This window comes from Dietzia sp. KRD202 (genome assembly GCF_017168155.1).
Lineage (GTDB): Bacteria > Actinomycetota > Actinomycetes > Mycobacteriales > Mycobacteriaceae > Dietzia > Dietzia kunjamensis.
The window spans coordinates 160,288-217,095 of record NZ_JABFAN010000017.1 but is presented as its reverse complement, the minus strand read 5'-3'; the positions used below and the strand labels follow the sequence as shown (position 1 = coordinate 217,095).

Here is a 56,808-nt window from a genome sequence, read left to right as displayed (position 1 = left end):
ACGACCCGGTACACGGTGGCCAGGATCCCGGGCGCCGAGGACGGCCCCGACGCCGAGGCCGAGCGCGCGGCCGCGAACGAGTTCCTCCAGTTGGTGACGTCGGACCGCGGCCGTCGCGCCCTCGAGAACGCCGGGCTGGCGCCGTTGTCGCCGTAGGCGTCTGCGCGGTCGGGGGGCGGACCTAGACTCGGCGGTATGGACACCGCGGCGCCCCGGACCCCGTCCCGGCGGAAGGGGTCGTGGCACCGCCGGGCGACCCGGCCCGTGCAGCTGTGGTTGATCGCCCTCGTGCTGCTGGGTGTGGTCCACCGGTGGGTGCCCGCCGCGACGTGGACGATCATCCACGTCTTCACCCTCGGCCTGCTCACCAACTCGATCCTCGTGTGGGGCCAGCACTTCACCGAGACCCTGCTGCACCGGCGACCCCCGGAGGCGTCACGCGCGCTCCAGGTGCGCAGGATCATGCTGCTCAACGCCGGGATCGTGGTCCTGGTCGTGGGCATGATCGGGTCGTGGCCGATCCCGATCGTCACCGGCGCCACGGTCGTGGGCGGCGCGGTGGCCTGGTACGTCGTGGACCTGGTCGGGCAGCTGCGGGCGGCGGCACCGACCCGGTTCCGGCCGATCGTCCGGTACTACGCCGTGGCGGCCGCGTTCCTGCCCGCCGGGGCGGTGGCCGGTGCCTTCATGGGGGTCGGCGTCCCGGGGGAGTGGGCCGTCCGCCTGCACGCGTTCCACCTCGCGGTCAACGTCCTGGGGTTCGTCGGGATCACCGTCCTGACCACCCTGGTGACCTTCTGGGCGACGGTACTGCGCACCCCTATGGCCGCCGGCCAGGACGCGGCGGCGGTCCGGTCCCTGGGGGTGATGTCGGTCGCGGTGGTGGTGGCCGCGGCGGGCTCGCTCGCGGGCGTGACGCCGGTGACCGCCACGGCACTGGGCGTGTACCTGCTGGCCGTGCTGTGGCACCTGGTCCACCTCGTCCGCACCGCGCGCACGGCGCCGCCGCGGGAGTTCGCCTCGATGAGTATCGCGTGTGGGCTGGTGTGGTTGCCGGTGTCGTTGGGGTGGGCGACGTGGCTCGTCGCGACCGGCCGGATCGGCGAACTGGGACAGGTGACGACCCCGCTGCTCGCCGGTGCGGCCGCCCAGATCCTCTTCGGGGCGATGAGCTTCCTCATGCCCACCGTGATGCGGGGTGGTCCGGCGGCGGTGCGGGCGGGGATGGTGGAGATGAACCGTCTGGTCGCCTTCCGCCTCGTCCTGGTCAACGCCGGCCTGGTCGTCTTCCTCGTGCCCGGTGGGACCAGTTGGACCCGGGTCGTCGGCTCCACGCTGGCGTTCGGAGGGTTCGCGCTGTTCCTGCCGGTGATGATCCGCGCCGTCCGCGCGCAGTTGGCCGTCATCCGGGGCGCGGCCGCGGCCCGCGAGGCCGGCGAGAAGCCCGCCCGCGTCACCCCGGGCACGTCCCGGCCGGAGATCGCCCCCGGCCGTCGGCGGAATCTGGTCGGCGCGCTGTCCGCCGCGCTGGTGGTGGTCCTCGCCACGGGGGCCGCGCTCGCCGCCGACCCGTCCTCGCCACTCCGCCGCACCGATCAGGCCGCGTCGGTCACGCCGACCGGGAACACGACGACCGTGGAGGTCGCGGCGGTGGGGATGAGGTTCGAACCGAACACGGTGACGGTCCCCGCCGGCGACCGGCTGGTGATCGAACTGACGAACGACGACGACACGACGGTGCACGATCTGTACCTGACCAACGGGGCCGGCTCGGGCAGGGTCGACCCGGGCGGAACCGCCACGGTGGACGCCGGCGTGGTCGGGCGTTCCCTCGAGGGATGGTGCACGATCGCCGGGCACAGGGCGATGGGCATGACCTTCCAGGTCCGGGTCGAGGGCGGTGATCCCGCCGCCGGGCACGACGCCCATGGTGGGGCCGGGGGCGCCGTGGGCATCGCCCCCGCCGAGGCGATCGATGTGCTGGCCCCGCCCTCCGACGAGTTCGTGACCCGCGACCCGGCCCTCGCGCCCGCCCCGACGGGCCGCGAACACCGGATCACCCTCACGGTCGAGGAGACCACCGACGAACTCGCGCCCGGGGTGGTGCGGCCCGTGTGGACCTACAACGGCGGGCTGCCGGCCCCGACCCTCCGCGGCACGGTGGGTGACACGTTCATCGTCACCCTCCGCAACGAGGGGACCATCGGACACTCGATCGATTTCCACGCCGGCGACGTCAGTCCCGACGAGGTGATGCGGACGATCCCGCCGGGCGAGGAGCTGGAGTACCGGTTCACCGTGACCCGGGCCGGCGCCTGGCTCTACCACTGTGCGACCGCGCCCATGAGCGGCCACGTCGCCGCGGGGATGTTCGGCGCGCTCATCGTGGACCCGCCGGGCCTGCCCGAGGTGGAGCGCGAGTACGCCCTGGTCCAGTCCGAGTCGTACCTCGGCGCCGGGGACGAGCCGTTCGACTCCGGCAAGATCGCGGCCGGGCAGCCCGACCTGGTGATGTTCAACGGGCACGCGACCCAGTACCGGCGGGACCCGCTGACCGCCCGGGTCGGCGAGACCGTGCGCGTGTGGGTGGTGGCGGCCGGACCGAGTGACGGGACGAGCTTCCACGTGGTGGGGTCACAGTTCGACACCGTGTACAAGGAGGGCGCCTACCTGCTGCGGGACGGGCGGGACGCCTTCGGCAGTGGGAACGGGGGCGCACAGGCGCTCGACCTGGCCCCGTCGCAGGGCGGGTTCGTGGAGATGACCTTCGTCGAGCCCGGGCGCTACACGTTCGTGGACCACTCGTTCGCCGACGCCGAGAAGGGCGCGGCGGGCTTCCTCGACGTCACTGAGTAGGCGCCCCGGAGTAGGCGCCCCGGCCGGCGGTCCCGCGGGGGTGGGTGACGCATCACGGAATAGGCGAGCGGGTGGGCCGGTTGATATAGATGACACATCACGCGACCGCGATGCCGAGAGCAAGGAGGGCACCATGCCCGTCTACGTCCAGAACCCCGATCCCCGCAGCCTGGCCGAGCGCCCGGCCGACGACCTGCTCGCGGCGGACACGCGCATGGGCGCGGTCGAACTCCTGGTCCGGGACCTGGACTCGATGATCGCGTTCTACGCCGACGGCGTGGCCCTGGACGTGCTCGAGCAGACCGGCGAGACCGCCGTGCTCGGCCGGGCGGGTCGACCGATCGTGCGGATGCGCCGCATGCCCGAGCTGCCGCCGCGCAGGCAGGGGCAGGCCGGACTGTTCCACACCGCGGTGCTGTTCGACGACGAGCCGTCGCTGGCCGCGGCCGTCGCCTCGGTCGCCCGGCATGCGCCGAGATCCTTCACCGGCAGCGCCGATCACCTCTACAGTCAGGCGTTCTACTTCGACGACCCCGAGGGCAACGGTGTCGAGCTGTACACCGACCGGCCCCGCGACACCTGGGCCACCGAGCCCCACGGGTTGCTGAAGGTGGCCACCAACCCGCTGGACCCCAACGCCTTCCTGCGCACGCACCTCACCCCGCCGGTCGCCGGTTCGTCGATCGGGACGTCCGCGGCACTGGGGCACGTCCACCTCCAGGTCGGCGACATCGGGACAGCCCGCGACTTCTACGTCGACGCCCTCGGCTTCGAGGTGATGAGCGACGTCGGTTCGGCACTGTTCATCGCCGCCGGCGGGTACCACCATCACATCGCGGTCAACACCTGGGGCACGGCCGGCGCCGGCCCGCGCGCGGCGGCCCTGGGCCTGGGCCGGGTGAACATCGAGCTGCCCACCGCGGACGATGTCGACGCACTCCGGCAGCGACTGGCCGACCACCGGATCGAGACACGTCACGACGGTGCGGTCCTGCGATTCGACGACCCGTGGGGGACCCTCATCGAGGTCGGGGTCGAGCAGGACTGACCCCGGCTCCGCGGCGTGGTCAAACCCAGTCGACGGACAGCGGGGAACGACGTCCCCACCCGACGGTCTGTAACAGTGGTTCGTCCAGCTCGAGGGCAGGGTACCCGAGGCACAGGTAGGCCAGAGGGCGTGCGCCCGGCGGAAGCCGCACGCTGTCGGAGAGATGGCCGGGTTCCACGAGACTCACCCATCCCATACCGAGGCCTTCCGCCGTCACCGCCAGCCACAACAGGGTGATCGCGGCGACCACGCTGTACTCGGTCGCCGCCGGGACGCTGGTGGTCCCGAGGATCGGACCCGGCGGCGGCACATGGCTGACCACCAGGCCCACGGGCGCCTGGAGGATGCCCTCCAGGCGGAGCGAGTCGTACAGTTCGCGGCGTTCGCCGCCGAACCGTTCGGCCTCGGCGGCGCGGACCGCGCGGAAGCCGGAGTGGATGGATTCCCGTACGGCGCGGTCCTCGACCACCGTGACGTGCCACGGCTGGCTCAGTCCGACACTCGGCGCGACCGCGAAGACCTCGAGCAGTCGCTCGATGGTCTCCCGCGCGACCGGTGTCGGGTGGAAGTGACGATGGTCGCGGCGGGTCGACAGGATGCGCCACAGGGCGTCGCCGTCACTTCTCATATCCGTACTCCTCGGACTCCACTCTCGGCCGGTCGCGGTAGGGGCCCACCGACTCTAGACTGGCGCCCCCGGACATGGAGGTACACGATGGCATTCCTACGCAATGCACTGAGGAGCGGGATCGCGCTCAAGGCCGTACAGGTGGTCAAGCGCGAGGCCTCGAAGCCCGAGAACCAGCGCAAGGCCCGCGAGTTCGCGGAGAAGATGCGCAACCGCCGGCGCTGATCGCCGTGGGCCCGGCCGGAGCTGATCCGGGCCCACGCCGGCGGGACTACACCAGCCAGTCGTTCGGGGCGAACAGCTCCGCGTGGAGCCGCTCGGCGGGTACGCCGGCCTCGAGGAACTGCGGGCGCAGTGACTGGAGGAACCCGGTCGACCCGCAGAGGAAGACGTGCGCCCCCTCGGGGAGTTCGACCGTCGCCAGGTCCATGAATCCCCGGTGGACCGCGCCCGGTCCGGCGACGGTGTCCGCGCCGTCCTCGTACCAGGTGTGCACCTCGGCGTCGGCGAGCAGCGAGGACTCGCCCGCGACCTCCTCGGCGAGGACGTGGTCGGCCGGCGAGCGGTCGGCGTGCAGGACGAGCACGCGACGGGTGTCCTCCGTCGCCGACAGGTGGGCGACCATCCCGAGCATCGGGGTGATGCCGATCCCGGCCGAGCAGAGGACCACGGGCGCGGCGTCCTGGTCGCGGCCGATCCCGGCGGCGTCCAGGACGAGGTCGCCGAACGGGAGGGTGACCTGGATCGTGGTGCCGACCTGGGCGTGGGCGTGCAGCCAGCCCGAGACCTCGCCGGCGGGGCAGCCGAGCCCGCCCCGGACCTCGGCGTCGACCCGGCGGACGCCGATGCGCCACGTGCCGTCGCCCGGTGCCGTCGACAGGGAGTACTGACGCAGCTGGCGCGCGCCGTCGGGGAGGACCACGCCGACGGAGGTGTACTGGCCCGGGCGGAAGTCGGGCAGCGGCTCGCCGTCGGGACCACCGAGGGTGAACACGGTGACCGAATCCGTCACGTCCTCCCGGGCGATCACGGTGGCGATGCGGAAGACGTCCCCCGGTTCCACCTGCGCCTCGGCGTAGAGGGCCTTCTCGAAGTCCACCAGGACGGCGGCCATGATCCAGTAGACCTCGTCCCACGCCGCCGCGACCTCTGGGGTGATCGCCTCGCCCAGGACCTCCACGATCGCGCCGAAGAGGTAGTCGTGGACCACCTGGTACTGGTCGGGGGTGATGCCGAGGCTCGCGTGCTTGTGCCCGATCCGGGAGAGCATGTCGACCGGGCTCCGGCCGTCCACCAGCAGGGAGGCGAACGTCGCGATCGACGCCGCGAGCGCGCGCTGCTGGGCGCCCAGCTTCTGGTTGCCGCGGTTGAAGGTGTCGCGGAGGAGTTCGGGGTTATCGGCGAACATTGTCCGGTAGAAGACGGGCGTGATCTCGTCGATGTGGGCGCCGATGACCGGCAGGGTCGCGCGGACGACGGCGGCGTGCTCCTCGGACAGCTCGCGGGGGTGCGCGAGGATCGACTCCAGGGTGGTGAGCGACGTGGTCATGGGGGATCTCCTTCTCGGGGCGTGACGGGGTGGCCCGGGCACCGTGGGGGCCGGGCTGTGGGGGCCTCGCCACCGCCCCACGGCCGGACCCCGGGCCGGGGTCCGGCCGTGGGGCGGTGGCGAGGCTGAGGGACACCTGCCGGGTGGGTGCCCGGACGATGCCCTCGACGGTGAGGGGGTCGAGGGCGGCGAAGAACGCCTCGCGGGCGTCGACGAGAGCTCGTCGCAGACCGCAGTTGCCCGCGAGCGGGCAGGGCGTCGGGCCCTCACACTGGACGACCTCGCCGGGGCCCTCCAGTTCGCGCAGCAATGACCCGACCGACTCGTGTCGGCCCGCCTCGGTGATGACGAGCCCCCCGCCCCGGCCACGCCGGGACTCGGCGAGGCCGAGGTCGACGAGTCGGGAGACGATCTTGGCCACGTGGGAGGTCGAGGCGTTCACCGACTCCGCGATCGCCGCGGCGGTCATGCGGTCGCCGCGCTCATCGGCGACGGCGAGGCGCATGAGAGCGCGGAGCGCGAGATCGGAGGACCGGGACAGCTGCACAACGCCGAGCGTGCCATATTGCGAGCTGGCCGGGCGCATTTGCTGCCGGTGATCTCAAATACCTTCTGAACTGGTCATTTGGGGCCACCCTCCGACCTGCGGGAACGCCCCGCCGCGGGCCGGTCAGATCCAGTCGATGATCTCCACGAGGTCGTCGGCCTCGGCCCCGGCCCCGGCGCCGGGTCCCCCGCTCTCGGGCACCACGGCCAGGGCGGGCGCGCCCGCCAGATCCGCCAGGTGCGCGGTGCGCACGCGGCCGGCCAGGTGCCAGCCGCCGGCGCCGTCCGGTCGGGCGGGCAGGATCCGCGAGCGGCCCGGGGAGGCCAGGCCGGCCAGCCCGGGGACGCGCCCCGACGCGGGCGTGCGCTGGCGTCCGGTGAGGGCGTCGACCAGCGCCCGGCCCGTGGTCGCCGCCGCGGACACCGCCGCCAGCGGATTACCCGGTAGTCCCAGCAGGACTCGATCGTCGGCGAGGACGGCCACGAGCTGCGACCCTCCCGGGCGGACACGGACCCCGTCGAGGACGATCCGCGCGCCCGCGCGCGCCAGGGCCGGGCGCAGCAGATCGGCCACCCCGCGGCCGGTGGCGCCCACCAGCACCACCACATCGCCGGCCGCCGCGTCCGCGGACCCGGGGCCGCCGCCGAGCAGCGCGTCGACCGCGTCCGGGGTGTCCGCGCAGTGCCCGGGCGGGCCGACGCCGGCGAACCCCGCCCGCGCCAGGACCCCGCCGAGCAGCGGGCCCACAGTGTCGCGGATCCGGCCCGGCGGAAGCGGCGCGGGCGTGTCGGCGGGCAGGACCTCGTCACCGGTCGTGACCACCGCCGCGCGTACCGGCCCCCGGACCCGTGCGGCCATCACCCCCGCGGACAGGGCCGCGGAGGCCAGCGCCGCGTCGAGCACCGCCCCCGCCGGGGCCAGTTCGTGACCGACCGGCCAGTCCTCGCCGACGGGGCGGAGGTCGTTCACCCCGTCGCCCCCCGGCAGTGCGGTGACCACCGGGGGGCCGGTGCGGGCCGGGGTCACCGTCACCAGTTCGTGCCGCAGCACGCGATCGCAGCCGGCGGGGGCCAGGGCGCCGGTCGCGATGGGCGCCGCCGTGCCGGGGGTCAGCGTCGCCGACGAGCCGTCCCCGGCGCGGCGGGCGGCGCCGGTCAGTCGCCACGGGCCGGGCCCGGCCAGCGCGTAACCGTCCATCGCCGACACCGGCCCCCGCGGCATCGGGTCCGCGGCGACCAGCGGTGAGGCGAGTACCGCGCCGACGGCTGCCAGGGGCGGGCGCACGTCCGCCGGCAGCGGGGTGAGCCCGGCGCGCAGGACCGCCCCCACCTGTGGGAGCGCGACCGGTCCGTGTCCGGCCAGGTCGGCCCACGTGTCCACGTCGCGCGCGGGGTCGCCGACGGGGACGCGGACGACCTCCTCGTCGTCGTACAGGGCCCGTACCGGTCGCCCGCCCACGCCGCCGTCGGCCTCCAGGGCGGCCAGGCGCGCGGCGAGGGCGCGGCGGTCCCACGCGGCGAGGAGGTACTGGTCGTGCCCGGCGACGTCGACAGCGAGTGCCGCGCCGGGGGCGTGGGTGGTGGCGGCGGGCCGGAGCGCGGCGAGGAGGGCGCGGAGGGTGGCGGCGTCGAGGTCCGGCAGGTCACAGGCGACGACGACGACGAGGTCGACCGACGGCGGGAGCGCCCGCAGTCCCGCGGCGATCCCGGCGACGGGTCCCGAGTGGGGCGGATCCTCGCGGGTGTCGCCCCCGGGGCCCACGGTGCGGACGGGGCCCGCCACCGCCCGGGCGGCGCCGAGCACCGCCTCGACCATCGGCCGACCCGCCACCGCCAGTCGCGCCTTGTCGACCCCGCCGAGGCGACTCGCGCGACCCCCGGTGAGGACGATCGCGCCGACGGCGACCGCGGTAGCACTGTCCGAGGTGCCGCCGTCCGTCATCCGGCGTCCTCGGCCAGGCGGCCGCGGAGGAAGTCGTCGACGAGTCGCTCCACGTCCTGATCGGTGTACGGGCGCAGGCCGATCATCCGGGCCAGGACGACGGGGCCGGCCAGCTGCGCCACGGCCAGATCGCGGTCGCCGGGGATGAGGGCTCCGGATTCCTCCGCATCGGAGAGGACGGCGTGCAGAGGCTCGGTATAGGACTCGACCACGCTGCGGCGGAGCCTGCCCACCTCGTCGTCGTCACCGGCGTCGCGGCCCATCGCCAGCCACCCCAACATCGACTGCTGGAGCGGCGCGTCCTGGATGAGCTGCGTCATCGAGGCGGCCAGGTGCACGAGCTGCTCCCGGACGGGCAGGTCGGCCGGGGGGCGTGTCGGGGTGGGCAGCAGTCGCCGGAACGCCGCGGCGATGAGCGAGTCCGTCGACGGGAAGTTGCGGTACAGGGTGGTGCGGGCGACCCCCGACAGCCGGGTCACCGCGTCGACGGTCACGGCCGCCGCGCCGCCGGACAGCAACAGCGACGCCGCCGCGTCGAGCAACTTGCCCTGCGAGCGGGCGCGCCGCGGATCCGGGGTCGACATGGCCTCCATTGTGGCCTGTCCGGTGCTCTAGGGTGGGCGCACCATGCGATACCGACGGTATCGTTTCCGTGGAGCGGGGGCAGATGTGTTGGAGATGAGCGCGGGTCGGCGGCGGTGGCTGCTGGTCGTCAACCTCGTGGCCGTGTCCCTGGTGGTGGCCACGATGTCCGCCCTGTACACGTCCCTGCCGGACATCGCCGTGGACATCGGGGCCACCCAGGCCGAGCTGACGTGGATCGTCGACTCCTACACGCTGGCGCTGGCGGCGCTCGTCCTCACCGCCGGTGCGCTGGGGGACCGCTTCGGCCGCCGGGCCACGCTCATCGTGGGCCTGGTGCTGTTCACCGTCTCCTCGGCGCTGCCCCTGTGGCTGGACTCGCCGCTGTGGGTGATCATGCTCCGTGCGGTGGCCGGTGTCGGTGCCGCCTTCGTCATGCCCTCCACGTTGTCCCTGCTCACGGCGAGCTTCCCGTCGGATCGCCGGGGTGCGGCCGTGGGCATGTGGGCCGGCTTCGCCGGGGTCGGCGGCATCATCGGCCTGCTCGGCTCCGGGCTCATGCTCAAGGTGTGGACCTGGAAGGCGATCTTCGGCGTGTACGCCGTCATCGGCCTGGTCGTCCTGATCGCCGCCTTCACCATCGGCGAGTCCGTGGCCTCCCGCGTCGGGCGGCCCGACGTGTTCGGGGCGGTCTTCTCCGCCCTCGCCGTGGGCGGGGTGGTGTTCGGGCTCATCGAGGGCGCGCACACCAGCTACTCCGAGCCGCTGGTCATCGGGGCGCTCGTCGTGGCGGCGGTGAGCGTCGTGGCCTTCGTCCTGGTCGAGTTGCGCGTCGCGGACCCCCTGCTCGACGTGCGCTACTTCCGCCGGCGCGGATTCACCACCGGCTCGGTGTCGGTGGCGCTGCAGTTCCTCACCATCTTCGGGTTCTTCCTGCTCATCGTGCAGTTCCTCCAGCTGGTCAAGGACTACGACGCCCTGTCCGCCTCGCTGGCCCTGGCTCCGATGGTCGTGCCGGTGATGATCTTCTCGCTGCTCTCTCCGCGCATCACCGCGGCCGTGGGACTGCGGGCGGTGTCCGTGGTGGGCGTGGGGGCCATCGCCGCCGGGATGGTCTTCCTCTCCCGGCTGTCGGTGGATTCCGGGTACTGGGACATCCTCTGGCCCATGCTCGTCGCGAGTATCGGACTCGGCTTGTCGACCGCGCCTGCCACGTCGGCGATCGTCTCGGACATCCCGTCCGACGAGCAGGGCGTGGCCGCCGCCGTCAACGACGCGATGCGCGAGGTCGGCGCCGCGATCGGGATCGCGCTGTCGGGCAGCATCCTGGCCGGGCGCTACGCCGCGGGGATCGTCGACGTCCTGCCCGGCGTCCCCGAGGCCGGCCGGCAGGCGGTCGAGAGTTCCTTCGCCGGTGCCCGCGAGTTCGGCGCCGCGGCCGGGCCGGCGGGGCAGGCCGTCGTCGACGCGGCCGCCGCGATCTTCGCGGACGGTATCTCGTCGGCGCTCTTCGCCCTGGGGATGGTGGCCGCGGGCGCGGCGGTCCTGCTGCTGTTCGTCGCGCCCGGTCGCGGGTACGTCGCGCTCGGGGACCCGGAGACGGACCCGGAGGAGAGCGTCTTGAGGGTGGCTCAGCGGTAGTTCGGATTGTTGAAGGTAGGGATCTCGATGGTGATCGGCATCCGTAGCTCGGCCATGTAGTAGAGGACGAACTGACGGAGGAGTTCGTCGATCATCCAGTACGTCTCGGGCGGGAGACCCGCCGTGAGCAGACCCTCCCGCATGGCGACGAACGGCCCCCACGCGGTCTCGAGCAGCGGGCTCCAGACCGGCTCGCGCGGGATGTGCAGCCACTCGGCGACCCGGTCACCGAGGATGAAGCGGGTCAGGGCCCCGAGGACCGGCCTGGAGAGCAGGGTCAGGTCGATGTTGTACCCGAGGTCCAGCAGCATGTCGGCGAGCTTGATGCCCTCGGGGGTCGGGGCGAGGATCGGGTCGAGCACCTGCTGTGCCTGCAGGTCGGCCGTGTCCCAACTCTGGGGGATGTACTGGTCCTCCACGCCGAGCAGGTAGGCGGTGACCTGCCACGAGTGCAGGAATCCCTCGGACTCGGCCGGGTCGAGTGGCACCTGCCAGGCGCGGAGATTGCGCATGACGGTGGTGGGCAGGCTGTGCCAGGTGACCATGATGTCCGCCTGGCTGATGGGCTTGGCCTCGTCCGCGGAGCGTTCCCAATGGGGGGACTGCGGGAGGAGGTGGCGGACGGCTGCGTGCGACAGGCGGGTCTTGACCGCGGTGACGGCCATCTCGCCGTCGGGCTGAAAGGCGTTCCGTGAGCCGACGTCGTAACCGAGCTTGGCCGTCTTGCTGATCCGCGACTTCATGTTCGAGCCGCCCTTGGAGTAGTAGACGGCCCTCGCCTCACGGGGGATGACGGTGCTCATCATGCCGCTGGCGAACCCGTAGAGCACGCCGAGATAGAGGCCGCGCTTCTCGTTGAACCGCACGGCGTCCGCGAGCTTGCGGTGGTCTGCCCACTCGGGGAGTCGGACAGCGCGTTGGAGGAAGTCCCGCAGATCGCCGGGCAACCCGTCCGGGATCGGCTGCGCATTCCTGGTCCAGCCCCGCAGGATGTCGTTGACCCGGGGGACCTCGCCCCTGTCGATGAGGCCCGCGACCAGGTCGTCGGCCTCTGGGTCCCACACGTGGTGCGGGTCGGCGCCGCTGCCCTGGCCCGGTAGAGACCAGGCGGGCGCCCAGGTCCACGGCACCGCCACCGCTAGTGCCCCGGCCGCGCCCAGCGTTCCCCCGGCGCGCAACAGGGATCGTCTGCTCAGTTCTTCCATCGGCGGTGTCCCGTCTGTCAGATGGTCGACGGCGAATGATGCAATGAAACATTCACCGTCTCGTAGTACCATTTCTAACAGTGTGTGACGTAGGACACAAGGGGGTGGTCGAGCTGACGGTAGAACTGATGGTGACGACACGGCCGGAGCGGGGAGGGGGGCGCATGGATGCTGCGCGGGTCGGCCCGGCCGACGGGCGCGACACCTCCACCGTGTCCGGCGCCGGATCCGAGGACGCCACCCGCGCGCGGATCCTCGATGCCGCCTACGACCTGTTCTGCACCCGCGGGATCCGGCATTCCTCCATGGAGGAGGTCGCTCGTCGCGCCAAGGCGGCCCGGATCACCGTCTATCGCAAGTTCGAGACCAAGGATGCGTTGGTCGACGAGGTGGTGCTGCGCGAGTTTCAGCGCTACTTCGACAGGTTCGCGGAGGAGGTCCGGCACTGCGAGACCGCCGCGGACCGGGTGGTCGTGGCGTTTGTGAGCGCGCTGCGCGCCTTCGGTGAGAACCCGCTGCTCGGCAGCCTGCTGGAGAGTGAGCCCGATTCGGTGATCGGCTCCCTCATCGGCAAGGACGGCCAGATGATCGCCACGGTCCGTCGTTTCGTGGCCGGGCGACTGGCCGCCGAACAGCGCGCCGGGCAGGTGCACCCCGATCTGGACGTGGACCTGGCGGCCGAGATGTTCGTCCGCGTTTCCGCGTCCTTCCTCACCATCCCCACCGACGTGGTCGACCTCTCCGACGATGCGGACCTCACCCGAATCGCGCGGCAGTTCCTCGTGCCGATGCTGGAGTATCGCCCCGGCTGACGCCGGTCGATCCGATCAGGAGGCGTCCGGCCCGGTGACCACGGGCCGTCCGCTCGCGGCCCAGGCCTTGGTCCCTCCGTCGACGCTGACGGCGGGGATGCCCCGGGCCTCCAGCGTCCGGCAGGCGGACTTGCTGCGATTGCCGGACGCGCAGATCACGAAGACGGTGGTCCCCTCCGGCGCGATGTCCGGGGCGGAGGCGACATCGCCCAGGGGGATCAGGCGCGCGCCCGGGACGTGGCCCGCGACGTACTCGTGGGATTCGCGGACGTCGATGAGCGGGGCGCCCTGCTGGTGGTGGGAGGCGAACGTGTCTATGTCAGTCGTGGAAACCATGCCCGAAATATACCCCAGGGGGTATCAAGTCCGCCAGGGGTGCGATGGAGTCAGTCGCGGATACGCTCGGGGTGGGAGTAGACGGTGGCGCGGTCGACCCGGCTGAAGGCGGCCAGGGTCACGCCGGTCTCGGCGGCGAGGTCCACCGCCAGCGACGACGGCGCGCTCACCGCGGACAGGAGCGGGATCCCCGCCATCGACGCCTTCTGCACGAGTTCGAACGAGGCCCGGCCGGAGACCTGCAGGATGGTCCCGCGCAGCGGCAATCGCCCCTCGCGCAACGCCCAGCCGACCACCTTGTCCACGGCGTTGTGCCGTCCCACGTCCTCACGCAGGCACAGCAGTTCGCCGGTGGGAGTGAACAACCCCGCCGCGTGGACGCCCCCCGTCTTGTCGAAGACCCGCTGGTGCTCGCGGAGCCGGTCGGGCAGGGACAGCAGGACCGCGGGATCGATGAGCGGCTCCGCCGGCTCGGCCGGGAAGTGGGTCGAGCGCCGGACCTCGTCGATCGAGTCCACGCCGCACACGCCGCAGGCGCTGCTCATCGTTGACGCCCGCGCGGAGCGGGGCTCCGGGATGTCCGGTGACAGGGTCACGGTGAGGGTGTTGTAGTCCTGTTCGGTCCGTCCGCTGACGGTGGTGCAGTAGCAGATCTCGGGCAGGTGCTCGCGGTTCCAGACGGCCCCCTCGGAGACCAGGTGCCCCGCCGCGAGGTCCATGTCGTCGCCCGGCGTCCGCATGGTCACGACGAACGGCTGGCCGCCGACCCTGATCTCGAGTGGTTCCTCGACGGCGAGCGTCGCCACCTCTCGTCTGACGTCACCCGCGGCGAGGATCCTGCGCGCCGGGTGTCGAGTCGTCCGCCGTCCCATAGTCGCGCAGCCTAGCGCCGTCCGGGCCGGGGCGTACGAGCAGGAGGGCGGCGAGCCCCACCGCCGCCGACCAGGTCAGCGGGTAGGCGTTGGTGATCACGGTGTAGATGACCGGCGGGATGTCGCCGCCGAGCATGAACAGGCCCATCGCCACCCAGCGGTCGTCCGGGAAGTTCGGGTCGGGGAAGCTCTGCACCCAGTTCGCGGTGGCCGCCCAGAGCAGCGCCGGCAGCAGCCAGAGATACCAGCGCCGGGCGGCGATCGCGTAGTGCACGGTCAGCACGAGTAGCGGGACGAACCACACCCAGTGGTGGCCCCAGGAGAACGGAGAGACCATGGTCATCGTCAGTCCGGCCAACGTCAGGGCGAGGAGCTGGTGCCCGGCGCGATGGGCCAGCGCGGCGACGCCCAGGCCGACGACCGCCACCGCCGCGGCCCCGAGCAGCCACGCCCAGGTGGGCGCCATCTCCGTGCCGGCGAGACGGGCCATGGCACCCCGCAGGGACTGGTTGGCCAACATGGCGTCGTGCCCGATCCGCTGGGACTCGAACAGGGTCCCCGACCAGTAGTCCGCGGCGTCGCGGGGGATCAGCAGGAAGCCGAGGGCGACGGTGCCGCCGAACGCCGCCCCGGAGACGACGGCCATCCGCCAGCGTCCGGTGAGGACCCAGTGCGCCCAGAAGAACGCCGGGGTGAGTTTGATGCCCGCGGCCAGGCCCGAACCGATCCCCGCCCACCGGCGGCCCGACCTCCAGGCGAGGTGATCGGCCAGCACGGCCACCAGCAGCACGATGTTGATCTGGCCCAACCACACGGTGGTCCGCACCGGCTCGGTGGACAGGGCGATGAGCGCGAGACACAGCGAGACCTGGGCGGTGACCCGGTCCGGGCGGTAGTCCAGCGCGCGTAGGCACATCCGGACCGCGAGGTAGAGCAGGACGAGGGTCAGCGCGAGCCACGCCGCTTCCATGAGCCGCGGGGTCACCAGGTCCAGAGGGGTGAACAGCAGTGCGGAGAACGGCGGGTAGGTGAACGGCATCTCCGGGTAGAAGCGTCCGGAGTCGTCACCCGTGAGCAGTCCGTCGTACAACGGGATCGAGTTCAGGACGGCGCTGCCGCCCCAGCGGTAGACGTTGACGTCGAGGAAGTTCCCGGTGATGCCCCACCACGGGGTCCGTTCGTCGGGCGCCCGCAGGACCATGACAACCGAGGCGAGGGCCAGCAGCGCCAGCGGGGCGCGCAGCCAGTAGGTGGTGGGAATCGTCCGCACAGCCGGAGAGCCTAGTCCGTCGACGAGAAGACCGTTCCGCACGCCGTCACTCGGACGATGCGTGCGGAACGGTCTTCTCGAGGGGATCCGGCTCAGATGTAGATGGCCGGGTCGATGTAGAACTGCGCGTCGCGCAGTTCCTCCTTGGTGGACCTGGCCGGCCGTGCCTCGCCCGGGATGCCCACGACGATCGAGTCGGCGGGGGCGCTCTTGACGACGACGGCGTTGGCGCCGACCGAGGAGTCGTCGCCGATCTCGACGGGACCCAGGATCTTCGCGCCGGCGCCCACGGTCACGCGGTCGCCGAGCGTGGGATGACGCTTGGTCTGCTTGAGCGAGACCCCGCCGAGGGTGACGCTGTGGTAGAGCATGCAGTCGTCGCCGATCTCCGCGGTCTCACCGATGACGACGCCCATCCCGTGGTCGATGAAGAACCGTCGGCCGATGGTGGCGCCGGGATGGATCTCGATCCCCGTGAGGAATCGGGCGAACTGGGACAGGACGCGTCCGGCGGTGCGACCGAACCCGCCCGCGTTCCACAGGCGGTGGGACAGACGGTGGATCCAGATCGCGTGCAGGCCGGAGTAGACGACGGCGTTCTCGACGTCACCGCGGGCGGCCGGGTCGTGGGCGCGCGCCGCGGCGAGGTCCTCGCGCAGGGTGCGCCAGAACCCCACCGGGCGGTCGGAGGTTCCCGACATCAGTCGCGGTAGTCCTCGAACAGCATCGTGGAGACGTAGCGCTCGCCGTAGTCGCACACGATGACGACGATGGTCTTGCCCGCGTTCTCGGGACGCTTGGCGATCTCGAGCGCGGCCCACACGTTGGCACCGGACGAGATACCGGCGAGAATGCCCTCCTCCTTGCCGAGACGCTTGGCGATCTCCAGCGAGTCCTCGAGGGTCACGTCGACGACCTCGTCGTAGATCTCGCGGTCCAGGATCTCGGGCACGAAGTTGGCACCCAGGCCCTGGATCTTGTGCGGACCGGCCTTGCCCTCGGTCAGCAGCGGGGAGTCCTTGGGCTCCACGGCCACGATCTTGATGTCGGACTTCTGCTCGCGCAGGTAGCCGCCGGCGCCGGAGATGGTGCCACCGGTGCCGATGCCGGCCACGAAGACGTCGACCTCCCCGGCCGTGTCCTCCCAGACCTCCGGGCCGGTGGTGCGGCGATGGACGTCCGGGTTCGCGGGGTTGGCGAACTGCCGGGCCAGGACCGCGTTCTCGCGGGTCGCCGCGACCTCCTCGGCCTTGGCGACCGCGCCCTTCATCCCCTCGGAGCCGGGGGTGAGGATGAGCTCGGCGCCGTAGGCGCGCATGACGGCACGGCGCTCGACCGACATGGTGTCGGGCATGACGATGACGGCCTTGAATCCGCGGGCCGCGGCGACCATGGACAGCGCGATACCGGTGTTGCCCGAGGTGCCCTCGACGATGGTACCGCCCGGCTTGAGGCCGCCCGACGCCACCGCGTCGTCGATGATGGCCGCGCCGATGCGGTCCTTGACGCTGGCGGCCGGGTTCGCGGACTCGAGCTTGGCCAGGACGGTGGCCTGCAGTCCCTCGGTCAGGGAGTTGAGGCGGACCAGCGGGGTCTTGCCGATGGTCTCGCTGATGTCGGAGTAGATCTGCGCCATGTGGGGGTTCCGTTCTGAAGAATGAACAGGTCTGTCTATCGGTGAGTGTACGTGATGGGACGACATGGCACGAGGATGCGATCAGGGAATGGTCCCCTGATTGCCACGGGCGCCCGACGGGCCGATAATCGACTGCGCTCCATTTTCGTCGTCGCCCGAAAGGCCGCCTCCGGCATGCGCGAGATCACCGTCCCCGCCCAGCGAACCTTCACACGTTCCGACCTGATCCCGGTGGTGGCGCGAGGGCGCGCCACCACCGAACCGCGCGCGGTCCCGTTCGAACACCACGGCGACGGCCGGTGGCGATCCGTCTCCAACGCCGAACTCGTCGAGCGCGTGGACGCGATCGCGTCCGGACTCATCGCGGCCGGCGTCGAGCCCGGGGACCGGGTGGCGCTCATGGCCGGAACCCGCCTCGAATGGGTGCTGGTCGACCTCGCCGTCTGGACCGCCGGAGCCATCACCGTGCCGATCTACCCGTCGTCCTCGGCGGGGCAGCTCGAATGGATCCTCGCCGATTCTGCTGCGAAGGTCCTCGTGGCCGAGAACGACGACCACGTCGTCGTCGTCGGAGATACCACGGTCCCCGACACCTGCACCCGGATCCTCTACCTCGACGACGGCGCCCTCGAGACCCTCGAGGCCGAGGGCCTGGGGGTCGAGGCCGAGACCCTCGACGCCGCGCTGGCCACTCTCGGACCCGACACCCCCGCCTCGATCATCTACACCTCCGGCACCACCGGACGGCCCAAGGGCTGCGTGATCACCCACCGCAATCTCCTGTCGGAGTGTCACGCGCTGCTCGACCACCCCATCGGGTCGATGGCGCAGCAGGGCAAGAAGGTCCTGATGTTCCTGCCTCTGGCCCACGTGCTCGCGCGCGCCGTGACCTACACCGTCTACCTGGGTGACGCGACCGTCGGCTTCTGGGACGACACCTCCACCATCCTCCCGCGCTTCGCCGATTTCCGGCCGCACATGATCCTCGGGGTCCCACGCGTCTTCGAGAAGGTGCGCGACGGGATCGCCACGAAGGCCGCCGCCAAGGGCGCGGTGCAGAGGCGGATCTTCGAGCGCGCCGAAGCGGTCGCCATCGAGGACAGCCGGCTGCGCGGCAACGACGGGCTGGACGACGCCCGCCGACCCTCGCTCCTGCACGCCGCCCGGTACAAGGCTCTCGACCTGCTCGTCTACAGGGCCATCCGCGAGGCGCTCGGCGGCCGCTGTGAGTACGCCATCTCCGGCGGCGGCGCCCTGCCCGACCGCATCTCGCACTTCTTCCGCGGAGCCGGCGTGCCCGTCTACGAGGGCTACGGGCTCACCGAGAGCACCGCCGCCGCCACCGTGAACGGCCCCGGCTGCCAGCGCATCGGCACCGTCGGGCGACCCGTGGCCGGGACGAGCGTCCGGATCGCCGACAGCGGTGAGGTGGAACTGGCCGGCGAGCTGATCTTCGACCGCTACTGGAACAACGAGGAGGCCACCGCCGAGGCCATCCGCGACGGCTGGTTCGCCACCGGTGACCTCGGCTCGCTCGACCCGGACGGCTACCTGACGATCACCGGTCGCGCCAAGGAGATCATCGTCACCGCCGGCGGCAAGAACGTCTCGCCGGGGCAGATCGAGGACGCGATCCGGGCGCATCGACTCGTCGGCCACGCGGTCCTCATCGGAGAGGCCCGCAAGTTCGTCTCCGCGCTGATCACGGTGGACGAGGTCGAGCTCCGGAACTGGGCGGCGGAGGCCGATCACGGCGACCGGCCGGCCGAGGACCTGGTCACCGACCCCGCGCTGCGCGCCGAGATCCAGTCCGCCGTGGACGATGCCAACCGGCAGGTCTCGCACGCCGAGGGCGTCAAGAAGTTCGTCGTACTGCCCCGCGACTTCACCGAGGACTCGGGCGAGTTGACCGCGACCCTCAAGGTCAAGCGGCACGTGGTCGCGGAGCACTACGCCGGGCAGATCGAGGGCATGTACGCGTGATCGGGCGGATGTGAGAGCGCCCGGACCCCGTCCGGGCCCGGGCGCTCGCACGGTCGGTGGATCAGGCGTCGGTGTACAGCGACTCGATCTCGCTGCCGAAGCGGTCGTGCACGATGTTGCGCTTGAGCTTGAGCGTCGGGGTGAGCTCTCCGCTCTCCACCGTGAACTCGGCCGCGAGGATCTTGAACTTGCGGATGGACTCCGCGCGGGAGACCGACTTGTTGGCCCGGTCCACGGCGTCCTGGATCGCGCCCACCAGGTCGCCGTCCCGGAGCAGGTCCTCCACCTCGCCGGTCTTGCCGTGCTTGTCACGCCACGCCGGGAAGGTCTCCTGGTCGATGGTGACCAGCGCCGCGATGTAGTTGCGGTTGTCGCCCACGACCACGGCCTGGCTGATCAGGGGGTCGGCCGAGAGGAGGTCCTCCATCTGGGACGGCGACACGTTCTTGCCGCCCGCGGTGACGATGAGGTCCTTCTTGCGGCCGGTGATCGACAGGTAGCCGTCCGAGTCGAGCTCGCCGATGTCGCCGGTGTGGTACCACTCACCGGTCCAGGACTCCTCGTTGGCCTTCGGGTTCTGCCAGTAGCCCTTGAACAGGGTCTTGGCCTTGGCGAGGATCTCGCCGTCGTCGGCGATCTGGATGGTGACGCCCGGGATCGGTCGACCCACGGTGCCGATCTTCGCCTGGCCGATCGGGTTGACGGTGAGCACTCCCGAGGACTCGGTGAGACCGTAACCCTCGAGGAGGTCGAAGCCGGCGCCGCGGTAGAAGTGGCCGAGACGGGCGCCCAGGGGGCCACCACCGGAGATGATGCGGTTGCACTCGCCGCCCAGGGCGTCGTGCAGCTTCGAGTAGACGAGCTTGGAGAACAGCTTCTGCTTGAGCGCCAGGCCCGCGGACGGCTTCCCGCCATCCTCGATGGCCGTGGAGTAGTCGATCGCGGTCTGCACCGCGGCCTTGAAGATCTTGGCCTTGGCGCCACCGGCGGCCTCGGCCTTGCCCGCTGCGGAGTTGTAGACCTTCTCGAGCACGCGCGGGACCGACACGAGGAAGGTCGGGTGGATCTCCGCCAGTCGCTCGACGACCTTGGTCGTGTCGGGCTCGTGGGCCACGGCGACGCGCTTGTAGAAGCTGCTCACCTCGAGGATGCGGGCCAGCACGTGGGCCAGCGGCAGGAAGATCAGGGTGCGGCTGTTGGGGACGAACGCGTCCTTGAGCTGCTCCTCGACCGCCATCACGACGCCGGCGAACCCACCGTGCAGGATCTCGCAGCCCTTGGGGTTGCCCGTCGTGCCGGAGGTGTAGATGATGGCGCATCGGTCCTCGTGGCCCGTCGCCAGCGAGGCCTGCTCGAGCTCCTCGTCGGTGACGGCCGCGCCGGCCTCGGTGAGCTGGGCGATCAGGTCGTTGTCGATGACCATGATGTCGCCGTTCCATTCGGTGCCGGACGTCAGCACCTCGCGGAGCTCGAGGTTCTCGACCACGGCGAAGGACGCGCCGGAGTCCGTGAGGATCCAGTCGCACTGGCCCGACGAGGAGGTCTCATAGATCGGCACCGTGACGGCGCCGACAGCCCAGGAGGCCCAGGCGATGAGCGACCACTCGTAGCGGGTGTGGCTCATGATGGCCAGGCGGTCACCGGGCTTGACGCCCCGGGCGATGAGACCCTTGGCGACCCCCTTGACCTCCTTCAGGTACTGGGCGCAGGTGACCTCTTTCCAGTCGGTCCCGACGAGCCGCAGTACAGCGACGTCGTTCGGGGCCTCCTCCGCGTTCTTGAACACGACCCGGCCGAGGTTCTCGACAGGGAAGGGCTTCGTTACCGGAGGGGTGGCGAACTCGGTCGTCATTGCGATCCTTAGGTCATGTGTGGCCTGTATCACTGTCAAGTGTAGAGGCAGAGTCGGTGCCCGTGTCGAGCACGGTGTATTTAGATCTGTTTACGAGGGGACCGTCATGTTGTGTGATGATCGTTACACTGGCGGCATGACGGCAGGGACGCCAGCCGCGGTGAGTGCGCTCGTGGCGCAGTCGCGGGAGCGCAGCAGGGTGCGGGGGATCGATCCGGAACGGTTCGACCCACCGGTGGACCTGCAGGGCGCCGACCTGGCCGCGCACCTCGCATCCCACCGGATGGCCGCGGTGCTGCCGGTGGTCGAGAAGATCCTCGTCTCCGGAGTCGTGGGCAGTGGGCACCTGGTCGCCGTGGCCGATGCCGACGGCCGCCTGCTCTGGCTGTTCGGGGACCGCTGTGTGCGCACGCGCGCGGAGCGGATGGCGTTCGTCCCCGGAGCACTGTGGAGCGACGACGCGGTGGGCGCCAACGCCCCCGGCCTGGCGTTGCGGCACGATGTCGCGGTCCGCGTCCGCCGCGAGGAGCACTACCTCGCCCCCGCCCACTCGTGGAGTTGCTCGGCCGCGCCGGTCCACGACCCGATGACGGGCCGGGTGATCGGGGGCATCGACGTGACCGGGAACGACGCCGCGGCATCGGCCGAGATGTTGGCCCTGGTCAGGGCGACCGCGCTGCTCGCGGAGGCGGAACTGCGGTCCGCGCCGACCGGGGGCGCCCGGCGACTCGAGGCCCTCGGGGCCCCACGGCCCGCACTGGCCGGGCACGGCCCGCTCACCGGCAGGCACGCGGAGATCCTCGTCCTGCTCTGCGCCTATCCGCAGGGACTGTCCGGCGGGGCGCTCGCCGGACTTCTCGCCGAAGGCCGGCTCAACGACGTGAGCATCCGCGCGGAGATGTCACGACTGCGCCGGGTCCTCGGCCCGGACACGGTGCACTCCCGGCCGTACCGGCTGGCGCCCGGGGCGGTGGAGACCGACGCCGCACGGGTGGCCGCGCTGCTCGACACCGACGTCGATGCCGCGGTGGCCGCCTACCCCGGACCGTTGCTGCCGACCTCGGACGCCCCCGGCGTGGTCGACCTGCGCGAGGAGCTGCACGCGCGGGTCCGCGCCGCCGCGCTGGCCGCGGGGTCGGCGCGGGCCCTGAGGACCTGGGTCGCAGGCCCCGGCCGTGAGGACCCCGACGCGTGGCGGGCCCTCGGGTCGCTTCCCGGACTCTCCCCGGCGGCGACCTCCTCGGCCCGGTCGGTGTACCGGGTGTTGGACGACCGCCTGGGAGCCTGACCGCCCTCGTCGTCGTCGCGCCTCTCGCCGTCGCCTCTCGCCGTCGCCCCTCGCCGTCACCCCCGCGGCGTGCAACGTGCATGCAACCCCCGCACGGATAGTGTCCTGGATCACAGTCGCCGGCCGAGTGGGCCGGCGTCCCCCGGTACGCGAAAGGTGCTCACCATGCCCGTCTTCTCCCAGCCCGGTTCCGCCGACGCGGTGATGTCCTACGAGAGCCGCTACGACCACTACATCGGCGGCGAGTGGGTCGCGCCCGTCAAGGGCGAGTACTTCGAGAACGTCACCCCGATCACCGGCCAGGTGTTCTGCGAGGTCGGGCGCGGCACCGCCGAGGACATCGAGGCCGCCCTCGACGCCGCGTGGGCCGCCGCCCCGTCGTGGAACGCGACCTCCGCCGCCGAGCGTTCGCTGGTCCTGCTGCGGATCGCCGACCGCATGGAGGAGAACCTCGAGAAGATCGCGCTGGCCGAGTCCTGGGACAACGGCAAGCCGATCCGCGAGTGCCTGGCCGCCGACATCCCGCTGGCGATCGACCACTTCCGCTACTTCGCCGGGTCGATCCGCGCCCAGGAGGGCGGGATCTCCCAGATCGACGAGGACACGGTCGCGTACCACTTCCACGAGCCGCTGGGCGTGGTCGGCCAGATCATCCCGTGGAACTTCCCCGTGCTCATGGCGGTGTGGAAGCTCGCCCCCGCGCTGGCCGCGGGCAACTGCGTGGTGCTCAAGCCCGCCGAGCAGACCCCCGCCTCGATCCTGTTCCTCATGTCCGTCATCGGCGACCTGCTGCCGCCCGGCGTGCTCAACATCGTCAACGGCTTCGGCACCGAGGCCGGCAAGCCCCTGGCCTCCAACCCGCGGATCCGCAAGGTCGCCTTCACCGGCGAGACCACGACCGGGCGGCTGATCATGCAGTACGCCTCCGAGAACCTCATCCCGGTGACCCTCGAGCTGGGCGGCAAGAGCCCCAACATCTTCTTCGAGGACGTCATGGACGCCGACGACGACTTCCGGCAGGCCGCCCTCGAGGGGTTCGCGATGTTCGGCCTCAACCAGGGCGAGGTGTGCACGTGCCCCTCACGCGCGCTGGTGCAGAAGTCGGTCTTCGACGAGTTCACCGAGCTCGCGATCGAGCGCACCAACAAGATCACCCAGGGCAACCCGCTCGACACCGACACCATGCTGGGCGCGCAGGCCTCGGGCGATCAGCTGGAGAAGATCCTGTCCTACATCGACATCGGCAAGCAGGAGGGCGCGGACGTGCTCACCGGCGGCGCCCGGGCGGAGCTCGACGGTGACCTGGCGGGTGGCTACTACGTGCAGCCGACCGTCTTCCGCGGCCACAACAAGATGCGGCTGTTCCAGGAGGAGATCTTCGGGCCGGTGCTGAGCCTGAGTTCGTTCACCGACTTCGACGACGCCATGACCATCGCCAACGACACCCTCTACGGACTCGGTGCCGGCGTGTGGTCGCGCAACGGCACCACCGCCTACCGGGCCGGCCGCACCATCCAGGCCGGCCGCGTGTGGACCAACACCTACCACCAGTACCCGGCGCACGCGGCGTTCGGCGGCTACAAGCAGTCCGGCATCGGCCGGGAGAACCACCGCATGATGCTCGACCACTACCAGCAGACCAAGTGCCTGCTCGTGAGCTACTCGGGCAAGCCGCAGGGCTTCTTCTGATGGACGACGTGTGCGGGCTGCCCTCGGGTGGGAGCGTGCGCATCGCCGCGCGGGCGCTCCCGCCGGAGGGCGCGCCCGCCGACCTGCCGCCGCGTCTCGTGGCGACCGAGCCGGCCGTCGAACTCATCCGCGAGCTCGTCGGCCGGCACGGCCCGGTGATGTTCCACCAGTCCGGCGGGTGCTGCGACGGCTCGGCGCCCATGTGCTACCCCGACGGTGAGTTCCGTGTGGGACAGCGCGACGTGTTGGTGGGGGAGCTGGACCTGGCGCCCGGGGTCCGGGTGTGGATCTCGGGCTCCCAGTTCGAGACGTGGAAACACACGCAGTTGGTGCTGGACGCGATCCCGGGACGGGGCTCGGGGTTCAGCCTCGAGAACCCCACCGGCAAGCGGTTCCTGTCCAGGGCCCGCACGTTCGACACCGCCGAGCTCGCCGCACTCGAGGAGTTCCCACCGAGGCTGGGCTCGGAGCTGGAGGAGTAACCCGATCCGGCGCGGATCAGCGGGGTTTCGGCGGTAGAGTCCGACCATGGACACGGATCGCACGGCCTCCGCTGACCCGCTCGACGCCCCCGTCGGGTTCCTCACCCCCGAGCTGCGGGCTGACCTGCTGAGACGCTGGAACGAACCGCAGCGGCGGTACCACAACGAGACGCACCTGCGGGCCGTGCTCCGGGCCGTGGACGCGCTCGAGGCGGACGGGGAGACCTTCGACGCCACGGCGGTTCGGTTGGCCGCATGGCTGCACGCCGCGGTGTTCGATCCCGCGGGCGCGGAGAACAACGAGAAGTCGGCGGCGCTGGCCGAGGAACTGCTCGACCCGGCCGCGCCCGTCGAGGAGGTCGCGCGCCTCGTCCGCCTCATGGGCGGGCACCGGGTCGAGCCCGGGGACCTCGACGGGGCCGTCCTCTCGGACGCCGACCTGGCCGTGCTGGGCGCCGACCCGGAGACCTACGACACCTACGCCGCGGACGTGCGGCACGAGTTCGCCCACGTCCCGGGCGAGAGGTTCGTCGCCGGGCGGATCGCCGCGCTCGAGGGACTGCTCGAGCGCAGGTCCGTGTTCCTCACCCGCGCGGGGCGCGACATGTGGGAGAAGCAGGCCCACGCCAACCTCAACCGCGAGCTGGGCCTGCTGCGCGCGGGGGCCGCCGGGAGCGACTAGTCCGGTTCGACGCCCGGCGGGGTGATCGCCGCGGTGTGCTCGGCGACGCCGGCGGCGACCATGATCTCGGTGACGGCCCGCGCGTCGTCCGGCCCGGGCAGCCCCCAGCCGTCGCCGTAGCCGTAGATCTCGGCGAGCGTGTGCGAGTCCCGGGTGCCGCGGGCGAGTTCGACGTCGGTGGGCCCGATCAGGCCGGGGTGGGGGACGCCGACGGCGCCCGCGACCTTGACGAGTTCGCGGCGCAGCGACCGGATGTAGTTGGAGCAGCGCTCGGCCATCGCGGTGGGCTCCACCCCGCGCACCAGCCACGGGTTCTGCGTGGCGACACCGGTGGGGCAGCCGCCGGTGTGGCACTTCTGCGCCTGGATGCACCCCACCGAGAGCATGGCCTCGCGCGCGACGTTGATCATGTCCACGCCCAGTGCGAGCGCGACCACGGCGTTCTCCGGGATGCCGAGCTTGCCGGCGCCGATGAACACGACGTCGTCGGTGAGTCCCGCCTCGGCGAAGACCGAGTACACGCGCGGGAAGCCGAGGCGGAAGGGCAGGGACACCGCGTCGGTGAACACGAGCGGACCGGCGCCGGTGCCGCCCTCCCCGCCGTCGATCGTGATGAAGTCGACGCCGCGGTCGCGCGGGACCATCGCCGTGGCGAGTTCCTCCCAGAAGGTCATGTCGCCGATGGCCGACTTGATGCCGACGGGCAGGCCGGTGCGGTCGGCGATGTCCTCGACGAGGTCGAGCATCGAGTCGACGTCGCTGAACGCGGTGTGCCGGGAGGGGCTCGCGCAGTCCTCGCCCATCGGGATCCCGCGGATCGCGGCGATCTCCTCGCTGATCTTGGCCGCGGGGAGGAGTCCGCCCAGGCCGGGTTTGGCGCCCTGGGAGAGCTTGATCTCGATCGCCCGGATCGGGTGCTTCTCGGTGAGCGCGACCAGCTTGTCGATGTCGAACCGGCCCCGGTCGTCGCGGACCCCGAAGTAGGCGGTGCCGATCTGGAAGATGAGGTCCGCGCCGTTCTGGTGGTAGGGGCTCAGGCCGCCCTCACCCGTGTTGTGGAGGGCTCCCGAGAGGGCGGCGCCCCGGCCCAGGGCCTCGACCGCGGGCGCGGAGAGGGAGCCGTAGCTCATCGCCGAGATGTTGACCAGGGAGTCCGGCCGGAACGCGCGGGCCCGGCCGCGGGCGGCGCCCAGCACCTTGGCGGGCGGGAGCGGGAGCTGCTGTCCTGAATGGGGGAGCGCGGACAGGGTGACGTCACTGAAGGTGCGCTGTTTGATGATCGGGTAGCCCTCGAGGAACTCGATATCGTTGTCCGTACCGAACCCGAACGTGGTCCCCCGGGACTCGGCGGACTCGTAGATCCAGTCGCGCTGATCCCGGGTGAACGGCCGTTCCTCGTCGTTGCTGGCGACGATGTACTGCCGCAGCTCGGGGCCGATGGCGGTCAGCGCCATGCGGGCGTGTCCGAGGACGGGGAACGTCCGCAGGATCGGGAACCTGGTCTGCCGCAGGTCCGTGGCCGCGACCGCGGCCAGGGCGGCCAGGGGCGCGCCGAGGAGCCACTTGCGCATGTCGACCTCCAGTCGGGGGCGGGGACGGTTCCATCATGGACCACACCGCCGGGCGGGGCCGCGTGGTTCGATGAGACCACCCCGACCGCGAACGAGGAGTTCTCATGAGCCGCGCCCGTGCCGACCGGGACCGACTGTGGGCGGCGATCCACGTGGAACGCGCGGCCCTGGCCGACGAGCTGGGGGCATTGCGCGACGCGGAGTGGCGCACCGGGTCGCTGTGTACCCGGTGGAGCGTGGAAGAGGTCCTCGCCCATCTGACGGCGGTCGCCCGGACGGGCCGGGTCGGGTGGATCCGCAGCATCGTGGGCGCGGGGTTCGACACCGACAAGCACAACCGGCGGAGGATGCGGGAGCAGCTCCGCGACAGCCCCGGCGGGACGCTGGAGAACTTCGTCGACTCGTCGTCGCTCCGCGTGTCACCCTTCGGGGACCCCGCGGCGTGGCTCGGCGAGACGATCGTGCACGCGGAGGACATCCGCCGGCCCCTCGGCCTGACCCGCGCCTACCCCGTCGATCCCCTGACCGGGGTCGCGCGGTTCTATACGTCGCAGGACTTCGCGGTGAACAGTGCGAGGCTCGTGAAGGGACTGCGCCTACGGGCGACCGACGGGCCGTTCGAGGCCGGCGCAGGTCCGGAGGTGGAGGGGCCGACGCTGGCGCTGGTGATGGCCATGGCGGGCCGGCCGGTGTTCCTCGACGAGCTGTCCGGCGGGGGAGTGGACGAACTGCGCCGGCGTATCGGCTGACCGCACCGCTGGTGACAACGCCGCCTCAGGGCAGGATGCGGGAGACGACCTCGGCGGCGACCTCCTCGAGCAGCGGGCCCGCGTTGGCGATGGAACGGGCCAGGTCGGGTTCCCGTTCGGTGAGTGCGGCCGCCGCCGCGAACCCGGCCTCGGCGACCCGGTCGGCCCCCAGATCCAGGCGGCCACACACCGCGACCACCGGGACGGCGTGGGACCGGCACAGGGCCGCCACTCCCATCGGGGTCTTGCCGTGCATGGTCTGGTCGTCGAGTCGGCCCTCGCCCGTGATCACCAGGTCGGCGGCGGACAGGACGTCCTCGAGACCGGTGAGGGTGCCGAGCACCTCGAACCCCGGGTCGAGGGAGGCGCCGAGCAGCTCACGGGCGATGAAGCCGACCCCGCCGGCGGCGCCGGAGCCGGGCGCATCCGGGTCGACGTCGAGTCCCTGCGCGCGCAGGACCCGCACCAGGCGGGTCAGGCCGGCCTCGAGCTCGTCGAGTTGGTCCGGGGTCGCGCCCTTCTGCGGGCCGTAGACGCGGGCCGCGCCCAGCGGACCGAGCAGCGGGTTGTCCACGTCGCAGGCGACGAGGATGCGGGCGGCGCGGACGGCCGGGTCGAGGCCGTCGAGGTCGATCCGGTCGAGGTTGACCAGCGCGCCGCCGCCGTCGGGCAGCTCCGTGCCGGAGGAGTCCAGGAAACGCGCACCGAGAGCGGCGAGCATCCCGGCGCCGCCGTCGGTGGACGCGCTGCCGCCGATGCCCAGGTGGATGTTGCCGCGGCCGGATCGCAGCGCGGCCAGCATCACCTCGCCGACCCCGCGGCTGGACGCCTCCAGGGGGCGGGCCTCGCCGCCGGGCAGTCGCAGCAGGCCGCAGGCGTCCGCCATCTCCACGAACGCGGTGTCGGGGTCGATGGCGGCGAACGAGGTCTCGACCGGCTCGCCGGTGGGCCCCGATGCCGTGACGGGCACGGTCCGGGCGCCGCCGGCGACCATCACCTCGAGACTGCCGCCCCCACCGTCGGCGACCGGGCGTTCCAGCACATCGGTGTCGGGGTGCGCCCGACGGGCGCCCTCGGCCGCGTGGTGGCACGCCTCGACAGCGGTGAGGGAGCCCTTGAAGGCCCCGCAGGCCACGACGATCGTCACACCTGCATCATCCCCCATGAGTGTCGGCGGACACACGACGGCCCGGGATCGTGAGGGGGAGGGTCACGATCCCGGGCCGGGAAGGCGCGTCGTGGACGCGGGGGTTATCAGCCCAGCGAGCCGAAGTTCAGTCCGGCGTCGGCCTCGACCTCGGCGCCGGCGTCGACGGTGGTGCCGTCGCCGTCCTCGGCGCCCGAGCTCAGGCCGGCGAGCGAGCCGCTCAGCGACCCGGTCTCGGCTGCGGTCTCGTCGGCGGGGGCCTCGTCGGTGGTCTCGTCGCTGCTGCCGAGCGAACCGCTGGTGGCCGGGGCCTCCTCGGTCACCGCGGCGGTCGTGACGCCGTCGGTGTCATCGGTGGTCTCGTCGCTGCTGCCCAGCGAGCCGAAGTCCAGCGAGCCGCTGTCGGCGTCGGCGTCGGTCGCATCCTCGTCGGCGGAGCCGGTGGCCGACCCGGTCGCGGTCTCGGTCTCGTCCTCGGCGGAACCGGAGTTGCCGTCGATCAGCGCGCTGCCGGTGTTCGGCGAGACGCCGAGACTACCCAGCTCGACGGAGCCCGGGTTGGGGGTCTCGGCATCGAGGTTGAGGTTGAACGCCAGGCTGCCCAGGTCGAGGTTGAGGTCGGTGCCCAGGGCGCCCTCGAGGCTGCCACCGTCGCCCGCGAGCTCGGCGAGGCTGCCGCTGTCACCTGCGAGGTCCTCGAGGCTGGCGGTGGGGTCGGTGGGGGCCTCGGTCTGCGCGGCGGCCAGGCCGGGGAACGCGATGGCGGCACCGAGTCCGAACGCGCCGACGGCGGCGATCTTCGCGGTGGTGCGGTTGGTGGTCTTCCGGTGAGTGTTCGTCATAGAGCACGTCTCCGATCTACATCGACCCCGATGTCTCTCATCGCGGGCACCCCGGTCGGAAGCGAGGTGCGTCGGCGACCCTACAAGCGGCCTGCGAGAGCGCAAGGGGTCCGAATCGTGAGGGCGCGTTGATGTAACACTCCGGTCACTCGCGTGTCCCCGGGGGGTCGGGCGGGTCCGTCGGAGGCGCCACGGGCGGCGTCGTGCCTGCCTAGGCTGGGTCCATGACCGTGTCCGGAGCATCCGATCCCGCGACGCCGGGCCCTCCGGGCCTCGTGGAGACCCACAGTGCGCTCATCATCCTCTGGGGTGACCAGGCTCACAAAGTGCGCAAGCCACTGGATCTCGGCTTCCTCGACAACACCACCGTCGAGGCGCGGGCGGAGCAGAGCCGCCGTGAGGTCGAGCTCAACAGTCGACTGGCCCCGGACGTCTACACCGGCGTGCTGGAGGTGAGGGGCCCCGACGGCGAGGTGATCGATCACGTCGTGCGGATGCGTCGCCTCCCCGCGCACCGGAGCCTCGCCGCGCTGGTGCGGTCGCGGCAGGAGGGCTCGACCGGGGACGGCGATCCGGACATCGTGGCCGGCATCCGCGAGGTGGCCCGGCAGATCGACCACCTCCACGCCGCCAGCCCCCGCTCGGAGGAGATCGACGCCGCGGGCTCCCCCGCCGCGGTGGCGCGGTTGTGGGCGGAGTCCCTCGACCACCTGCGCGGACTCGACGTGGGTAGGGACGCCCCGGAGATCGTCGACGACATCGCGGCCCTGGCGTCGGGCTACCTGCGGGGGCGGGCCCCGCTGCTGCGGTCCCGCGTGGCGGCCGGCCGGGTCGTCGACGGCCACGGGGACCTCCTCGCCGCCGACGTCTACCTCACCGACGACGGACCGCGGGTGATCGACTGCCTCGAGTTCGACGACCGGCTCCGGTTCGGCGACGCGATGCTTGACATCGCATTCCTGGCGATGGATCTCGACGCCGCGGGGGCGCGGGACCTCGCCGTCGTCCTCCTCGAGGCCTACCGCGACTTCTCCGGCGATGACGCGCCGCCCTCGCTGGTCCACCACTACATCGCCTACCGTGCCCTGGTCCGCTCCAAGGTGACCGCCATCCGCGCCGAGCAGGCCGACGACGGGGCCGCCGGCGGCGAGGCCCGCCGGGCGCTGGTGTTGGCGGACCGGGCGGTCGACTCACTGCTGCGGTGCCGTGTCCGTCTGGTGCTGGTGGGCGGGGTGTCCGGGTCCGGTAAGTCCACGCTGGCCGCGCCGCTGGCAGACGCGCTGTCGGCGGACCTGCTGCGTTCCGACGTGGTCCGCGGGGAGATCGCGGGCGCCGCCGCCGACCGGTATTCGGACGCGGCGATCGACGCGGTCTACGCGGAGATGCTCGCCCGCGCCGCCGGGCTGCTCGCGCAGGGGCGAACGGTGGTGCTGGACGCCACCTGGCTGGAGCCACGGCGCCGCGCGGAGGCCGAGACCGTGGCCGCGGACGCGCACGCCGAGCTGGTGGAGATCGCGTGCACCGCGCCCCGCGACGAGCTGGTTCGGCGGATCACCGCGCGGGCGGCCGCGGGCGCCGACCCGTCCGAGGCCACGGTGGAGGTCCTGGACTCCCAGCTGGTGGCGACGGCGCCGTGGCCGGACGCGATCGAGGTGGACACCGCCGGGCTCGACGTGCGCGACCGCGCCGCCGTGCACCCGTGGGCCGAACGCGAGCTGGGGCCGCTGCCCTGGGCGTGAGCCGTCAGTGCTCCTGGTGCACCGGGCCCCCGGTTGAGCCGCGATCCTGGCTCAGCCGCGCGGCGGCCGCGGGATCGAGCCGACGAACTGCATGGACCGGTACGGCCACCCGGCGGGCCCGGCGGCCGAGTCGTGGGTGTTCCACTGGCTCACCACGAAGTGCCACTCCTCCGGCGTGGACCCCGGCACCGGGCAGCCGCAGTAGAGCTGGGCGACCCGGGCGGGCCCGGCCCCGGGGTCGGAACCGTCGGACTCGTCGCCCCACGCACTCCCGCGCAGGAGCGTGGTGTGCGTGGTGACCGAGCGGTCGAGCAGGTCGGCCCCGATGTGCGGGAACGTCAGACAGTCGATGCGGTAGTGCTCGGCATCGAAGTAGGTGAGGGTCCAGAAGTCCTCGCACCGACGCAGGTACATCTCGCCGATCCGGCCGGGCAGCACGATGGTCGTGGGGTTGCCCCAGTTCCAGGCGCCCTTCCGGAAGCCCCAGGTCTGCCACCTGCGGAGGTCGGGATCCGCGAGGTGCTCCTCACGCACCCGCATGAGGATGACGCCCTTGTCCCGTTGGAACCCTGTGGACAGGACGTAGACGAACCCGTCCCCGCCGAGCTCCCACGTCCAGAGTTGGCGATGGCCGCCCTCGAGGAGCGGCGAGAACTCCGCCCCCGTGGGCTCCCAGGTCCGGCCGTCGTCGGTCGACCGGTGGATCCGGGTGCGGGTGACGGTGCCCAGGCCGTCGTTGACCATGACGTGCAGGTACATGGTGTCTCCGATGGTGAGCACGTCGCTCGGGAGGACGGTCGAGCAACCGCGGCCGTGCACATAGTCGATCAGCTGGGCGGCGTAGTCCCGCGGGCCCGGGCCGGCGGCGTCCGTCCACTCGAGCCCCTCGGACAGGTCGACGGTGTCGGAGAACAATCCGGCGGGGGAGCGCCAGTCCGGGTTTCCGGGTCCGGGACGCTCGTCCGTGGTGGGGGCACACTGCTCGATACCCGGGTGCGGACGCCCCACATGGGGGGCGCCCATCCCGGCGCCGGCGAAGGTGTCGCCGAACACCGCGAGCAGGCGCCCGGACGGGGTCCGGGTCAGGATGCCCAGATCCGTCCCCTCCATCCCGAAGGCCGTGGTGATCCCGGGTCCGGTGAGGTCGCGGACCTTGCGGGTGGCCGATGTGCGGGACGCAGTGGGCGGCGGCGGATCCGTCATGGGGCCGACGCTACCGCGCAACCGGTCGGGCGGCACCAGACTCGTTGTCAGGTCACAATTCTGGCGAAGCGGGCCCCACGCCCCGAACCGCGGGGCGTATGGTCATCGGCGTGACCCATCCCTTCGCACGGGCCGGGCGGGAGCTCGTCCCCGGCCACTGGCTCGGCCCCGCAGCCGTTCTGGCGCTCGGGTGTGCCACGGCGTGGACGCTCATCGGGTTCGGACACGGCGCGCCGTTGGCGGCCGTGGTGCTCGTCGCGGCACTGGTGCTGGCCCTGTGGAACTCCCCGCTGCGCGCCTCCGGTCACGAGCCACTCCAGACCGTGCGGTCCGTCGCCGACGCGGGTCGCGCCGTGGTGGTGCTGTGGAGGCCGGGGTGCCCTTATTCGTCGGCGCTGCGTCGCCGGGCCGCCCGTGAGGGACTCGACGTCCACTGGGTCAATATCTGGCGGGACGAGGACGCCTATCAACTGTGCTGCAGCATCAACGGCGGCTCGGAGGAGACGCCCACCGCGATGCTGCTCGACGCGGGTCTCGCCGCGCCGGTGGTGATCCCGGCCTCCGTCCCGGGCATCCGTGAGGCCACCGCCGCCCCCGCGCGGGGCGTCATCCACACGCGTGTCGTCTCACGCGCCTCCGGCCGCGTCCGCGGCCTCGGCGTCCGCGGCCACTGACCCGCCCTCCCGCCGGCCGGGCGTGGCCACCACCTCGTCGTCGTCGTCGTCCTCATCGCCCGTACCGAAGTGCCCCCCGCACGTCCCCGCACTCGGTGCCCACCGCCATGTGGGCGATCCGGCCCTGCGCGCGGAGCTCTGCCAGGCGCGGTACCACCCGGTCACGCAAGCCCCACGGGTCGATCGTGTTGACGTAGACGCCGGTCGCGCCCTCGAAACCGGCGGGGGTCGAGATGCGCCACTTCAGCACGATCCGCCACGGCATGGCCGCGACACCCCGTTCAGGCGGGCGGGTGTGCCACTCCTCGTTACACGGCACCAGCCGACCCGTCGCCGCGTGGCAGGCGTGCAGCAGATCCGAGACGCCGCGCAGCTCGGCCGCCGAATGCTCCCACGGCGCGCTCGCCGCCGACCGCGAGTAGACCACCAGCGCGGGGTAGCGGTGCCCCACGCCCACCACCGCGACCGCGTGCTCGTTTTCCGCCAGCACCAACCCCTCGGCCGCGGCGTGGTCCACACCGAGCCGGTTGTAGAGGTCGGGGTCGCCGCCCAGCGCGGCCGCCTCGCGGGCGGTCTTGGCGGGGATCTCGTCGATCGCCACCAGCTGTTTGTGCAGGTGCGCGAACGAGGCGCCCGCGGGCGCGAGCCAGTTCTGGAACACCGACACGTACCGCGCGTGTGCGTTGTCGCGGTACAGGCCTCGCATCGCGCGGACCGTGAAGGCGGTGAACTGCTCGTGCTCGGCGGGGGTCAGGTCGCCCGACGCGGCGTGGCGGTCGCTGGCGGTGGCGCCGTCGGTGAGATGACGGCGTGCCACCACCACGTCGTGACAGCCGCCGAAGAAGCTCTCCGAGTGCGCGGCCAGTTCGGCCGGGCCCATGGCGTCCACGGCCGACGGGTCGCCCTGCGCTGCGGCGATGCGGGCGCGGACCAGCGCGCGGACGTGCTCGGCGCCGGACGGGGTCGCCAGGTACGCGGCCTGGTGGGCGGCCGCGCGGGCCGGGATGCGGTAACCGTGCACGGCCTTCCAGTAGTCCAGAGAGACGATCTCGAAGAGATTGCCGAACAGCCGGAACTCCGGGGTCGTGGCATCGAGCTCGTCGGCGGCCACCTCCTCGAGCACCCGCCAGGTGTCGCCGTCGCGGATCACCCGCGCCTTCTCCGGGGTGGTCTCGCGCAGCCGGGTCACACAGAACGGGCAGTGCGCCTCCGCGGCGGACGGGTCCACCGCGGTGACCCGCCCGGGGGAGTGGTCGATGGGCCGGTGCGCCCGACCGGGCACGGTCCAGACCTCGGTGCCGGTGAACGGATTGGTCTGCTTGACCGTGCCGTCCGCCATGCGGCGAAGCGGCGGGACCGGGGACGACAGGGTGTGGGGCGCAGTGGTCACCCATCGAGCGTAGGTGGACGCGGGCCGCTGACGAGGTCAAATATATGTCGTTTCACCGGTAGTAATGTGATCTAGGTAACAGTATTCTGAGTTTTCAAGATATGTAGGCCAGGTAAGGGGATCGGTGCCAGCGATCCGCTGCATCCTCCGGCAGAAGCAAGGGACACCGAGAGAAGGATCGACTATGTCTTCGACACGCGCACGACATCTGAGGGCGGCGGCGCTCACCAGCGCAGCGCTGCTCGCCGCCGCCGGTTCGCCGGCGATCGCAGGTGCCCAGACCGGGTCGCTCAACGGCGAGCTCGGTCTGAACCTCGAACTGCTGCTCGGTTCGGCCGGGTCGGGTGAGGGCGGATCCCTGGACGGGGGCATACCGAGCGGCTCGCTGGATCCCGGCTCGCTGGAGCCGCTGTCCGCCGGTTCCGATACCGGCTCGGATGATCTGTCGGGGCCCGGTTCGGTGGACCCCGGATCCGTGCCGTCGGGGTCGTCCCCGGACACCGGATCGCTCAACCCGGGATCGCTCGACCCCGGTTCTCTTGACCCAGGGTCACTGCAGCCGCTGTCCGCGGGATCCGATGCCGGCTCGGACGACGGATCCACCGGATCGGATGAGCTGCCGGGCCAGGGTTCACTGGACCCCGGTTCGCTGGAGCCGTTGTCGGCGGGGTCGGATGCCGGCTCGGACGACGGGTCGTTGGAGCCCGGTTCCGCCGAGGGCGGATCGCTTGTGGCCGTGACTCTGCTCCTGGCGCTCGGATCGTCCGGTTCCGAGGGGGGTGATGGCTCGCTCGCGCCGCTGTCAGCCGGTTCTGAGGGCGGGTCGGAGGATCTGGGATCGGATGACGGGTCGTTGGAGGGGTCGCTGGATGCGGGTTCGCTCGCGCCGTTGTCGGCCGGTTCTGAGGGCGGGTCGGATGATCTGGGTTCGCTCGATGGGTCGTTGGAGGGGTCCCTCGATGGGGGTTCGCTCCAGCCGTTGATGACGGGTTCTGCTGGCGGGTCGGATGATCCGGGCTCGGATGACGGGTCGCTGGAGGGGTCGCTGGATGCGGGTTCGCTCGCGCCGTTGTCGGCCGGTTCTGAGGGCGGGTCGGACAACGAGCCCGGGGAGGGGTCGGTCGACCTCGGTTCACTCGCGCCCGGGTCCCTTGCTCTGGGCTCCCTGCCTCTCGCATCGGTGGGAGGATCGCTGGAGCCGTTGTCGGCGGGTTCCGGTGGCGGGTCGGATGACATGGGTTCGGACGACGGGTCGTTGGAGGGGTCCCTGGCGCCGTTGTCGTCCGGTTCTGATGCCGGTTCGGGCAACGGGACGGGAGAGGGTTCGCTCGACGGGTCGTTGGAGGGCTCCCTCGACGGGGGTTCCCTCGCACCGTTGTCGGCCGGGTCCGATGAAGGGTCGCTGGAGGATGGCTCGTCTGAGGGCTCCCTGCCGATGGGATCTCTCGAACCGGGATCGGCCACCGGCTCCCTCGCTCCCCTCGGGTCCCTCACGGCGTCGCTGGCCCCACTCGGGTCCGCAGGATCGGCTGCGGGGTCACTGCCGCTGCTGCTGCCTGTCGCGCTCATCGGCGGTTCCGTGGCTGCTGCACCGATGATCCTGCAGGTGGGCGCGGACATGGGGATCGCGCTTCCGCCGCTGCCGGGCCTCCCCGCTCCGGTCGCGGCAGCGCCGGCGGTCGCCGCGCCGCCGGTTGCGCCCGGGCCCTCGACGCCCAACGGGCGTGGAGGCGAACCGGGTGTCGCCGGAGTCGGAGGCGCCGCGGTGGGCGTCAATGCCGCCATCGTGATGACCGGCTCGCTGGGTGACTACGAAGTGGCGCTGCCGGACGGTGTCACGTTGCCACCAATGCCGTTCATTCGGTGAGTTATCTGAGAGAAGGCCCGCCCCGGGAGCATTCGCCCGGGGCGGGCCTTCCGCCATCTCGGGAGGGCGTGAGGCGCCTACCCTGAGAGAAATCTCACAAGGTGGACTCAGCTTCCCATGTCAGGGGCCACAGTTTGACTTTCCCGATTTGTGTGCTGCGCCCCTTCTGCCCATATTATTTCCGAGCCAGAGCACTTCGGTCCTCTGAGTACGGGTGCTCCAGACACCACGGAGTCCGCCCGTCGACAAGCGAAGGCGAATACATGATGACGACTCCCGGCCCCAAGAGCCTGTACCGCCCTGAATACGAACACGACTCGTGTGGCGTCGCGTTCGTTGTGGATATGTACGGACGCAAGTCCCGGGACATCGTCGAGAAGGCGATCGCCGCACTGGTGAACCTCGAGCACCGCGGCGCCGTTGGCGCCGAGGCCAACACCGGTGACGGCACGGGCTTGTTGATCCAGGTACCGGACTTGTTCCTCCGCGAAGTGATGCGTGAGGAGCAGAACGTAGAACTGCCTGAGGCCGGTGCATATGCCACCGGCCTTTGTTTTCTCCCCCAGTCCCGCATGCTCGCGATGGACGCCATGCGGATGGTGGAGCGGATCGCCGCCGAACAGGGCGTGTCCGTGATCGGGTGGCGTGAGGTCCCGGTCGACGACTCCACGGTCGGCGCGATCTCACGCGACGCGCAGCCCAGCATCCACCAGATCTTCGTCAAGGCCGCCGGCCCCGGAGGGGCGGTGCTCACGGAGCTGGACCTCGAGCGCAAGTGCTTCGTCGTGCGCAAGCGCTGCGAGCACGAGCTGGGCTCCAAGGGGCCCGGCAAGGGTGACCTCGGCTCGGAGACCGTGTATTTCCCGTCCCTGAGCCCTCGGACCTTCGTCTACAAGGGCATGCTCACCGAGAAGCAGCTCCCGGAGTTCTACCTGGATCTCCAGGACGAGCGTGTGGAGTCCGCCCTGGGCATCGTCCACTCCCGCTTCTCCACCAACACGTTCCCGGCATGGCCGCTGGCGCATCCCTTCCGCTACGTCGCCCACAACGGTGAGATCAACACCGCCCGCGGTAACGAGAACTGGATGCGGGCCCGCGAGTCACTCATGTCCAGCGAGCACATCGAGGACCTGTCGGCGGCACTGCCCATCTGCACCCCGGGCGGCTCCGACACCGCGCGCTTCGACGAGGCGCTGGAACTGTTGACGCTGGCAGGGCGCACCCTGCCCCACGCCGTGCTGATGATGGTCCCCGAGGCGTGGGAGCGCCACGAGACGATGGACCCGGCCAAGCGGGCGTTCTACGAGTACCACGCCTCCCTCATGGAGGCATGGGACGGACCGGCGTCGATCACGTTCACCGACGGCACCGTGATCGGCGCCGTGCTCGACCGCAACGGTCTGCGCCCGTCCCGGATCTGGGTCACCGACGACGGGCTCGTCGTCATGGCCTCCGAGGTCGGCGTCCTCGACATCCCCCAGGACAAGGTCGTCACCAAGACCCGCCTGCGCCCGGGCCGGATGTTTCTGGTCGATACCGCCCAGGGGCGGATCATCGACGACGAGGAGATCAAGACCGAGCTGGCCGCCGAGCACCCGTACCAGCAGTGGCTCGACGAGGGCATGGTCCGACTCGGGGATCTCCCGCAGGTCGACCACCCGTACATGCCGCACGAGCGTGTCGTGCTGAGGCAGCGGGTCTTCGGATTCACCGAGGAGGAGCTCCGGATCCTCGTCTCGCCGATGGCCGGGGCGGGTGCGGAGGCGATCGGATCGATGGGCACCGACACGCCGCTGCCGGTCCTGTCGGAGCGCTCACGGATGCTGTTCGACTACTTCGCGCAGCGCTTCGCCCAGGTCACCAACCCGCCGCTGGACGCGATCCGCGAGGAGCTCGTCACCAGCTACGGCGTGACGCTCGGCCCCGAGGGCGATCTCATCCACCCGGGCCCGGCGTCGTGCCGCCAGATCCGCCTGGACAACCCGATCCTCGGCAATGACGAGCTGTCGACGCTGATGGCGGCCGGCGAGACCCGTCCCGGTCTGCGATCGGTGGTCGTCCGCGGCCTGTACAACGTCGCTCACGGCGGCCGCGGCCTGCGCATCGCCCTGGAGCGGATCCGCCGCGAGATCTCCCACGCCATCGAGGATGGCGCCACGATCATCGTGCTGTCGGATCGTGAGTCGGATGAGCGCAACGCGCCGATTCCGTCGCTGCTCCTCACCTCGGCCGTGCACCACCACCTCGTCCGCGAGAAGACCCGTACCCGGGTCAGCCTCGTGGTCGAATCCGGAGACGCCCGCGAGGTCCACCACATGGCGGTCCTCTTCGGGTACGGCGCCGAGGCGATCAACCCGTACATGGCGTTCGAGTCCATCGACGAGCTCGTCAAGACCGGTCACCTCACCGGGGTGGACACCCCCGCGGCCTGCGCCAACTATCGCAAGGCCGCCGCGAAGGGCGTGCTCAAGGTGATGTCCAAGATGGGCATCTCGACCCTGGCCTCGTACACGGGTGCGCAGCTCTTCGACATCACGGGGCTCTCGCAGGAGTTGTGCGACGAGTACTTCACCGGCTCGATCAGCCCCATCGACGGCATCGGGCTCGACGAGATCGCCGAGGACGTGGCCCGTCGCCACCGCTTCGCGTTCCTGCCGCGGCCGGAGGAGGCCGCGCACCGCGAGCTCGAGATCGGCGGGGAGTACCAGTGGCGCCGGGAAGGCGAGTACCACCTGTTCAACCCGGACACGGTGTTCAAGCTCCAGCACTCCACGCGCTCCGGTCGCTACGAGATCTTCAAGGAGTACACCCAGCTCGTCGACGACCAGTCGGAACGTCTGGCCACCCTCCGCGGCCTGTTCGAGCTGAAGGGGACCCGTCCCCCGGTGCCGATCGAGGAGGTCGAGCCCGTCTCGGAGATCGTCAAGCGGTTCTCCACGGGCGCGATGAGCTACGGCTCCATCTCGGCCGAGGCCCACGAGACGCTGGCGATCGCCATGAACCGTCTCCACGCCCGGTCCAACTCGGGCGAGGGCGGCGAGTCGATCGACCGCTTCAGCCCCGACCCCAACGGTGACTGGCGCCGGTCGGCCATCAAGCAGGTGGCCTCAGGCCGGTTCGGTGTGACCAGCAACTACCTGGCCAACTGCACCGATATCCAGATCAAGATGGCCCAGGGCGCCAAGCCGGGCGAGGGCGGCCAGCTCCCGCCGGGGAAGGTCTACCCGTGGGTCGCCGAGGTTCGTGGCTCGACCCCGGGCGTCGGGCTGATCTCGCCGCCGCCGCACCACGACATCTACTCGATCGAGGACCTGGCGCAGCTCATCTACGATCTGAAGAACGCCAACCCCGAGGCCCGGATCCACGTCAAGCTCGTGGCCGAGCAGGGTGTGGGCACCGTCGCGACGGGTGTGTCCAAGACGCACGCCGACGTGGTGCTCATCTCCGGCCACGACGGTGGCACCGGCGCGTCTCCGCTGACCTCGCTCAAGCATGCGGGCGGCCCGTGGGAGCTGGGTCTCGCCGAGACCCAGCAGACCCTGCTGGTCAACGGCCTGCGGGATCGGATCGTCGTCCAGGTCGACGGGCAGCTCAAGACCGGGCGCGACGTCATCGTCGCGGCGCTGCTCGGCGGCGAGGAGTTCGGATTCGCGACGGCTCCGCTCGTCGTGGCCGGCTGCGTGATGATGCGCGTGTGCCATCTCGACACCTGCCCCGTCGGTGTCGCCACCCAGAACCCGATCCTGCGCGAGCGGTTCAACGGCAAGGCCGAGTACGTGGTGAACTTCATGGAGTTCATCGCCGAGGAGGTGCGCGAGTACCTCGCCGAGCTCGGGTTCCGTTCGCTGGACGAGGCGATCGGACACTCCGAATGCCTCGACAAGTCGCGGGCGTTCGCCCACAACAAGCGGGTCGCGAAGCTCGACCTGGCGCCGATCTTCGCCCAGGCGGAGTCCCCGTTCATGCACCAGGACCTGCGGAACACCAAGTCGCAGGACCACAAGCTCGAGGGCGTCATCGACCGCCGGCTCATCGAGGACAGCCGCTCCGTGATCGCTGATCCCGCGACGGGGCCGTTCGCGGGCAGCTACCGGATCTGCAACGTGAACCGCTCGGTGGGCACCATGCTCAGCCACGAGATCTCCAAGGCGCACGGTGGTGCCGGGCTCCCGGAGGGATCGATCGACCTGAGCTTCACGGGGTCCGCCGGCAACTCGCTCGGGGCGTTCCTCGCCTCCGGCGTGACCGTGCGGGTGTTCGGTGACGCCAACGACTACGTGGGCAAGGGACTGTCCGGGGGACGCATCGTCGTCCGCCCGGCGGAGGACGCCGCCCCCGATTTCGCGGCCGAGAACAACATCATCGCCGGCAACGTGATCTGCTACGGCGCCACCGCCGGCGAGGTATTCCTCCGCGGCATCGTGGGCGAGCGCTTCTGCGTGCGCAACTCGGGCGTCACCGCGGTGGTGGAGGGCGTGGGCGACCACGCCTGCGAGTACATGACGGGTGGACGCGTCGTCGTGCTGGGGGAGACGGGACGCAACGTCGCGGCCGGCATGTCCGGTGGCGTCGCCTACTTCTACGACCCGCAGGGCGTCCTGCCCGAGAACCTCAACGTGGAGCTCGTCGACACCGACGAGCTGACCAGCGAGGACGTGGAATTCCTCCGCGGCATCGTGGAGCGCCACGTGGAGGAGACCGATTCGGCCCGGGGCCGGGAGATCCTCGGTGGTTGGGCCCAGAACGTGAATCATTTCGCCAAGGTCATGCCGCGCGACTACAAGCGCGTGCTGCTGGCCATCGAGCAGGCGGAGAAGGACGGACGCAACGTGGACGAGGCGATCATGGAGGCCGCAAATGGCTGACCCGAAGGGCTTTCTCAAGCACACCGAGCGGGAGCTGCCCGAACGCCGCCCCGTCGACCTGCGCATCATGGACTGGAAGGAGGTCTACGAGTCGACGACCCTCCCGGAGGATCACCTGAAGACCCAGGCCTCCCGCTGCATGAGCTGCGGTGTGCCGTTCTGCCACCAGGGGTGTCCGCTGGGCAACATCATTCCCGAGTGGAATGACCTGGTGCACCGCGGGAAGTGGGACGCGGCGGTCGACCGTCTGCACGCGACCAACAACTTCCCTGAGTTCACCGGCCGGCTCTGCCCCGCGCCGTGTGAGGGCTCCTGCGTCCTGGGGATCAACCAGCCGCCCGTGACGATCAAGCAGATCGAGGTGGAGATCGCCGAGGCCGCGTGGGCCGACGGCGGCATGGCACCGGTGATCCCGTCGTTCCGTACGGGGCAGACCGTCGCGGTCGTGGGTTCGGGCCCTGCGGGTCTGGCCGCCGCGCAGCAGCTCACGCGCGCCGGACACTCCGTCACGGTGTTCGAGCGTGATGACCGCATCGGTGGACTCATGCGCTACGGGATCCCCGAGTTCAAGATGGAGAAGGCGGTCCTCGACCGGCGTCTCGCGCAGATGGAGGCCGAGGGAACGGTCTTCCGTTCCGGGGTCAACGTCGGCGAGGACATCACGGCGTCGCAGCTGCGGGAGCAGTTCGACGCGGTGGTGCTGAGCGGCGGCGCCACCATGAGGCGGGACCTGCCCGTGCCCGGCCGTGAGCTGGAGGGCATCCATCAGGCCATGGACTACCTGCCCCTGGCCAACAAGGCCGCGGTCGGCGACCCGGTGGTGGATGCCGACGGGTTGCCCGCCATCCACGCGCGGGACAAGCACGTCATCATCATCGGTGGCGGCGACACCGGCGCGGACTGCCTCGGCACGGCGACCCGTCAGGGGGCCAGGTCGGTCAAGAGTTTCGAGATCATGCCCCGCCCGCCGGCGACGCGTGCGGCCTCGACCCCGTGGCCGATGTACCCGCTGATGTTCCGCACGGCCTCCGCCCACGAGGAGAACGGTGAGCGCGTCTACGGCGTGTCCACCGCCGAGTTCGTGGGGGAGAACGGGCACGTCACCGCCCTCAAGGGTTCCGAGGTGAGGATGGTGGACGGGCGCTTCGAGCCCGTTCCCGGTACGGACTTCGAGTACCCGGCGGACCTGGTGCTGCTGGCGATGGGCTTCACGGGTGCCCAGAAGGCCGGACTCTGTTCCGACCTGGGGGTGGACTTCACCGACCGCGGAAACGTGGACCGTGACGGCACCTACGCGACCAATGTCGACGGCGTGTTCGTGGCCGGTGACATGGGCCGCGGGCAGTCGCTCATCGTGTGGGCCATCGCGGAGGGGCGCGCCGCCGCCGCCTCGGTGGATCGCTTTCTCATGGGGGAGACGGCGCTGCCGGAGCCGGTCCGACCGACGGACGTGGCACAGCGCTGAGATCCGCCGTGGCGCCTGACCTTAATGGAACCTAAGATCAGGTCTATTCTGATAGCAGGCCGCCCGGCCTCCGTCTCGGAAGGCATCCATGGTCCGCCGTCGCCCCGCCAGCATGATCGCCGCGCTCTGCGCTGCGGTCGTCCTGGCCGGGGCGCCGGTGGCCTCGGCCCAGCTCCCGGGACCGGGCGGCCGGGCCGTGGTGACGGACCTGCCCGTGCTGAGCGAGTTGCCACCACTGCCGTCCAGGGGCGAGTCCCCCGACGTGGACGAGCAGGAGGTCGACGACGCCTCGGGCATGTCGGGCGTGCAGATCATCGCGCTGGCGTTGGCCGCTGCGGCACTGGTGGCCGGCGGGACGGGGCTGGCCCTGGTGACGCGACGCGGCCGCGGGGACCTGCCCGGCGATCAGCCCGCGAGGACGGGTCCGCTCGCGTGACGGCGCGCCCGATAGGCTCGGGCGTATGAGCCGCCACATCGCAGGACGAGGACGGACCGGCCGGGCGACACCCCCGCCGGCCGGTCCACCCGTCGACGACGTCGAATGCGACCTGAGCAGCAAGCTGACGCTCGGGCAGTTCCTCAAGCTGGCATCACTGCTCGATTCGGGTGCCGAGGCCAAGGACGCGGTCGCCTCCGGCGCCGTGGCCGTCAACGACGAGGTGGACACCCGTCGCGGTCGCGGTCTGGTCGACGGCGACGTGGTGGAGATCGGGGGCCGCGCAGCCCGGGTGGTCGCGCGCGACGGACGGGGAGAGGCCTGATGACGGACGAGGCGCGGCGAACGATCCAGGCTCCGGTCGTGCTGCACGATGATGACCCCGGCGCCAGGCGTTACGCCGCCTGGCTCGCCGAGGAGTTCGACACCCGGGCCACCCATCACGACACCGTGGACCCGGCCGAACTCGTCGTCGCCGGGACGGTCGTCCTCGTCACCGGGATGCGGGCGGCCGGTGGGCTGGGTGGTTCGGCGTTCATCCGCGACAACTGGGAGGCGCTCGTCGAGGCCGGCCGCCGGGTCGCGGTCGTCATGGTGGGCCCGACCCCGGTCACCGATGACGCCCGGATCGAGCTCATGTCGAGTGAGTTCTCGGGCGATCAGCTCCGCGATCTCAAGCTCTTCCAGCTGCGGGGCGTGGTCACTCCGGACCAGCTGGGATTCCGGCAGCGACTGGGCGTGAAGACCGCTCTCGCGGCCCTGCGGCGCAAATCCGAGCGCACCCCGGAGGAGGAGTCCATGCTCGAGCTGGGTGGGTTGGATCTCACCGACCGGGTCTCGCTCGGGCCTCTGCTGCGCTGGATCCGCCGCGAGGCCTGATCGGCCGAGCGGGCCGGAAAGCCGCGTCGCGCGCCACCCGGGTGTGACCCCCGATACCATCTCCTGGGTGAGACCCCGCCGTGGGGCGGGGCGACGACCCGGAGGATCCCGATGCGCACGACCACCCTCGCCGCAATCGTCACGGCTTTCACCACCGCCGCGCTCGTCGCCACGGCCGGCCCCGCCGCCGCGGACGACGGCGAGCCCGTGGACCCGGTGGACACGGACGTGCCGGGCGGGTGTGTGATCATCGAGACCTACACGCAGGCGCTTCGGTGCATGAACCTCGAGCCCGCGGCCGCGACCGCCGCCACACTCAGCCTCGGATACGGCTCGCTGGGGACCGGGTCCGTCATGGATCTGCTCACCGGGCTCATCAACGCCGGTTCGGTCATCCTGTCGGTGGAGCTGCCCAACGCGACAGGCTCCTATGCGCCTGGGTCCCTGGGCAGCTACGGGCCCGAGGCCTCGATCGGCGACGTGCTCACCATCCCGGTCGCGAGCCTCGGGGGAGCCTCCTGAGCGACCCCGCCCGCGGGCACACCCCGCAGGCGCTCGGGCGGGTGCGACGAACGACCCGGTCGGGTCAGCGCACCACGATCCCGTCGGAGTCGGCGTAGAGCGTGTCACCGGGGACGAAGTCGACCCCGCCGAAGCTCACGGTCACGTCGCGTTCGCCGTCGCCGGTCTTGCTGGACTTGCGCGGGTTCGTGCCCAGGGCCTTGCATCCGAAGTCCATGCCGCCCACGACCGCCGAGTCTCGGATGGCGCCGTTGACCACGACCCCGGCCCAGCCGTGGGAACGGCCGAGCTCGGCGATGAGGTCTCCCACCAGCGCGGTGTGGAGGCTGCCACCGCCGTCGATCACCAAGACCCGGCCCTCGCCGGGCTCGCCGAGCACGCTCTTGAGCAGTGCGTTGTCCTGGAAGCACCGGACGGTCGAGACGGGACCGAAGAACTCCGTCCGGCCGCCGAGGTCGCGGAACTGGGTGTCACAGCTGCGGACGTCCTCGCCGATCTCGTCGACGAGGTCCGCGGTGGGGACGAATCCGGCGGGGGTGTCGGTCATGCGGGGCCTCCTGGGGCGTGGTCTGGTCATGGCAACGCTATCCGGCCGCGCTCCCGCGGGGGAGCCCGCCGTGGGGGACAATGTCGGGTGAAGGGTGCCCCGCCATCGTCCGAGAACCCGGAAGGAGCCACCCGTGGCCCAGTACGAACTCCTGATCCACGCCCGGCGCGCGGTCATCGACGATCGCATCCAGCAGGCGGCGGTCACGGTGGACGGGGGAGTGATCTCGTCGGTGCGGACGGGGTCGGAGGCGCGGGACATCGGTCTGGCGGGCGACCACACGATCGCGCTCGGTGATGACGTGGTCCTCATGCCGGGACTCGTCGACCCGCACGTCAGTACCGAGGACGTCGCGGTGGGCACGCGTTCGGCGGCCCAGGGCGGGATCACCTCGGTGATCGACTACGGAACCGACGGCGACCCGGTCGCGATCACCCCCGAGGACGTGGACCGCTGGCGGCAGGACGTCTCCGGCGAGTCCACGGTGGACGTCGGACTGTGGGGCGCGGCGGTTCCGGGGAATCTCGGCGGGCTCGGGACGTTGCTGGATCGTGGCGTGTTCGGGGTGTCGGGGGTGGCCGCCGGCAAGGGGGTCGCCGGCGCGCCGACCCTGGACTCCGCACAGGTGGTGGCGGCCGCCGAGGAGGTCGCGGAGGCCGGCGGGCTGTTCGCGGTGGATGCCGGGGTGGACGATCTGCCCGGGCTTCTCGAGGTCTGCCGGCGCACGGGTGGCCGGTTGCACGTCCGGGCGGTGTCCGACCACGAGGAACTGCCCCTGCTGCGCGAGGCCAGGGCGGACGGGCTGGCCGTGACCGCCTCCACCAGCCCGCACATGCTGGCGCTGGTCTCCGAGGTCACCCACGGCGGCGCTGCGGTCGCGCGGCTCGACCCGCCGATCCGGGACGCCGCCAACCGCGAGTTGCTGTGGGAGGCGTTGCGCGACGGCACGATCGACGCCGTGGCCTCGGCCCGCCTCGGGCTGTCGGTCGTGTGGACCGAGGCCCGTCGCCGGGGATTCGATCTCGCTGATGTCGCCGGGTGGATGGCCACGCGCACCGCCGGGGTCGTGGGCCTGCGGGACCGCGGTGAGATCCGGGTCGGCCTGCGCGCGGACCTCGCCGCGGTCGCCGACGACGACGCGTTCGTCGTCCTGCCCGGGACCCGTGAGCTGGGCTCTGCGGACTCGGTGTACGCCCAGCGTGCCCTGGCGGGCGTGGTGCGGTGGACGATGCGGGGCGGAACGGTGATCGACCCCCGTGCCCTCGCCCTCGGGACTGTCCTGACCCGACAGACGAAGTGAACCCCACAGTGGTGGGTCTCGACCTGTCCTTCCCGGCAGGGGTCACCTCGGGCCTGCTCATCACCGAGTACGTCATCAAGATCCTCGCGCTGGGGATGGTCCCCGAGAACCGGCAGCCGTCGTCGTCGCAGGCGTGGCTGCTCGCCATCCTCTTCATCCCGGTGGTGGGGGTGCCGTTGTTCCTCCTGCTGGGCAATCCCTACATCACCGGGCGACGGCACCTCATCCAGGCCGAGGCGAACCATCTCTATGCCAGGGCGCTCGAGAAGCGGCCCACCGTTCCCGACGGAGTGCGCGTGGGGCCCGGGGTGCGGACCATCCTGGAGATGAACCGGACCCTCACCGCGATCCCCGCCATGTCCGGGGATTTCATCGGCCTGCATTCGGACTACACCCGGTCGTTGGCGGCGATGACCGAGGCGGTCCGTGCCGCCCGGGACCACGTGCACATCGAGTTCTACGCGCAGTCGTGGGACTCCGAAACCGACGAGTTGTTCACCGCCGCGGTCGAGGCCGCCGAGCGGGGGGTCGTGGTCCGGGTGCTGGTCGACCACCTCGGGTCACTGCGCTACCGGGGGTTCACGAAGCTGCGGAAGCGGCTGCGGCCGACCCCGGTGGAGTTCCACCTGATGCTGCCGGTGAACCCGTTCCGCGGCCGGTTCCGGCGGCCGGACCTACGCAATCACCGGAAGATGCTCATCGTGGACGGGGTGCACGGGTTCATCGGGTCGCAGAACCTCATCGAGCGCCACTACGGCAGTTCGCGCAACGCCCGGCTCGGCCGTGAGTGGGTCGATCTGATGATGGAGGTCCGCGGGGAGATCGTCCAGGCGATGGACAGCGTGTTCGCCGTGGACTGGTATTCCGAGTCCGGCGAGGTGATCGGCACGCTGGAGGACGTGGCTCAGGGCGCACCACTGGCGCCCGGACGCACGGGCGGGGATCCCACGGCGGGCGACCCGGTGAGCGCGTTCCAGCTGGTCCCGTCCGGGCCGGGGTACAGGACGCAGCCCGGGCTTCGGATGTTCACCCAGCTCATCGGCCAGGCACGTGAGCGGGTGCGGATCGTCAGCCCGTACTTCGTGCCGGACGACGCTCTCCTGCACGCCATCACGTCGGCGTCGTTCCGCGGGGTGGGGGTGGAGTTGTTCGTCCCCGAACACGCCGACCAGTTCCTCGTCCACCACGCCCAGCGGTCCTACTACCGCGCGCTGCTCGAGGCCGGGGTGGTGATCCACCGCTTCCGCTCCCCGGCGGTCCTGCACACCAAGACGGTGCTGATCGACGACTACGCCGGGATCGTGGGCTCGAGCAACATGGACCAGCGCTCGTTCAACCTCAACTTCGAGATCAGTCTGCTGGTCCTGGGCGGCGAGGCGGTCGCGGAGCTCAACGACGTGGTGGACTCCTACCTCGAGGACTGCACCACGTTGGGCATCGAGACGTGGATGAGCCGCCCGTGGCCGGGGCGGTACGTCGACAACGTCGCACGTCTCACCTCCGCGCTGCAGTAGGCCGGGTCCGGCGGCGGATCGGGTCCGGCCGGACAGCCGGCGCTACGGGCGGGCGGCACCGCAGTAGTACGCTCAGCGTGCGCGGGTCGCACAGGCCCGCCCCTGCGACGAGAGGCTGTGCCCGATGCCCCAGACCCGTGGTTCCGGAGCCCGGACCAGGCGCCTCGGCGCCGCCGTCACGACCGCCGTGGTGGCGGCGGTCGCGGTCCCCGCCGTGGCGTACGCGCAGGAGGACTCGGGGTCGGGGTCAGCGCTGCCCGCCGAGACGGGCAACAGCAGTGTCGATGAGCTGGTCGGCCAGTTGCCCGAGGAGATCGTCATCGGCGGTGGGGCGCTCGGGTCCGAGGGGCTGCGCGAGACGGGCAGCGCCCCGGTCGCGGATGCCGGACTGTCCCTGGGGCAGACCCTCGGTTCGGTGGCGCCGCTCGAGGCACTGGGGTCGGCCGGCGGGTCCGCGGCGGCGTCCGTGGCGTCGTCGGGGAGCTTGCCGGGGTCCGTCTACGCCAATCCGACCGGGTCGATCGGGTCTGGCACCATCGGGCTGGGATCGATCGCGATCCCCGAATACATGTTCGCCGTCGTCGGCGTGCAACTCGCCGGCGGTTACTTTGCTGCGCTGGGTGAGCGGCAGGAGGCCGGCGCGCTCTACCCGCACGAGTTGGACTTCTGGCACGGGCTGGTCGAGGGCTCGGCCGAGGGCGGCGCGCTGCTCACCGACGCCGCGGACGCCGCCGGCACCGAGCTGCCCGGCGCGCTGGCGGGGAGCATCGAGGCGGTCCAGATCGCCGCGCTGCAGGATCCGTACGAGGACAACGAGCGCCGTCGCGCCGAGGCCGAGGCGGCGGCCGCCGACGGTGGGCAGGACGCGACGGACGAGGTCGACGACGGTGAGGTCGACGACGACGAGGCCGACGCCTCCCCGGTCGGCGCGAACGGTCCCGCCGGGGACACGCAGAGCGGAACCGGCGGTGTGGGCGCGACCCTCGGCGCCGCGGCCACGCCTGCCGCCATCGCCACGACCGCGGGGACCGCCGCCGCCGGACCCGGCGAGCAGTCGGCCCCCGCCGAGCTGTCGGCCCCCGCGGAGCTGGCCGTGACCGGCGTGGGGACCACCGCGCTGGTCGGCGTCGCCGCCGGGACGATTCTACTGGGCGGGTTGCTGCTGGCCTTCGCCCGCCGGCGCGCGTAGGGGCCCGGCCTCGTCGTCGTCCCCTCCACGCGGGCCCGGGCGGATCGTTGCGGGGCCACTCGGAAGGCCGGGCGGAAGGCCGGGCGGTAGGCCGCGCCGCCAGCGGTTACCCACGGGCGGTCACCCCTGCGGACTCACCCCTGACCACTCACCCCTGCGCACTCATTTCCCGGCAGCGGTCCCACAGCGCGGCCGCGACCTCGCGGTCGTGCGAGGCCTTGGTGGAGGTCACGGTCGTCGGGTACCCGGTGAGCTCGCCGGGGCCGTCGGGGCCGATGTATGCGCCGCCCGCGACGGACTCCACGGTCGCGGCGTAGAGCTGCGGCAGGGCCCCACGCTCGGCCGGTTGCACGAGGAACGGGATCTTCTCCACGCCCTTCATCAGCAGGTCCTGCACGCGACTGCCGCTGCGGTACTGCAGATTGGTCGCCGAGTACCCGGGGTGCGCGGCCACCGCCCTCAACGGCGACCCCGCGGCCTCGAGGCGACGCTGCTGCTCGTAGGCGAGCATGACGCAGGCCAGCTTGGAGGCGGCGTACACCGGCATCGGGGCGTAGCGGCGACGGGTCCAGTCCAGGTCGTCGGGGTCCACCGTGCCGAAGCGGTGCATCATCGAGCCCAGCCACACCACCCGGTCGGTGAGCGCCGGCGCGACGTGCTCGGTGAGCGCGAAGTGGCCGAGGACGTTGACGCCGAACTGCATCTCGTGGCCCTGCGCGGTGCGCGACCGTGGGATGTTCATCAGCCCCGCGTTGTTGATGAGCACGTCGGGCGAGCGGCCCGCGAGCAGCTCACCCGCCGCGTGCACGGACTCGAGGTCGGCCAGGTCGAGTTCGACGACCTCGGCGCGGTCCGGGTGCGCGAGCCCCGCGCGGGCCGTCTCGGCGCGGCCCGTGTCACGGCAGGCCATGATCACGCGGGCGCCCGCGTCGGTCAGCGCGCGGGTGGACTGCAGGCCCAGCCCGGAGTTCGCCCCGGTGACCACGAAGGTCCGGCCGGTCTGGTCAGGGATGTCGGCGGTGGTCCATCGGCTCATGCGGGCCAGGGTACGTCCGCCGTCCGACATCGCCCACCGGCTCATGCGGGGCAGTTCACTCCCAGGTGGCGGTGTCCGGGTCGACGCCGTGCGCCCGGGCGTTGGCCTCGACGGCGGCGACCAGCCACTGAGTCAGGCCCGGCTCGTGCGCGTCGTACGTCTCGGCGAAGCGTGGGTCCTCGAGGTACATCCGCGCCAGGCAGACCTGCATCGCATGCGTGCAGTCGTAGAACCGCCCGATCGATGCGCGGTGGCGCTCGGCCAGCTCCGCGGCCTCCGGCGCCCCCGGGTCCGTGCCGGCACGCTTGGCGGCGGCGAGGTCGACGTTGAGCGCGTCGCCCTCGGCCTTGACCTGCTTCCAGTCCTCCCTGGACATGCGCGCCGTGCGTTCCTGCGACTGCGCCCACTGCGGGGTGTCGCCCCAGCGGTTCTCGGCCTCCTCCTGGTACTCCTCCTTCCAGTCCGTGCCGAAGATCTCGGCCCTGTCCTGAGGGGTCAGTGGTGCGTTCATATCGATCGCCTCCTTCATGCGGTCGACTGCGGAGACCATCTCCTGCAGGTGCGAGATGCGTCTGACCAGCAGCTCCCGCTGGCGGGTCAGGTGAGCCAGGGCGTCGGCCTCCGGGTCATCGAGCAGGTCCCCGATCTCCGCGAGCGGGAAGCCCAGCTCGCGGTAGACCAGGATCCGGTGGAGGCGGGCGACGTCGTCGTCGTCATACACCCGGTAGTCCGACCACGTCCTGCCGCTCGCCGGCGCCAACCCGATCCGGTCCCAGTGGTGCAGGGTCCGGACGCTCACCCCGACGAGTGCGGCGACCGCACCCACGGTGAGCCCGTCTCTCGTCGTCATGTCTCCAGCATCTCTCACATCCACGAGCGTGGGGCCTGACGCGATGTCAGGGTCAAGCCCGGGTTTCCGCGACCGGCGGGCGAAGAACGGTGGCAGGCGGTACCGCTCTTCCTTACCCGCCGGTAACCTCGGTGCCATGAGCCGACCCGCGCCCCATGTGTACGACCGTCTCCGCGACCTCGTCGCGATCCCCGAATTCCGGGCCGATCCCTCGAGCCGCCCGTCGGCGATGATCACCGAGGTCTTCACCGGTGACCCGCTCGCGGAGATCCCCGCCGGCACCGCCGACGATGTCACCGCCGCCGTCGAGCGGGCCCGGGCCGCGCAGGTCGCGTGGGCCGAACGAGACGTCGCCGACCGGGTCGCCGTCATCACCCGCTTCGCCAAGCAGGTCATGCGGAACCGCCGCGAACTCATGGACATCGTGCAGGCAGAGACCGGCAAGAGCCGCGCCTCCGCACAGGAGGAGGTGCTGGACTGCCTCATCACCGCGCGTCACTACGCCCGGACCGCGCCCGGGCTGCTCGCCCCCAAGCGCGTCCAGGGCATGCTGCCGGGACTGACCAAGGCCGTGGTGCGCCGCCAGCCCAAGGGCGTCGTGGGCGTGATCGCGCCGTGGAACTACCCGCTCAACCTCGCCGCCACCGACGCGCTCGCCGCCCTGCTCGCGGGCAACGCCGTGGTGATCAAGCCCGCCTCCATCACGCCGTTCTGTGCCCTCGCCGCCGCCGACATGCTCTACCGGGCGGGCCTGCCGCGCGACCTGTTCCAGGTGGTGCCCGGTTCGGGCGGGACCGTCGGCGGCGCGATCGTGGAGAACGTCGACTACCTCATGTTCACCGGCTCCACCGCGACCGGCCGCACGCTGGGCCGCCAGTGCGGCGAGCGCCTGATCGGCTTCTCGGCCGAACTCGGCGGGAAGAACGCCATGATCGTGACCGAGGGTGCCGACCTCGACGAGGTGGCCGAGGTCGCCACGCGCGCGTTCTTCTCCAACTCGGGTCAGCTGTGCATCTCGGTCGAGCGGGTCTACGTGGAGCGCTCGGTCGCGCCGCAGCTCATCGAGAAGCTCACCGCGCGTGTGCAGTCCATGAGCGTGGGGCCCGGCTACGACTTCGAGGCCGAGATGGGCAGCCTCATCTCCCGTGACCAGCTGGACACCGTCTCCGCACACGTCGACGACGCGGTGGCCAAGGGCGCGCGCGTCCTCGCCGGCGGACGCGCCCGGCCGGACCTGGGACCGCTGTTCTACGAGCCCACCCTGCTCACCGACGTGCCCTCCGGCGCGACCTGCTACGGCGAGGAGACCTTCGGCCCGGTCGTGTCGATCTACCCGGTCGACTCGGTCGAGGAGGCGATCGCCGAGGCCAACGACACCGAGTACGGGCTCAACTCGTCGGTGTTCGCGGGGTCCGACTCCGAGGGCGAGCAGATCGCGGCGCGCCTGCGGACCGGCACCGTCAACGTCGGCGAGGGCTACGTCGCGGGCTGGGGCTCCGTCGCGGGCCCGATGGGCGGCATGGGCGCCTCCGGTGTGGGCCGACGCCACGGCGACGAGGGACTGCTCAAGTACACCGAGGCGCAGACGATCGCCACTCAGCGCGTCGTGCACATGGGCGGGCCGTCGTTCCTGCCCCGCACGCGGTGGCAGCAGTTGCTCGCGCCCGCCACCGACGCCATGCGCTTCCTGCCGGGACGGTAGGCGGGCGGCGGGAGCCCGCGGCCGCCCCGGCCCGCCTCGTGATACGGCCGCTCGAGCTCGTGATACAGCCGCGTCCGGGCATGGCGTCTCGCGCGCCCCGAGGGGCAGGCCAGACGCCACGCGCGGACGCGGGTGTGGCTGACGTGTACAGGCGCGGGAGCGAGACGCCGGGCAGGGGAGCGGCTGCACCGCTCGCCGCTCAGCGTGCCCGCTCGTCAGTTACCGCGGCGCAGCAGCACGAACGCGCCACCGATGAGCAGGATCGCCAGACCGCCGACGACCCAGATCGCGGGATTGATGCCGGTGTCCTCGCCCGAGGTCTCATCGGCGACGTCCGCCTCGTCGCCGGCCCCGGTGTCGGACCCGCCCGCCGGGGAGGCGTCTCCACCGGCCGCGGGCTGCGATCCGGACTCTGCGCCTGCCTGCGAGCCGGACTCGCCGCCGGACTGTGCGCCTGCCTCCGCGCCGGCGGCTCCCTCGGCCCCGCCCGCCACGGTGAAGACCGATGACCCGCTCACCACGTGACCGTCGGACGAGGTCACCCGGTATCCGACGGTGTAGGGGCCGGGCTCGAGTTCATCGACGTCGACCGTGACGGTCTCGCCCGCCACCGAGGGGTCGCCCACGACCCGGTTGGCCCGGTTCTCCCCGGCGGTCACGGCGACGGAGGCGAAGTTCTGGTTGATCTCCTCGTTGAAGGTCAGGACGATCTCGTCGGGCGCGGTGTCCAGCTCGGACCCGTCTTCCGGGTCGATGGAGACCAACACCGAGTGGGCGACGGCGACCGGTGCGAGCACCACCGAGGGAGCGGCCGCGCCGCCGACCAGGGCGGCAGCGACCGCGACGGAGGCCAGCCGCCCCCGGAGCGCCGTCACGCCTTGACGCCCAGGCGGGCGAAGATGTCCTTGTTGATGCGGTCGAGTTCGCCGGAGATCGACGAGTGGATCTCGCGCCGTTGCGCGGTGGGCGTGGTCTCGGCGGTCTCGACCGCGGTCCGCAGGTCGGTGAGCCGGGTCCGGGTGGAGGAGATGAAGTCCTTGACCTCACGCTCGCTCCCGCGGCTCACGTCGAGCTGGTCGAGGGTCTGCTCGAGGCGGACGATGCGGACACCGAGGGCGGCGCCGGGGCCGGTGGCGTTGATGCCGGCGGCCTCGAGGTCCACGCCCCCGGGGCCGGCGGGCTTGCCCGGCGACCCCTGCACGTTGGAGACGGCCTTGTAGACCATCGGCAACAGCACCGGGGTGGCGACCTTGGCCATGCTCAGCCACCGCTGCAGGTCATCCTTGTTGAGCTTGGTGCCCTCGAGTTTCTTCAGCTCCATCTCGGCGAGCTCGTACTCGTGCTTGCGGCCGGCGGAGTCGATCTTCTCGGCGAGCTTCCGGTCCTTGGCCAGCAGCTTGGCCTCGCGCTTGATGGTGGCGCGCTCCTGCTTGGCGTGGACCTTCTCGTTCTTGCGGTTCCGCTTGGCGGACCTGCGGTCGAGCTTGTCGCGCTTCTCGGCGCGCTTCTCGGCGCGTCGGGCCTTGCGGTCGGCGTTCTTGCGCTCGAGCTTGGCGCGCTCCTTGGCCTCGGCCAGTTCCACGCGGTGCGCCTCCTTGGCCTTCTTGCGCGTCTCCTTGGCCGCGAGCTTGGCCTCCTTCATGGCCGTGGACTTGAGCGCCGAAGCATGGGCGCGGAGTTCGGCACGCTTGTCGCGGTAGGTCGTCAGCTTGCCCATGGGCGTCGATCCTTCTCTCGTCGCGGACATCAGGTCTCCAGCCTAGGCGAATCGGCCCGCGCTGAGGACCGGACCGTCGTGCGGGGCGTGCCTGGTCCATGATGGACGGCGATGGAGGACGCCGGGAGCACCACGCACCGCGCCCCCGACGCGACGGTGGTGGGGCCGGCCTCGGGGGCCAGATGTCCGCACCGCGTGGCCCGGGAGCGTGATGCGCGACCGGGGTGGTGGCGGACCGCGCCGCTCGACGAGGGGGTGCGGCTGCGGGCGATGGCGGCGGCGGATCGTCGCGCGGGCCTGCGGGAGCGCGCGTTGCGCGACGCGCGCCCCGACGCCGCGGTGGTGGATGTGGTGGGGGATCACTGGACCGATCTGCCGGGGGACGTACCGGGCGACGACGACGAGAGGTCGACACTCCGGGCCCTGGCCGACGGGGCGACCCTGGTGTGGGGCGCGGCTCTTCCCGCCGATCCGCACGGGGGCCGGGCGGGCCTCCGGTGCACCCTGGCGGCCGTGCCCGGAGGTGGGTACGCGCCGGTGCTGGTGGTCAATCACAAGGTGGTCGATCCACGACGAGGCAAGAGTGCCTCGACGGCGACGGTGACCCGGCTGCTCGACTGGGCCCCCGCGCCCGATCCCTCTCTCCGGGTGCGGCGTCACCCCGCGGATCTGGATCGACTCGTCCACGCGTGGCGATTGTTACGGGCGGTGGGGCACGCGGCGGAGTCCCCGGTCGGTGCGGTGCTGGGGCTGGGGTCGGCGCGCGCGGTGGTGCACGACCTCGAGCCGGTACTCGACTCGGCCGAGCGGACCCACGCCACGCGGTTGGCCGTGGTGCGCGGTGAGCTGGACACCGCGCCCAGCCGGATCGGCGAGTGTCGCACCTGCCCCTGGTGGGAGGGCTGGGACGACCGGGACGGGCCCGTCGAGGGCTGCCGCGACCGGCTCGTCGTGACCGATGACGTCAGTCTCGTCGTCGGCGGCGGACAGGTCGGGTCGCTGAGGGCCCGGGGGATCCGGACGGTGGCGGAGTTGGCGGAGGCCGGACCGGACCGGCCCACGGACTGGAACGGCGAGCCGTTCTCGGACGCGGTCCTGCGGGCGAGGGCACACCGCGACGGCGAGGTCGTGGTGCCCAAGGTGGCACGGCCGAGCATCCCGCGTGCGGACATCGAGGTGGACGTCGACCTGGAGAGCCACCTCGACGACGGCGCGTATCTGTGGGGGACCCTGCTCACGCTGAGGGACGGGCGGCCCCTGGAGGCCGAGGGGTACAGGCCGTTCGCCACCTGGGCGCGGTTGCCGGATCCGGACGAGGGGCGTTCGTTCGCGGAGTTCTGGCGCTGGCTGACAGGCATCCGCGACCGGGCGGCCGGGCAGGGGCGGTCGTTCCGGGCCTACTGCTATTCACGATCCGCGGAGAACGGGTGGCTGCTCTCGTCGGCCGGCAGGTTCGGTCCGGAGGGCACCGTCGCCGTCGTCAAGGGGGTCCCGTCCGTCGCCGAGGTCCGGCGCTTCATCTCCTCCCCGCTCTGGGTGGACGTCCACGAGGCGGTCACCACCCAGTTCGTCTCCACCTCGGGCCTCGGGCTGAAGGTGGTCGCCCCGGCCGCGGGGTTCACGTGGCGGGATCCCGAGGCCGGCGGCGAGGCCTCGCTCGGCTGGTACCGCGACGCGCAGGCGGCGCGGGGCGTCGAGCGGGACGCTGGCCGCGACCGCATCCTCACCTACAACGAGGACGACGTGCAGGCCACCCGGGCCGTGCGTGAGTGGATCTCCCGCCTCGGCTGAGTACGCGGTGATATCCGCAGTGCGTGAGCGGATTTCGGGAGCTTCTTCTAACTAGGATTTAACTGAGTTCTCGCCGTTGATCACCTGAAAGTGTGGCTAGGGTGGGGCACGGACCGATGAACCTCGTTCTCGTAACGCTGTTCTCACGTCCCACAGACCCCGCCCGGGGTGGGTCGGCCACGAGCCTCCGCGCCTGGGAACCCCTTTTCCACACGAGGAGACGCAATGACGTTCACCACCCGCAAGGCGGCAGCGGTCGCGGCCGCCGCTGCCCTGGCCATCTCGGGCGCCACCGGCGTCGCCACCGCGCAGGACGGCGACGCGTCCGGCAGCATCGACCTCGGCAGCCTCGTCGGCGGCTCCACGGAGGGCAGCACCGAGTCCGCGGGCAGCGGCGATTCGGTCGGTAGCGGCGAGTCCGCCGGTAACGGTTCGGTCCCCGAGGACCTGGGTTCGCTCATCCTGGATGCCAACGCCACCGGCGAGGGCTCCCTCGACACCTCGGGTTCGGCGCTGCTCGGTGAGCCCTCCACCGGCTCGCTCGCGCCGCTGGCCGGATCCGTCTCCGAGGCCACCGGTTCGGTCGACATCTTCACCCCGGCCGAGGGCACCGGTTCGGTCGACACCTCGGGCTCGGCGCTGCTCGGTGAGCCGACCACCGGCTCGCTCGCCCCGCTCTACGCGCCCATCGCCGGCTCGCTGGGGATCGATGAGGGTGCGACCGTCGTCTTCGGGTCCGACGCGGGGTCCCTGCCGGGCACGGGCTCGCTCGTCCCCGCGACCCTCGGTCTCGGCTCGGTCGCCGCTGTCGGTGCGGGCATCTACTTCCTCCCGGAGATCCACGCGTCGCTCACCGCCGCCGGTATCGCCCTGCCCCCGCTGCCGCCGCTGCCGTGGGCGCCGGCCCCCGACGC

Annotated in this window: 49 protein-coding genes (1 of these 49 only partly in view); 27 read left to right on the top strand and 22 right to left on the bottom strand. The window is 71.6% G+C overall.

The window, feature by feature from the left end; all coding sequences use genetic code 11:
• The 3 genes from J1M64_RS13590 to J1M64_RS13580 form a co-directional block, all read left to right on the top strand.
• Nucleotides 1–156, top strand: partial view of a substrate-binding domain-containing protein gene (locus tag J1M64_RS13590; protein WP_307872446.1) — the end only. The gene continues 630 nt to the left of window position 1, outside the view; the window shows 156 of its 786 coding nt (coding positions 631–786); the start codon falls outside the window, past its left edge; it ends in the stop codon at nt 154–156.
• Nucleotides 157–195: 39 nt separating this feature from the next.
• Nucleotides 196–2,856, top strand: a complete 2,661-nt coding sequence (locus J1M64_RS13585; RefSeq protein ID WP_206474457.1) for a multicopper oxidase domain-containing protein — start codon at nt 196–198, stop codon at nt 2,854–2,856.
• Between the two features lie 133 nt (nt 2,857–2,989).
• Complete coding sequence (locus tag J1M64_RS13580; RefSeq protein WP_206474456.1) at nt 2,990–3,904, top strand: VOC family protein; 915 nt, start codon at nt 2,990–2,992, stop codon at nt 3,902–3,904.
• A 19-nt stretch (nt 3,905–3,923) separates the two neighbouring features.
• On the opposite strand, the gene bluB is transcribed toward J1M64_RS13580, so the two are convergent.
• The gene (gene bluB, locus J1M64_RS13575) at nt 3,924–4,532 is read right to left on the bottom strand and encodes a 5,6-dimethylbenzimidazole synthase (RefSeq protein ID WP_154829511.1); all 609 of its coding nucleotides are present in this window, start codon (nt 4,530–4,532) and stop codon (nt 3,924–3,926) included.
• An 87-nt stretch (nt 4,533–4,619) separates the two neighbouring features.
• Here bluB and J1M64_RS13570 point away from each other — a divergent pair, with 87 nt between their 5' ends.
• Complete coding sequence (locus tag J1M64_RS13570; protein ID WP_167457859.1) at nt 4,620–4,757, top strand: hypothetical protein; 138 nt, start codon at nt 4,620–4,622, stop codon at nt 4,755–4,757.
• Nucleotides 4,758–4,803: 46 nt separating this feature from the next.
• Here the strand turns inward: J1M64_RS13570 and J1M64_RS13565 are convergent, their stop codons facing one another.
• From J1M64_RS13565 to J1M64_RS13550, 4 genes are all read right to left on the bottom strand, one after another.
• The gene (locus tag J1M64_RS13565) at nt 4,804–6,030 is read right to left on the bottom strand and encodes a globin domain-containing protein (protein WP_307872449.1); all 1,227 of its coding nucleotides are present in this window, start codon (nt 6,028–6,030) and stop codon (nt 4,804–4,806) included.
• Complete coding sequence (locus J1M64_RS20425) at nt 5,927–6,628, bottom strand: Rrf2 family transcriptional regulator (protein WP_307872445.1); 702 nt, start codon at nt 6,626–6,628, stop codon at nt 5,927–5,929. Before J1M64_RS20425 ends, J1M64_RS13565 begins: the two co-directional genes overlap by 104 nt.
• A gap of 123 nt (nt 6,629–6,751) precedes the next feature.
• On the bottom strand, nt 6,752–8,569 hold the full coding sequence (locus J1M64_RS13555) for an NTP transferase domain-containing protein (RefSeq protein WP_206474454.1): 1,818 nt from the start codon (nt 8,567–8,569) through the stop codon (nt 6,752–6,754).
• Nucleotides 8,566–9,153 (bottom strand): TetR/AcrR family transcriptional regulator, encoded by a 588-nt coding sequence (locus J1M64_RS13550; protein ID WP_172812124.1) that lies wholly within the window; start codon nt 9,151–9,153, stop codon nt 8,566–8,568. The genes J1M64_RS13555 and J1M64_RS13550 overlap by 4 nt, the downstream gene beginning before the upstream one ends.
• A 94-nt stretch (nt 9,154–9,247) precedes the next feature.
• Between J1M64_RS13550 and J1M64_RS13545 the strand changes: the two genes are divergently transcribed.
• Complete coding sequence (locus tag J1M64_RS13545; RefSeq protein WP_241261518.1) at nt 9,248–10,792, top strand: MFS transporter; 1,545 nt, start codon at nt 9,248–9,250, stop codon at nt 10,790–10,792.
• Here J1M64_RS13545 and J1M64_RS13540 read toward each other — a convergent pair.
• The gene (locus J1M64_RS13540) at nt 10,783–11,997 is read right to left on the bottom strand and encodes an oxygenase MpaB family protein (RefSeq protein ID WP_206474452.1); all 1,215 of its coding nucleotides are present in this window, start codon (nt 11,995–11,997) and stop codon (nt 10,783–10,785) included. The genes J1M64_RS13545 and J1M64_RS13540 overlap by 10 nt on opposite strands.
• A gap of 164 nt (nt 11,998–12,161) precedes the next feature.
• Here J1M64_RS13540 and J1M64_RS13535 point away from each other — a divergent pair, with 164 nt between their 5' ends.
• Nucleotides 12,162–12,809 (top strand): TetR/AcrR family transcriptional regulator, encoded by a 648-nt coding sequence (locus J1M64_RS13535; RefSeq protein ID WP_206474451.1) that lies wholly within the window; start codon nt 12,162–12,164, stop codon nt 12,807–12,809.
• Nucleotides 12,810–12,824: 15 nt separating this feature from the next.
• Here the strand turns inward: J1M64_RS13535 and J1M64_RS13530 are convergent, their stop codons facing one another.
• The 5 genes from J1M64_RS13530 to cysK form a co-directional block, all read right to left on the bottom strand.
• The gene (locus J1M64_RS13530) at nt 12,825–13,145 is read right to left on the bottom strand and encodes a rhodanese-like domain-containing protein (protein ID WP_206474450.1); all 321 of its coding nucleotides are present in this window, start codon (nt 13,143–13,145) and stop codon (nt 12,825–12,827) included.
• Between the two features lie 50 nt (nt 13,146–13,195).
• Complete coding sequence (gene fdhD / locus J1M64_RS13525; RefSeq protein ID WP_206474449.1) at nt 13,196–14,017, bottom strand: formate dehydrogenase accessory sulfurtransferase FdhD; 822 nt, start codon at nt 14,015–14,017, stop codon at nt 13,196–13,198.
• The gene (locus J1M64_RS13520; RefSeq protein ID WP_206474448.1) at nt 13,965–15,287 is read right to left on the bottom strand and encodes a glycosyltransferase 87 family protein; all 1,323 of its coding nucleotides are present in this window, start codon (nt 15,285–15,287) and stop codon (nt 13,965–13,967) included. The genes fdhD and J1M64_RS13520 overlap by 53 nt, the downstream gene beginning before the upstream one ends.
• Before the next feature lie 92 nt (nt 15,288–15,379).
• Nucleotides 15,380–15,988, bottom strand: a complete 609-nt coding sequence (epsC, locus tag J1M64_RS13515; RefSeq protein ID WP_206474447.1) for a serine O-acetyltransferase EpsC — start codon at nt 15,986–15,988, stop codon at nt 15,380–15,382.
• Entirely contained in the window at nt 15,988–16,923 is a 936-nt protein-coding gene (gene cysK / locus J1M64_RS13510; protein WP_206474446.1) for a cysteine synthase A, read from the bottom strand. Before cysK ends, epsC begins: the two co-directional genes overlap by 1 nt.
• Before the next feature lie 174 nt (nt 16,924–17,097).
• Between cysK and J1M64_RS13505 the strand changes: the two genes are divergently transcribed.
• Entirely contained in the window at nt 17,098–18,906 is a 1,809-nt protein-coding gene (locus J1M64_RS13505) for a long-chain fatty acid--CoA ligase (protein WP_206474445.1), read from the top strand.
• A gap of 61 nt (nt 18,907–18,967) precedes the next feature.
• Here J1M64_RS13505 and J1M64_RS13500 read toward each other — a convergent pair whose 3' ends face one another.
• Nucleotides 18,968–20,758, bottom strand: coding sequence for a long-chain fatty acid--CoA ligase (locus tag J1M64_RS13500; protein WP_206474444.1), 1,791 nt, complete (start codon nt 20,756–20,758; stop codon nt 18,968–18,970).
• 136 nt (nt 20,759–20,894) lie between these two features.
• On the opposite strand from J1M64_RS13500, the gene J1M64_RS13495 reads away from it, so the two are divergent.
• The 4 genes from J1M64_RS13495 (at nt 20,895) to J1M64_RS13480 (ending at nt 24,899) form a co-directional block, all read left to right on the top strand.
• A complete protein-coding gene (locus tag J1M64_RS13495; protein WP_206474443.1) occupies nt 20,895–22,046 on the top strand; it encodes a helix-turn-helix domain-containing protein in 1,152 nt (383 codons plus the stop codon).
• Nucleotides 22,047–22,211: 165 nt separating this feature from the next.
• The gene (locus J1M64_RS13490) at nt 22,212–23,735 is read left to right on the top strand and encodes an aldehyde dehydrogenase family protein (protein WP_206474442.1); all 1,524 of its coding nucleotides are present in this window, start codon (nt 22,212–22,214) and stop codon (nt 23,733–23,735) included.
• Entirely contained in the window at nt 23,735–24,217 is a 483-nt protein-coding gene (locus J1M64_RS13485) for a DUF779 domain-containing protein (RefSeq protein ID WP_194307384.1), read from the top strand. Before J1M64_RS13490 ends, J1M64_RS13485 begins: the two co-directional genes overlap by 1 nt.
• A 46-nt stretch (nt 24,218–24,263) precedes the next feature.
• Nucleotides 24,264–24,899: a hypothetical protein gene (locus J1M64_RS13480; RefSeq protein ID WP_206474441.1), complete on the top strand. Its 636-nt coding sequence runs from the start codon at nt 24,264–24,266 to the stop codon at nt 24,897–24,899.
• Here J1M64_RS13480 and J1M64_RS13475 read toward each other — a convergent pair.
• Entirely contained in the window at nt 24,896–26,470 is a 1,575-nt protein-coding gene (locus tag J1M64_RS13475) for an FMN-binding glutamate synthase family protein (protein WP_067714951.1), read from the bottom strand. The two genes, J1M64_RS13480 and J1M64_RS13475, sit on opposite strands and share 4 nt — an antisense overlap.
• A 104-nt stretch (nt 26,471–26,574) precedes the next feature.
• Here J1M64_RS13475 and J1M64_RS13470 point away from each other — a divergent pair, with 104 nt between their 5' ends.
• Nucleotides 26,575–27,219 (top strand): maleylpyruvate isomerase family mycothiol-dependent enzyme, encoded by a 645-nt coding sequence (locus tag J1M64_RS13470; RefSeq protein ID WP_206474440.1) that lies wholly within the window; start codon nt 26,575–26,577, stop codon nt 27,217–27,219.
• A 25-nt stretch (nt 27,220–27,244) separates the two neighbouring features.
• Here J1M64_RS13470 and J1M64_RS13465 read toward each other — a convergent pair whose 3' ends face one another.
• Together J1M64_RS13465 and J1M64_RS13460 are read right to left on the bottom strand one after the other, a co-directional pair.
• On the bottom strand, nt 27,245–28,366 hold the full coding sequence (locus J1M64_RS13465; protein ID WP_120285067.1) for a glycerate kinase: 1,122 nt from the start codon (nt 28,364–28,366) through the stop codon (nt 27,245–27,247).
• 107 nt (nt 28,367–28,473) lie between these two features.
• Nucleotides 28,474–29,208 carry a hypothetical protein gene (locus tag J1M64_RS13460; protein ID WP_206474439.1) on the bottom strand — a complete coding sequence of 245 codons (735 nt, stop codon included), beginning with the start codon at nt 29,206–29,208 and terminating at the stop codon, nt 28,474–28,476.
• A 224-nt stretch (nt 29,209–29,432) separates the two neighbouring features.
• Here J1M64_RS13460 and J1M64_RS13455 point away from each other — a divergent pair, with 224 nt between their 5' ends.
• Complete coding sequence (locus J1M64_RS13455) at nt 29,433–30,947, top strand: AAA family ATPase (protein WP_206474438.1); 1,515 nt, start codon at nt 29,433–29,435, stop codon at nt 30,945–30,947.
• Nucleotides 30,948–30,998: 51 nt separating this feature from the next.
• Here the strand turns inward: J1M64_RS13455 and J1M64_RS13450 are convergent, their stop codons facing one another.
• Nucleotides 30,999–32,150 carry a DUF4185 domain-containing protein gene (locus J1M64_RS13450; protein ID WP_206474437.1) on the bottom strand — a complete coding sequence of 384 codons (1,152 nt, stop codon included), beginning with the start codon at nt 32,148–32,150 and terminating at the stop codon, nt 30,999–31,001.
• A gap of 110 nt (nt 32,151–32,260) precedes the next feature.
• Here J1M64_RS13450 and J1M64_RS13445 point away from each other — a divergent pair, with 110 nt between their 5' ends.
• On the top strand, nt 32,261–32,824 hold the full coding sequence (locus J1M64_RS13445) for a hypothetical protein (RefSeq protein ID WP_227022115.1): 564 nt from the start codon (nt 32,261–32,263) through the stop codon (nt 32,822–32,824).
• A gap of 52 nt (nt 32,825–32,876) precedes the next feature.
• On the opposite strand, the gene J1M64_RS13440 is transcribed toward J1M64_RS13445, so the two are convergent.
• Nucleotides 32,877–34,163, bottom strand: a complete 1,287-nt coding sequence (locus J1M64_RS13440; RefSeq protein ID WP_206474499.1) for a DUF4921 family protein — start codon at nt 34,161–34,163, stop codon at nt 32,877–32,879.
• Between the two features lie 235 nt (nt 34,164–34,398).
• On the opposite strand from J1M64_RS13440, the gene J1M64_RS13435 reads away from it, so the two are divergent.
• The 7 genes from J1M64_RS13435 to J1M64_RS13405 all read left to right on the top strand — a co-directional run bounded on the left by J1M64_RS13435 (nt 34,399) and on the right by J1M64_RS13405 (nt 44,248).
• A complete protein-coding gene (locus J1M64_RS13435) occupies nt 34,399–36,081 on the top strand; it encodes a hypothetical protein (protein WP_206474436.1) in 1,683 nt (560 codons plus the stop codon).
• 263 nt (nt 36,082–36,344) lie between these two features.
• Nucleotides 36,345–40,946, top strand: a complete 4,602-nt coding sequence (gltB, locus tag J1M64_RS13430; RefSeq protein WP_206474435.1) for a glutamate synthase large subunit — start codon at nt 36,345–36,347, stop codon at nt 40,944–40,946.
• The gene (locus J1M64_RS13425) at nt 40,939–42,411 is read left to right on the top strand and encodes a glutamate synthase subunit beta (RefSeq protein ID WP_067714930.1); all 1,473 of its coding nucleotides are present in this window, start codon (nt 40,939–40,941) and stop codon (nt 42,409–42,411) included. Before gltB ends, J1M64_RS13425 begins: the two co-directional genes overlap by 8 nt.
• Before the next feature lie 88 nt (nt 42,412–42,499).
• Complete coding sequence (locus tag J1M64_RS13420) at nt 42,500–42,847, top strand: hypothetical protein (RefSeq protein ID WP_206474434.1); 348 nt, start codon at nt 42,500–42,502, stop codon at nt 42,845–42,847.
• 25 nt (nt 42,848–42,872) lie between these two features.
• Nucleotides 42,873–43,172, top strand: a complete 300-nt coding sequence (locus J1M64_RS13415) for an RNA-binding S4 domain-containing protein (protein WP_241261516.1) — start codon at nt 42,873–42,875, stop codon at nt 43,170–43,172.
• Nucleotides 43,172–43,726, top strand: coding sequence for a hypothetical protein (locus J1M64_RS13410; RefSeq protein WP_154829452.1), 555 nt, complete (start codon nt 43,172–43,174; stop codon nt 43,724–43,726). Before J1M64_RS13415 ends, J1M64_RS13410 begins: the two co-directional genes overlap by 1 nt.
• Before the next feature lie 111 nt (nt 43,727–43,837).
• The gene (locus tag J1M64_RS13405) at nt 43,838–44,248 is read left to right on the top strand and encodes a hypothetical protein (RefSeq protein WP_206474433.1); all 411 of its coding nucleotides are present in this window, start codon (nt 43,838–43,840) and stop codon (nt 44,246–44,248) included.
• A gap of 64 nt (nt 44,249–44,312) precedes the next feature.
• Here J1M64_RS13405 and rraA read toward each other — a convergent pair whose 3' ends face one another.
• Nucleotides 44,313–44,795, bottom strand: coding sequence for a ribonuclease E activity regulator RraA (gene rraA, locus J1M64_RS13400; protein WP_119192687.1), 483 nt, complete (start codon nt 44,793–44,795; stop codon nt 44,313–44,315).
• Between the two features lie 133 nt (nt 44,796–44,928).
• Between rraA and J1M64_RS13395 the strand changes: the two genes are divergently transcribed.
• From J1M64_RS13395 to J1M64_RS13385, 3 genes are all read left to right on the top strand, one after another.
• A complete protein-coding gene (locus tag J1M64_RS13395; protein WP_119192686.1) occupies nt 44,929–46,095 on the top strand; it encodes an amidohydrolase family protein in 1,167 nt (388 codons plus the stop codon).
• Nucleotides 46,092–47,609, top strand: a complete 1,518-nt coding sequence (locus J1M64_RS13390; protein ID WP_206474432.1) for a phospholipase D-like domain-containing protein — start codon at nt 46,092–46,094, stop codon at nt 47,607–47,609. Before J1M64_RS13395 ends, J1M64_RS13390 begins: the two co-directional genes overlap by 4 nt.
• 124 nt (nt 47,610–47,733) lie before the next feature.
• A complete protein-coding gene (locus J1M64_RS13385; protein ID WP_206474431.1) occupies nt 47,734–48,798 on the top strand; it encodes a hypothetical protein in 1,065 nt (354 codons plus the stop codon).
• Nucleotides 48,799–48,946: 148 nt separating this feature from the next.
• On the opposite strand, the gene J1M64_RS13380 is transcribed toward J1M64_RS13385, so the two are convergent.
• Nucleotides 48,947–49,834, bottom strand: coding sequence for an oxidoreductase (locus J1M64_RS13380; protein ID WP_206474430.1), 888 nt, complete (start codon nt 49,832–49,834; stop codon nt 48,947–48,949).
• 55 nt (nt 49,835–49,889) lie between these two features.
• Nucleotides 49,890–50,684, bottom strand: coding sequence for a MerR family transcriptional regulator (locus J1M64_RS13375; protein ID WP_206474429.1), 795 nt, complete (start codon nt 50,682–50,684; stop codon nt 49,890–49,892).
• A 136-nt stretch (nt 50,685–50,820) separates the two neighbouring features.
• Between J1M64_RS13375 and J1M64_RS13370 the strand changes: the two genes are divergently transcribed.
• Nucleotides 50,821–52,386, top strand: coding sequence for a succinic semialdehyde dehydrogenase (locus tag J1M64_RS13370; protein ID WP_206474428.1), 1,566 nt, complete (start codon nt 50,821–50,823; stop codon nt 52,384–52,386).
• A gap of 215 nt (nt 52,387–52,601) precedes the next feature.
• On the opposite strand, the gene J1M64_RS13365 is transcribed toward J1M64_RS13370, so the two are convergent.
• Together J1M64_RS13365 and J1M64_RS13360 are read right to left on the bottom strand one after the other, a co-directional pair.
• Entirely contained in the window at nt 52,602–53,261 is a 660-nt protein-coding gene (locus J1M64_RS13365) for a copper resistance CopC family protein (protein WP_206474427.1), read from the bottom strand.
• Nucleotides 53,258–54,103, bottom strand: a complete 846-nt coding sequence (locus J1M64_RS13360) for a DUF6474 family protein (RefSeq protein ID WP_206474426.1) — start codon at nt 54,101–54,103, stop codon at nt 53,258–53,260. Before J1M64_RS13360 ends, J1M64_RS13365 begins: the two co-directional genes overlap by 4 nt.
• A gap of 111 nt (nt 54,104–54,214) precedes the next feature.
• Between J1M64_RS13360 and J1M64_RS13355 the strand changes: the two genes are divergently transcribed.
• Both J1M64_RS13355 and J1M64_RS13350 read left to right on the top strand, forming a co-directional pair.
• Nucleotides 54,215–55,894 carry a TM0106 family RecB-like putative nuclease gene (locus J1M64_RS13355; protein WP_206474425.1) on the top strand — a complete coding sequence of 560 codons (1,680 nt, stop codon included), beginning with the start codon at nt 54,215–54,217 and terminating at the stop codon, nt 55,892–55,894.
• Between the two features lie 225 nt (nt 55,895–56,119).
• The coding region (locus J1M64_RS13350) for a hypothetical protein (RefSeq protein ID WP_206474424.1) at nt 56,120–56,808 on the top strand (689 nt) is incomplete at its 3' end.

Excerpts from the sequence above, each read along its gene's own strand:
- J1M64_RS13360 (WP_206474426.1), bottom strand. The coding sequence starts at position 54,103 with ATGGGCAAGCTGACGACCTACCGCGACAAGCGTGCCGAACTCCGCGCC.
- J1M64_RS13570 (WP_167457859.1), top strand. The coding sequence starts at position 4,620 with ATGGCATTCCTACGCAATGCACTGAGGAGCGGGATCGCGCTCAAGGCC.
- rraA (WP_119192687.1), bottom strand. The coding sequence starts at position 44,795 with ATGACCGACACCCCCGCCGGATTCGTCCCCACCGCGGACCTCGTCGAC.
- J1M64_RS13435 (WP_206474436.1), top strand. The coding sequence starts at position 34,399 with ATGTCTTCGACACGCGCACGACATCTGAGGGCGGCGGCGCTCACCAGC.
- J1M64_RS13475 (WP_067714951.1), bottom strand. The coding sequence starts at position 26,470 with ATGCGCAAGTGGCTCCTCGGCGCGCCCCTGGCCGCCCTGGCCGCGGTC.
- J1M64_RS13550 (WP_172812124.1), bottom strand. The coding sequence starts at position 9,153 with ATGTCGACCCCGGATCCGCGGCGCGCCCGCTCGCAGGGCAAGTTGCTC.
- J1M64_RS13370 (WP_206474428.1), top strand. The coding sequence starts at position 50,821 with ATGAGCCGACCCGCGCCCCATGTGTACGACCGTCTCCGCGACCTCGTC.
- J1M64_RS13440 (WP_206474499.1), bottom strand. The coding sequence starts at position 34,163 with ATGGCGGACGGCACGGTCAAGCAGACCAATCCGTTCACCGGCACCGAG.
- J1M64_RS13530 (WP_206474450.1), bottom strand. The coding sequence starts at position 13,145 with ATGGTTTCCACGACTGACATAGACACGTTCGCCTCCCACCACCAGCAG.
- J1M64_RS13505 (WP_206474445.1), top strand. The coding sequence starts at position 17,098 with ATGCGCGAGATCACCGTCCCCGCCCAGCGAACCTTCACACGTTCCGAC.
- J1M64_RS13545 (WP_241261518.1), top strand. The coding sequence starts at position 9,248 with ATGAGCGCGGGTCGGCGGCGGTGGCTGCTGGTCGTCAACCTCGTGGCC.
- J1M64_RS13535 (WP_206474451.1), top strand. The coding sequence starts at position 12,162 with ATGGATGCTGCGCGGGTCGGCCCGGCCGACGGGCGCGACACCTCCACC.
- bluB (WP_154829511.1), bottom strand. The coding sequence starts at position 4,532 with ATGAGAAGTGACGGCGACGCCCTGTGGCGCATCCTGTCGACCCGCCGC.
- J1M64_RS13415 (WP_241261516.1), top strand. The coding sequence starts at position 42,873 with ATGAGCCGCCACATCGCAGGACGAGGACGGACCGGCCGGGCGACACCC.
- J1M64_RS13490 (WP_206474442.1), top strand. The coding sequence starts at position 22,212 with ATGCCCGTCTTCTCCCAGCCCGGTTCCGCCGACGCGGTGATGTCCTAC.
- J1M64_RS13375 (WP_206474429.1), bottom strand. The coding sequence starts at position 50,684 with ATGACGACGAGAGACGGGCTCACCGTGGGTGCGGTCGCCGCACTCGTC.
- J1M64_RS13460 (WP_206474439.1), bottom strand. The coding sequence starts at position 29,208 with ATGACGAACACTCACCGGAAGACCACCAACCGCACCACCGCGAAGATC.
- J1M64_RS13480 (WP_206474441.1), top strand. The coding sequence starts at position 24,264 with ATGGACACGGATCGCACGGCCTCCGCTGACCCGCTCGACGCCCCCGTC.
- cysK (WP_206474446.1), bottom strand. The coding sequence starts at position 16,923 with ATGGCGCAGATCTACTCCGACATCAGCGAGACCATCGGCAAGACCCCG.
- J1M64_RS13410 (WP_154829452.1), top strand. The coding sequence starts at position 43,172 with ATGACGGACGAGGCGCGGCGAACGATCCAGGCTCCGGTCGTGCTGCAC.
- J1M64_RS13500 (WP_206474444.1), bottom strand. The coding sequence starts at position 20,758 with ATGACGACCGAGTTCGCCACCCCTCCGGTAACGAAGCCCTTCCCTGTC.
- gltB (WP_206474435.1), top strand. The coding sequence starts at position 36,345 with ATGATGACGACTCCCGGCCCCAAGAGCCTGTACCGCCCTGAATACGAA.
- J1M64_RS13580 (WP_206474456.1), top strand. The coding sequence starts at position 2,990 with ATGCCCGTCTACGTCCAGAACCCCGATCCCCGCAGCCTGGCCGAGCGC.
- J1M64_RS13555 (WP_206474454.1), bottom strand. The coding sequence starts at position 8,569 with ATGACGGACGGCGGCACCTCGGACAGTGCTACCGCGGTCGCCGTCGGC.
- epsC (WP_206474447.1), bottom strand. The coding sequence starts at position 15,988 with ATGTCGGGAACCTCCGACCGCCCGGTGGGGTTCTGGCGCACCCTGCGC.
- J1M64_RS13540 (WP_206474452.1), bottom strand. The coding sequence starts at position 11,997 with ATGGAAGAACTGAGCAGACGATCCCTGTTGCGCGCCGGGGGAACGCTG.
- J1M64_RS13405 (WP_206474433.1), top strand. The coding sequence starts at position 43,838 with ATGCGCACGACCACCCTCGCCGCAATCGTCACGGCTTTCACCACCGCC.
- J1M64_RS13495 (WP_206474443.1), top strand. The coding sequence starts at position 20,895 with ATGACGGCAGGGACGCCAGCCGCGGTGAGTGCGCTCGTGGCGCAGTCG.
- J1M64_RS13485 (WP_194307384.1), top strand. The coding sequence starts at position 23,735 with ATGGACGACGTGTGCGGGCTGCCCTCGGGTGGGAGCGTGCGCATCGCC.
- J1M64_RS13385 (WP_206474431.1), top strand. The coding sequence starts at position 47,734 with ATGCCCCAGACCCGTGGTTCCGGAGCCCGGACCAGGCGCCTCGGCGCC.
- fdhD (WP_206474449.1), bottom strand. The coding sequence starts at position 14,017 with ATGGGACGGCGGACGACTCGACACCCGGCGCGCAGGATCCTCGCCGCG.
- J1M64_RS13355 (WP_206474425.1), top strand. The coding sequence starts at position 54,215 with ATGGAGGACGCCGGGAGCACCACGCACCGCGCCCCCGACGCGACGGTG.
- J1M64_RS13420 (WP_206474434.1), top strand. The coding sequence starts at position 42,500 with ATGGTCCGCCGTCGCCCCGCCAGCATGATCGCCGCGCTCTGCGCTGCG.
- J1M64_RS13470 (WP_206474440.1), top strand. The coding sequence starts at position 26,575 with ATGAGCCGCGCCCGTGCCGACCGGGACCGACTGTGGGCGGCGATCCAC.
- J1M64_RS13380 (WP_206474430.1), bottom strand. The coding sequence starts at position 49,834 with ATGAGCCGATGGACCACCGCCGACATCCCTGACCAGACCGGCCGGACC.
- J1M64_RS13450 (WP_206474437.1), bottom strand. The coding sequence starts at position 32,150 with ATGACGGATCCGCCGCCGCCCACTGCGTCCCGCACATCGGCCACCCGC.
- J1M64_RS13585 (WP_206474457.1), top strand. The coding sequence starts at position 196 with ATGGACACCGCGGCGCCCCGGACCCCGTCCCGGCGGAAGGGGTCGTGG.
- J1M64_RS13455 (WP_206474438.1), top strand. The coding sequence starts at position 29,433 with ATGACCGTGTCCGGAGCATCCGATCCCGCGACGCCGGGCCCTCCGGGC.
- J1M64_RS13425 (WP_067714930.1), top strand. The coding sequence starts at position 40,939 with ATGGCTGACCCGAAGGGCTTTCTCAAGCACACCGAGCGGGAGCTGCCC.